Origin of the sequence: Delftia sp. UME58 (assembly GCF_014170385.1) — a bacterium.
Taxonomy (GTDB): domain Bacteria; phylum Pseudomonadota; class Gammaproteobacteria; order Burkholderiales; family Burkholderiaceae_C; genus Comamonas; species Comamonas acidovorans.
The window spans coordinates 1-50,308 of sequence record NZ_LZZV01000080.1; the positions used below are offsets into that span (position 1 = coordinate 1).

Consider the following 50,308-nt stretch of genomic DNA (forward strand, 5'->3'; position numbering starts at 1 on the left):
TGCTATCAGAACGCGCTGGCCGAGCGCGTCAACGGGATCTTGAAGATGGAGTTCCTGCTGCATCGGCCTGCCGATCTGGCCCAGGCCAGCCGGATGGTCCAGCAGGCCGTGCAGATCTACAACCAGGAAAGACCGCACCTGTCCCTAAAATTGAAAACGCCCGATGAGGTTCATCGGGCGTCTCTGGCCGGCTGGATTACGCCGGATCGGTGTCCTTCATAGGTGTCAACCTATGGCAGGACGGGTCAGGTGCCCAGCAAGAACTCAGTCTGCAGCGTGCATGCCTGCGAGCAGCTGATGCGCCGCCGCTTCCGGATCCTCTGCATTGACCAGCGCCCGCACCACGGCCACCGAGCCCACGCCCGTGGCGCGCACGGCCGGGAACTGGTCGGCCGAGATGCCGCCTATGGCCACCAGCGGATAGCGCTGCATCAGGCGCACATAGGCGCCCAGGCGCGCCAGGCCCTGAGGGGCCGTGGCCATTTTCTTGAGCGTGGTGGGGAAGACTGCGCCCAGTGCGATATAGCTGGGCTGCACGGCATGGGCACGCACCATTTCGGCATAGCCATGCGTGCTCACGCCCAGGCGCAGGCCCGAGGCGTGGATGGCCTGCAGGTCGGCGCCGGCCAGCCCGTCCAGGTCTTCCTGGCCTACATGCACGCCATAGGCGCCGGCATCGATGGCCTCGCGCCAGTGGTCGTTGATGAAGAGCAGGGCGTCCGTGCCTTCCACGGCGGCCACGGCGGCGCGCACTTCGCGCGCGATGGCGTCGCGGTCCTCGGACTTGAAGCGCAATTGCACGGTGGGGACACCGGCGCGGGCCATGCGGCCCACCCATTGCGCATCGGGCAGCACGCCGTACAGGCCCAGGGACCTTGGGCAGTCCGGGAAGGCCAGTGCCGCATCGGCGCCCTCCAGGCCGAAGTCGCGCGGATCGTCGGGCCATAGCGAGGCCTCGAAGCGGCCCCTGCGCAGCGTCTGCGCCTGCCAGGCGCAGGCCAGCGTCTCGGCGTCGATGGCAATGAAGCCCAGCGCGCTGCAGGCCTGCAGCGCCGCAAGATAGGCCGGCTCCTGGCTCCGTGCCTGCGGCACGGGCTGGGAGGGCAGGGCGGAGCCTTCAGGGGCGAAGGTGGCGCCGTGCAGGCGCACGATGGCATCTGCCCAGGACTGGATGGAGTCGTTGCTCATGGCCGGTCTCCTCAGCCGTGGTGCCAGAACGGCGTGCCCAGCACGGGCGTGCTGGGCTGGGCGGCAGATTGCTCGGCCATGGCGCCGGCGCGGTGGGCGGCGTGGCCGGCGTTCACGGCATCGGCAAAGGCGCCGGCCATGGCCACCGGGTCTTCGGACAGGGCCACGGCCGTGTTCAGCAGCACGGCGTCATAGCCCCATTCCATGACCTGGCAGGCATGCGAGGGCCGGCCCAGGCCCGCATCCACGATCAGCGGCACCTTCAGTCGCTCGCGCAGCGTCTGCATGGCGTAGGGGTTGACGGGGCCGCGGCCCGTGCCGATGGGCGCTGCCCAGGGCATGACGGCCTGGCAGCCCGCATCCACCAGGCGCTGGCACAGCACCAGGTCCTCGGTGGTGTAGGGCAGGACCTGGAAGCCGTCCTTGATGAGGATGGAGGCGGCCTCGACCAGGTTCAGCGTGTCGGGCTGCAGCGTGTAGTCGTCGCCGATCAGCTCCAGCTTGATCCAGGGCGTCTCGAAGACCTCGCGCGCCATCTGGGCCGTGGTCACGGCTTCCTGCACGGTCATGCAGCCGGCGGTGTTGGGCAGTACGGGCACGTTGAGCTTTCTGAGCAGCTCCCAGAAGCTGGCGCCGGTCTCGGCGGCATTGCTGCCCTGGCGGCGCAGCGAGGCCGTGACCATGGCCGGGCGGGCACGCTGCACGGCAGCTTCCAGCACGGCGGGCGAGGGGTAGCGGGAGGTGCCCAGCAGCAGGCGGCTGTCAAAGCGCTGGCCGTACAGGACCAGGCTGTCGTCGGAGGGTGAGGCGGAAGTCGTCATGGCGTGAGGCAATGGGAGAGTCGGATGGGGCATCAGCCGCCGGTCACGGGCGAGATCACTTCGAGGCGGTCGCCGTCGTTCAGCGCCTGCTCGGCATAGCGGGCCTTGGGCACGAAGACGGTGTTGATGGCCACGGCAAAGGGCGGGCGCGGCGCAAGCTGGGCCAGCGCGTCGGCCACGGTGGCGCCGTCGCGCAGTTCGGTCGCTTGCTGGTTGATGGTGATGTTCATGGCGGCTGAGGGGAAACGAAAGGCGGGTACGGAGGCTTGTTCGATCTTAGGCAGGGCCGGGTCTGGCGACCCTGCGTGCATGTCCGGTCTGTTGTGCGTGAAAGTGCCGTGCGTGCCGTTCAGGCGGCTGCCTTGTGCTGCGATGGCGCATGCTCGACGGCAACATCGAAGCGGCGGGCCAGTTCGGAATCACCGCCGTCGAGCAGCTCCAGCACCACGTCCAGCATGGCCGGCGCGATCATGAAGCCATGGCGGTACAGGCCGTTGACCTCCATCACGCGCGGCGCGCTCCAGCGCACGGCTGGCAGATTGTCGGGCAGGGTGGGGCGGCACTGGGTGGCGATCTCGACGATGCGGCCCTCGGCAAAACCCGGATGCACGGTGTAGGCGGCACTGAGCAGCTCCAGCGTGGAGCGCACGCTGGCCGGCGACATGTCGTCGGACTCGATCTCGGTGGCGCCGATGACGAAGAGGTGGTCCTCCTTGGGCGCAATGTAGATCGGGTAGCGCGGATGGATCAGGCGCGTGGGCCGCTGCAGCGTGACCTCGGGCGCATGGATGCGCACCACCTCTCCGCGCACGCCGCGCAGCGCAGGCCACTGGCCGCGTGCGCCCAGGCCCCGGCAGTCCAGCACCCAGTCGGGTTGGCCCGGCGTGCCGGGTTGGAAGTCGGCCAGCTCGCGCGGCTGGTTCCAGTGCTGCTCCACGCCCAGGCGGGTCAGCGTGGCGTGGAGCGCGGCCAGCAGCTGGCGATTGTCCAGCTGGCCCTCGCCCTGCAGGTACATGGCCTGGGCAAAGCGCCGCTCCAGCGCGGGCTCGCAGTCGTGCAGGGCCTGGTCGGCCAGCGGCTGCAGCGCGGGAAGGCTGGGGTTGATGCGGCGGTTTTTCTCCAGCAGGCCGAAGAAGCGCTGGGCATCGCCCGCGTCCTGGCGGTGCCAGAGGATGAGGGTGCCGTTTTGCTGGAAGAACACGGGCGCATCGAGCTGGGCCAGCAGTTCGGGCCAGCGCGTCAGGCCGTGCTGGCCCATGCGTACCACGCCCGGCTCGGTGATGGCCGATTCGGCCAGGGGCGCCAGCATGGCGGCTGCCACGCGGGCCGCTGCGCCATCGCCTTCTGGGCCGTGGGCGTCGTATACGGCAATGCCGTGGCCGCGACGGGCCAGCGCCAACGCCAGCAGCCGGCCCATGAGGCCGCCGCCCAGAATGGCGATGCGGGAAGAAGCTTGTAGAACGGACATGTGCATCTGGTGGTCAAGTGCGCCCATGCCCGTGGGACTGCCGGCCGGCTGTCCGCGCACAGGGCATGTGCTGGACAAAACGCGGCGTACCACCCCGATTGATTGAAACTCCCCACGCCAGCATGACCTGGATCGGGTGCAGGGGCACTGCGCGGCAAGATGCCTGTGGTGCAGGCTTGTGCGGCAGGGGGCTGGTCGCCCCGGGGCCCCAGGGTGTTTCTCAGTCACGCATCGGTGAGGCGGGCCAGGCCCTGTTTCACCGACGGGACACCCCTGTTTCGTCCGTCAGCAGGCATTACAGCACATCCCGCAGCTGCCGGTATTGACCATGCGCATGGGTGATAATTTTCGCCCATGACTGCCGACCACTCCCCTTCGACCGCCGCATCCCCCGAACCGGCTCCCGCCACGCGCAAGCGCTATGCCCGCGTACTCATCATCGCGGGCTCGGACAGCGGTGGCGGCGCCGGCATACAGGCCGACCTCAAGACCTGCAGCGCCCTGGGCTGCTACGGCATGACGGCCATCACGGCCATCACCGTGCAGAACACGCTGGGCGTCAGCGGCATCCACGGCATTCCCGTGGACATACTGCGCGGCCAGATCGATGCGGTGGTCGAGGACATCGGCGCCGACGCCGTCAAGATCGGCATGCTGGCCACGCCCGAGGTGGTGCAGGTGGTGGCCGATGCCATCCGCCGCCACCAACTGCGCAACGTGGTGCTGGACCCCGTGATGGTGGCCACCAGCGGCGACCGTCTGATCGCGCCGGAAACCGCCTCCGTGCTGGTGCGCGAACTGTTCCCGCTGGCCACCGTGGTCACGCCCAATCTGGACGAGGCGGCGCTGCTGCTGGGCCACTCCATTGATGGCATAGATGCACTGGACGGCGCCGTGCAGGAACTCCTGGCGTTGGGCGCGCCTGCCGCCTTGCTCAAGGGAGGGCACCTGTCGGGCGATCTGGTGGTGGACCTGCTGGGCCATGGCAACGGCCGGCGGCTGCGCCTGCAGTCGCAGCGTATTGCCACGCACAACGGCCATGGCACGGGCTGCACGCTGTCTTCGGCGATTGCCTCGCACCTGGCGCTGGGCCTGCCGCTGGAGGCCGCCGTGGCCCAGGCGCGCGAATACATCCTGGGCGCGATTGCGGCCGGTGCCGATGTGTTCACGGGCGCCGGCCATGGCCCGCTGAACCACGGCTATGCGCCGCGCGCGCAGGTCGTGGTCAACGGCTGAACGTCCAGCCAGACGTCCAGGTAATCAGCCCAGGTCACCAGCCCCAGGTCAGGCTGCGCGCCACCCAGCCCTTTTGGCCGTTGTCGCGCTGGACCTGGGCCCAGGAGCCCTGTTTCCTGAGCGTGCGCACCACTTCCATTTCAGCCAGCTTGCCCACCACGCGATGGTTCTGGCCCGGGCCGGCGCGCAGGTTGGCGGTGCGCCCGGTCACCACCATGTGCGGGGTCTTGCCAGTCAGCGGCGCATGCACCCAGCCCAGCGTGCTCTCGTTGTCCTTGACGCGCAGCCACTGGCCCTTGCGCTGCACCACCTGCAGCGGATAGCCCTTGCCCAGTTCCCACAGCGTGGCCGAGCGGGTGGTGGGCTGCTGCCGCACATTGACGCTGGCGCCCTTGACGCTGACGAACTCGCGCGCATGGGCGACGGCCGGGGCCAGGGTGGTGGTGAGGACGGCGAGGGCGGTGGCGGCTGCGGCCAGCCAGCGGGCGGCACGGCGTTGATTGCAAGGCACGGGAACGGGTCTCCTTTCGTTCGAGGTCGGCTGGCGCGCGGAGACTTTCCAGCGCGGGCCGAGCCCAGGGAAAGCGCGTGGGATCAGGCGATGCCGCTATAGTTCCTGAATGAAACTGACGGGCGGCACCCCGGGTTCGCCTGCAATCGCCCGGGCTTGCCGTACGCTTGCCGCACCACAGTGTTTTCCAGGAGGGCTTGTATGCACCATGCTGTTTCCCGATCCGGCGCGCAGGGCCGGCACGCGGCGATTCTGACGGCCTGCCTTGCGGCGGGACTGGCGGATGTCCAGGCGCAGGAGGCCCAGGCCGTTGCCGCAGCCGCCGAGGGCCGCGACGCGGCCAAGGCGCAGGAGGGTGTGGTGAACCGCCCCGAATTCGGCCCCGCGCTGCTGGCGGCCGCCCAGGCCGGCGAAGCGCTGCAGGTGCGCGACTGGCTCAAGCGCGGCGCGCCGGTGGATGTGCGTGATCCGCAGGGCAACACGCCGCTGCTGCTGGCCGTGCGCGGCAACCATGTCGAGGTTGCGCGCTCCTTGCTGGTCCACGGGGCCAATCCCAATCTCAAGAACGACCTGCAGGACAGCGCCTATCTGCTGGCCGGTGCCCTGGGCCGGCTGGAAATCCTGCGCATGACACTGTCGTATGGTGCCGACCTGCAAAGCGTCAACCGCTACGGCGGCACGGCGCTGATCCCCGCCTGCGAGCGCGGCCACGTCGATACCGTGCAGGCCTTGCTGGCGGCCGGTGTGCGGGCCGACCATGTGAACCGGCTGGGCTGGACCTGCCTGCTCGAAGCCGTTTTGCTGGGCGATGGTGGCCCGCGCTACCAGGACATCGTGCGCCAGCTGATCACGGCGAAGGCGGACCTCAGCCTGCCCGACAAGGACGGCGTCACGGCCCTGGCCCACGCCCGCCAGCGCAGCCAGCATGAGGTGGAGCGGCTGCTGCAGGAGGCGGGAGCGCGCTGAGCGGCGCCTGCGAAACGCCGCAAACCGGGTCTGGAGCTGCAGAACCGGACGGGTCTGATTGTCCTGGATGTCTATTGATGCAAATGATTGTCATTTACATCAAGGGCCATTGCCATGCGCACTTCAAGTACCAGACCGTTTGTCTCCACCCCTCACTCCTGCCTGTATTCCGCCCTTGCTGCGGCGCTGGTCACACCCGCGCACGCGCAGGAGGTGATCCCTGAGGATCGCCAGGTCCAGCTGGCGCCGGTCACCGTTTCGGGACCGCGCACCACGGGCTCGCGTACCGAGGCATCCGGCTCGGCCAAGTACGCCAAGCCGCTGCTGGATGTGCCCCAGACCATCACCGTGGTGCCAGGGCAGGTGCTCCAGGAACAGAACGCCCTGAGCCTGCAGCAGGCGCTGTCCAATGTGTCCGGCATCACCTTCAACGCGGGCGAGGGCGGTGCTGGCTCGGGCGACAGCATCAACATCCGCGGCTTCAGCGCCAATGCCAACCTGCAGATCGACGGGCTGCGCGACAGCGGTCAGAACAACCGCAGCGACCTCTTCAACATGGAGTCGGTCGAAGTCATCAAGGGCCCCAATTCGGTCTTCGGCGGGGCCGGCACCTCGGGCGGCAGCATCAACATGATCAGCAAGCAGCCCAAGGCCCATGACTTCACCGAGGCCGATGCAGGCCTGGGCATGGCCAGCTACCGGCGCCTCACGCTCGACGCCAACCGGGTGCTGGCTGGCGGCAAGGCCGCCATGCGCCTGAACCTCATGGGCCATGACAGCGACGTGGCCGGGCGCGACACCATCTTCAAACGGCGCTGGGGGGTGGCACCCTCGCTGGCTCTGGGATTGAATTCGCCCACGCGCGTGACTCTCGGCTTCTTCCACCAGAACGATGACAACCTTCCCGACTTTGGCGTGCCGGCCTTTCGCGGCAAGATGCTCGATGGCGTCTCGCGCAATGCCTATTTCGGCTGGCGCAACCTTGACCGGGAAAAGATCAGCCAGGATGCCCTGACCGCGAAGATCGAGCATGACTTCGGCTCGGGCGCCAGGCTGCAGAACCTCACGCGCTACTCGCGGCTGAGCCGCGACACCGTGATCTCTGCCTCGCATGTCGATCTCCGGGGCATGCAGCCCGGCTACTACCGGCCCGCAGGGCCGCAGGCCTACGGCCGCGATGCGGCCACCACCCTGTGGATCAACCAGACCAACCTGACGCGGCACTTCGATACCGGCGCCCTGGGCCATACGCTGGTCGCGGGCTTCGAGATCGCGCGCGAGACCTATGACCGCACCACCTCTTCCTACAACATCACCCGGCAGTTCCCTGGCGGCGGCTACCCGCTGGTCCGTCCGCCCGGATACTGGGCCGGCACCACGGATCTGCAAAACAGCGGAAGGAACGAAACCAGCCTGGACACCCGCGCTCTGTATGCCACCGATTCCATTGCTCTGGGTCCGCGCTGGGATCTGGGCCTGGGCCTGCGCTACGACTGGATAGACGGGCGCTCCCACGCCACCAATGCCGCTGGCGTGCGCACTTCGGTGGACAGCTCCGACGGCCGGCTCAGCGGGCGCACCGCACTGAGCTTCAAGCCCGCCGACAACGGCCGCATCTACCTGGCCTACGGCACGGCCTTCAACCCTTCCGCGGAATTCCTGGTCTCCACGGGCTCGGGCCTGGATGCGGCCACGGCCTCGCTGGCACCCGAGAAGAACACCAGCCTGGAACTGGGGACCAAGTGGGATGTGCTGGACCGCCAGCTGGCACTGACCGGCTCCCTGTTCCAGGTGGACAAGACCAATGCCCGCGAGCAGATGGCCGATGGCAGCTATCTGCTGGCCGGAGAGCAGCGCGTGCGCGGACTCGAGCTTGGTGCCGCAGGCAAGGTGACGCCGCAATGGGATGTCTTCGCCAACTACACCTTCATGGCCAGCAAGACCCTCAAGTCACTGAACGAGCCTGCGCGTGTGGGCCAGGCGCTGGGCAATACGCCGCGCCATTCACTGAACCTGTGGACCACTTACGCGCTGCCCGAGGGCTGGACGGTGGGCTATGGGGCGCGCTTCGTGGGCACCCGCAACGTGACCTCGTCTGGCGATGGAAAGCTGTCCGCCTACTGGGTGCACAGTGCCATGGTCGGCTATGAACTCAACCGCCAATGGAAGCTCAGGCTCAATCTCGACAACATCGGCAACAAGGCCTATGTGGCCGGCGTGCGCCAGCGCCTGGGCGAGCAGTCCCGCTCCTCGGCCATCGAATACGGCGAAGGCCGCACGGTCCGGTTGACGGCGCTCTACCAGTTCTGAACTGCCGGATTGCCGGGGCCCGACGCTCAGCGTATCGGCCGCAGGTAGCAATGCTTGCAAGCTGCCCCTCCGAGGGCAGCTTTTGTTTTCTTCAGGGTCGTCGGACAAAAAAAGAGCCCGCACAAGGCGGGCTGGTGATGGTCAGGCCGGCGGCAAAAACCGCCGACTCGTACGCATCTTACTGGATCTTGGCCTTTTCGCGCAGCGATTCCTGGAATTGCGCCAGCTTTTGCTGTTGCAGCTGCTGCACGATCTGGGGCTTGACTTCCTCGAACTTGGGCAGCTCTGCCTGACGTGCGTCGTCCAGGCGGATGATGTGATAGCCGAACTGGGTCTTGACCGGCTCCTGGGTCATGCCACCCTTTTCGAGCTTGACCAGGGCTTCGGAGAACTCAGGCACGTAGTTGCCGGGGTTGGCCCAGTCGAGGTCACCGCCACGGGCGCCGGATCCGGGGTCCTTGGACTCCTTCTTGGCGATGTCTTCAAACTTCTTGCCGGCCTTGATCTCGGCAATGATGGCCTTGGCGCGGTCTTCCGACTCGACCAGGATGTGGCTGGCCTTGTATTCCTTGCCGCTGTTGGCAGCGACGGCCTTGTCGTACTCGGCCTTGGCTTCGGCGTCGGTCACGGGGTTCTTCTTCTGGAAGTCCTCGAACAGCGCGCGGATCAGGATGGTCTGGCGGGCCAGTTCCATCTGCTGCTTGTAGGCTTCGCTGTTGGCCAGGCTGCGCTTGTTGGCTTCCTGCATGAAGATCTCGCGGGCGATGACTTCTTCCTTGATCTGCCCTTCCAGCTCGGGCGTCACGGGGCGGCCGCTTTGCTCGATCTGTTGCTTGAGCGCTTCGGCGCGTGCCTTGGGCACAGCCTTGCCGTTGACGACGGCGATGTTCTGGGCCGAGGCGGACAGGGCTGCGGTGCTCAGCACGGCGGCAGTCACCAGGCTGGTCAGAAGCTGTTTTTTCATGCGAATTCCAGATATGAAGGAAAAATTGATTCTATAGCGCGGATACGCAACAGGCTCCGAATCGTCGGAGCCTGTAAAAGTTCAAAGAACCTCGATGGCGATGGCGTGTGCGCCCTGGTCGATGAAGTCTTGCAGCGCATCATACACAAGGCGATGGCGTGCCACGCGCGGCTTGCCTTGAAACAAAGGTGACGCAATGCGCACGCGGAAATGCGTGCCGAAGCCGGTGCCATTGGCGCCCGCATGGCCGGCGTGCTGGTGGCTCTCGTCGATCACTTCCAGGTGATCGGGGGCCAGGCGCTCGTGCAGCACGGCCTGCATGGCTTCGGCGGTGATGGGCAGCGGATGGGCGGGGGTGCTCATGGCTGCTTGTCCTGCTGCACGCCGGACGGGGGCAGGACGTCGGGCGTAGCGGCTGCTGCCTCGCCCTTGTCTTCCTGCATGAAGCGGCTCATGTAGATGGCCTGGCCGATCACGAAGACCAGCATCAGCCCCATGCCGCCGAACAGCTTGAAGTTGACCCAGGTGTCGGTGTCGAAGCGGTAGGCGATGACCAGGTTGAGCGCGCCCATGACCGCGAAGAACGCCGCCCAGCTCCAGTTCAGGGTGCGCCATGCGTTGTCGGGCAGTTGCAGCTGTGCGCCCATGACCGAGCGCAGCAGGTTCTTGCGGAACACCAGCTGGCCTATCAACAGTGCGCTGCCCATGAGCCAGTACAGCACGGTGGGCTTCCACTTGATGAAGGTGTCGTTGTGGGCCAGCAAGGTGGCTCCGCCGAACAGCACGATCACGCCCAGGCTCACCCATTGCATGGGCTCGACCTTGCCGTGGCGCACGCGCAGATAGGCGATCTGGGCGATGGTGGCGACGATGGCCACGGCCGTTGCCGTATAGATGCCCCAGACCTTGAAGGCGACGAAGAACAGGATGATGGGGAAAAAGTCGATCAGTAACTTCATTGGAAGGTTTCGATGGGCTTGGAGTCAGGCATGGGGCCTGAGCTTGGCAGGCGCATTGTGGCGCAGCGGGCTGGCCAAGCATGGGTGCCGGGCCGCGCCTGCCTGGGGTTTTTGCGTGCCTAGGCCTTTGGAGGCTCGAATTCCAGGGATGCGGAGTTCATGCAATAGCGCAGTCCCGTATCGGACGGGCCATCGGGGAACACATGGCCCAGATGGGCGCCGCACTGGCTGCAGACGGTTTCGGTGCGCACCATGCCATGGCTGCGGTCCACGATTTCGGTGATGGCGCCGGGGATGGCGCGGTCGAAACTGGGCCAGCCGCAGCCGGCGTCGAACTTGGTGTCGGAGTCGAACAGCTTGCTGCCGCAGCAGATGCAGTGGTAGCTGCCATCGGCCCAGAACTGCTCATAGCGGCCGGTGAACGGGCGCTCGGTGGCTGCATGGCGTGTCACCTGGAAGGCGGCCGGTTCGGCGCCCTTGGCCTGCAGCTCGGCCTGCCATTCCTGTTCGGTCTTGTGGATGGGAAAGCTCATGATGAACAGCTGATCTCGATGGAGGAAGCCCAGTCGGGCGGGAAGCCTGCCCATTCGGCATGCTCGGCGTGGGGGGCGAACGGAGTCTGCAGCACGGCCAGCAATTGGCGCACGGGATCGAAGTCGCCCGCCTTTGCGGCGCGGATGGCCATCTCGCCCAGGTGGTTGCGCAGCACGAATCGCGGGTTCGATTCTTGCATCAAAGCAGCGGCCGCCGCGGCATCCGTGCCTGCCAGGTGCCGTGCGTAAAGGTTTGCCCAGCGGTCGAAGGCCTCGCGGTCCAGCACCAGGTCGCGCACGGGCTCGAGGTCGAGGTCCGTGCCGGCACCGGCACCGGCAGCCACCGCATCGGTCAGGCGGCTGAAGAAGATGGTGTAGTCCACCGCGTTGTCGGCCATGAGCTGCAGCAGCGGGTTCACTAGGGCGGCAAAGCGCCCCTCGGCGGGCGGCGTGCCTGGCGCATCTTCGGGCAGGCCCAGCTTGCGCAGCATGAGGGCGCCATAGGCCTGCGGGAAGACCTGCTTGTACGACTCCAGCGCCGCAATGGTCAGTTCCTCTTCGCCGATCAGCGGCAGCAGGGCCTGGCCCAGGCAGTAGAGGTTCCAGTAGGCCACCTGGGGCTGGCGGTTGAAGGCGTAGCGGCCCTGGGTGTCGCTGTGGTTGCAGATGTGGCCGGGGTTGAAGGCATCGAGGAACTGGAATGGCCCGTAGTCGATGGTCAGTCCCAGGATGCTCATGTTGTCGGTGTTCATCACGCCATGGCAAAAGCCCACGGCCTGCCAGTGTGCCAGCAGCCGCGCCGTGCGCTCGCTCACGGCCTGCAGAAAGTTGGCGTAGGCGTTGCCGGCCAGTGCCTCGGCCGTGCGGCATTCGGGGTAATGGCGGTCGATCACGTAGTCGGCGAGTTGGCGCAGAGGCGCTATCTGGTCGCGTGCCGCAAAGTGCTCGAAGTGGCCAAAGCGTATGAAGCTGGGCGCCACGCGCGCCACCACGGCGGCGGTCTCGATCTCTTCGCGGCGAATGGGGGCGGGCGATCCGGTGAGGCTCAGCGCGCGCGTGGTGGGAATGCCCAGGGCGTGCATGGCCTCGCTGCACAGAAACTCGCGGATGGACGAACGCAGCACGGCACGTCCGTCGCCCATGCGCGAATAGGGCGTGCGGCCCGCGCCCTTGAGCTGGATCTCCTGGCCCGAGGTCGTTTCGCCCAGGAGGATGGCACGGCCGTCGCCAAGCTGGCCGGCCCAGACGCCGAACTGGTGGCCGCTGTAGACGCTGGCCAGCGGTTGGCTGCCGGGCAGTACGGCATTGCCGGTGAGCGCCTGCAGGGCCTCGTCGGAGGCCAGCCATTGCGGGTCCAGGCCCAGCAGCTCGGCGGTGCCGGTGCTGGCGGCAATCCAGTGCGGCTCAGGCAGCGGCGTGGGGCGCAGATGGGTGAAGAAGTCCGGGCCCAGGGCGGCGAAGCCGTCTTGCCAGGAGATGTGAGGGCGTGGGGAGGTCGCCGGAGCCTGGCCTTCGGCGGCAGCATGCAGGTTCATGCGGGAATTGTCCCCCAGCGCCTATGCCCCGTGGGGCGCAAGGTTCATGCGCGCATTCACCCCATGCATTCACGCACGCAGTTGCTGCCGGTACTGGCCCGGCGGCATGCCGAACCAGCGGCGGCAGGCGCGAAAGAGGTTGCTCTGGTCCACAAAGCCCAGCAGGTCGGCCACCTCGGCCAGGCTGCGGCGTGGCTCGCCCAGGTACTGCAGGGCCAGCTCGCGCCGGGTTTCGTCCAGCAGTTGCTGGTAACTGGTGTCTTCGGCCTGCAGGCGGCGCTGCAAGGTGCGGTCGGTCAGGCCCAGCAGGCCGGCCACGTCTTCGCGGCGCGGCTCGCCCTGGGGCAGCAGGCGTGCAATCTCATGGCGCACGCGCGCGCCCACGCCGGCCTGGCCCAGGTGGTCGAGTTCGGTTTCGACCAGCTTTTCGTGCAGTGCCAGCAGTTCGGGGTTGTGCGTGGGAATGGGGGCGAGCAGGTCGGCCTCGGACAGCAGGAAGCGGTTCGCGTCCTCGCCGAAGCGCGGCAGCAGGCCGAAGGCCGCGCGGTAGGCGGCCTCGTGCGAGGGGGCGGGCGCCTCGGCCATGAATTCCACGGCCAGCGGCCGGACATCGCGCCGCGTCAGCCAGTTGCACAGCACCAGCAGCGTGAGCACGGCGAACTCCACGCGCTGGCGCGGCACGGGCCTTGTGGCGCCGATGTGGTGTATGGACAGCCAGTAGCCGCGCGCATCGCGCTCCAGCGTGAAGGACGTTGCGTCCGAGATCACGGCCATGTGGCGTTCCAGGTCGCGGAAGCCGGCCAGCAGGTGCGGGCCCGAAGCCAGCGAGTAGCCGACCAGATCGATGTTGCCGTGGCGCGCGGCCAGTTGCCGGTCCAGCCCCAGCGTGGGATTGGCGGACTGGGCCACGGCCAGCTCCCAGAGCCGGCTCACTCGGTCCACATCGGTACGGGCCTGCGAATGCTGCAGTGCGGCAAGGTCGATGTCGGCTGCGGCGCACAGGCTTTGCGGGGCCAGCCCTTCGGTGGCCATCATGTCCAGGATGCCGCGCACCCAGGCGGCGGAGCTGCTGCGCTGCGTTGTCATGGCCGGGTTTTCCTGGGCCATTCGGGGCGCTGTTTGCGTTCTGAAGTCACTGTTTTGGCGTGGTTGCGATAGCGGCGTTTTGCCGCGCTGTTCCTAGAATTTTTGCAGCGCGGCGAACGACTGCGCAGTGTGACCCATGGGCCCGGCGCGGCCCATACGGGAAACCCCAAAAACCATTCAGGAGACAAGCATGCGCACAGGACAGCGGTGGATGGCCGGCGGCATACGCCTGGCCGTGGCTTCAATGGCATTGTGGCTCGCGGCCTGCGGCGGCTCGGGCGGCGGCGGACCCGAACTGCGCGAGACGGTCTACGGCCCCTTGCGCGGCGTGGACGACGGCGCCGCCACCGGCACCTATTACTGGAAGGGCGTGCCCTTTGCCCAGGCGCCCGTGGGCGCGCTGCGCTGGCAGCCGCCGGCCGAGCCCAAGGCCTGGGAGGGCGTGCGCGAGGCGCGCCAGTTCGGCAATGCCTGCCTGCAGATCGGGCGCATGTACGGCCCGGGAGCCAACAACCGCTTCGACGACACCATCGCCTCCACCCTGGGCCAGCCCGTGGGCAGCGAGGACTGCCTGACGCTCAACATCTGGCGCCCGGCCAGCGGCGCCGAGAAGCTGCCGGTGCTGGTGTTCATCCACGGCGGCAGCGCCATCTCGGGCTATACGGCCGATCCGCTGTATGACGGCGCGGCCCTGGCGCGCGCCGCCAATGCCGTGGTGGTGACGGCCAATTACCGGCTGGACATCCTGGGCTACATGCACATGCCGCAGATGCAGGCCGGCGCGCCGGCCACGGGCAACTTCGCGCTGCTGGACAACCTGCAGGCGCTGCGCTTTGTGCAGCGCAACATCGCGGGCTTTGGCGGCGATCCGGGCAATGTCACCCTCATGGGCCAGTCGGCGGGTGCCACCAATGTGCTGGCGCTGCTGGCGGCAGAGTCGGCGCGCGGCCTGTTCCACAGGCTGGTGCCGGTCAGCGGCGGGCTGTCGCTGCCCTCCAACCTGCCGGCCGGCGTGCTGGCCACGCTCAAGCCGGCTTCGGCCTACGCCACCCAGTCCGCGCTGCTGCTGGCCCATCTGATGGTGGCCGATGGCCTGGCTGCCGATGTGGCGGCTGCGGCCGCGGTGTCCGCCGGCTGGACGCCGGCACAGGTTGCTTCCTATCTGCGCGGCAAGGATGCGCGCGTGCTGCTGCAGACCCTGGTGGCCAAGGGCCTGACGGGCGCGGGACCGATTCCCGACGGCCTGCTGCTGCCCACCGACCCCATGGCCGCGCTGGCTGCGGGCCGATACAACCGCATGCCGGTGATGGCCGGCTACACGGCCGAGGAGGGCAAGCTGTTCGCGCCGCTGCTGGCGGCGCTGGGCGGCAGGCCGGGCTTCAGGATCGACGATGCGGCGCGCTTTCGCATGATGCAGTCCTTCGATGCGCAGTCGCCGAACGCGCCGGGCCTGGCCGACATCATCGATGCCGCCTACCTGCCCGTCGATACGCCGGTCACCGGCTACAACGCCCGCATGGCGCAGCTTACCCATCTGTTCGCCGATCCCAGCCGCGACCAGTTGCTCAATACGCTGCGCACCCAGCAGGCCGAGGTCTGGAGCTACCGCTTCGACTGGGCGCGCCAGCCCGCGCCCTGGAACACCGTCTACGGCGCGGCCCATGCGTTCGATCTGCCCTTTCTCTTCGGCAACTTCGGGCCGTCCGTGTTCTCCCGCGTGACCAACAGCACGGCGAATGCGCCGGGCCGGCTGGCGCTGTCGAACGCCATGATGGCCAGCCTCAAGGCCTTCATGCAGACGGGCAATCCGCAGAACGCGGCCCTTGGCCAGACCTGGAAGCCCTGGCCATCCAGCCTGATCTTCGACGCCGAGCCGGGCGCGACCAGCATCCGATTGCAGTGAGAGGGCAGGCGAGCAAGCCCCAAGAGATAGCCAACAACAACGAAGGAGACAAGTACCCATGACAGTCAAGACCGTTTTCACACATGCCTGGCGCTGGCCGCTGGCGGGGGCCATTGCGGCCGCCGCCGTGGGCCTGGCCGCCTGCGGAGGAGGCTCGTCCGGCATGCCCGCGCCCATGGGGCCGGGTCAGCAATCGGGCTACATCACCCTGCCGGACGGCAGCAGGATGCGTTACTCGCTGCTGCTGCCCGAGGGGCAGGGTCCGTTCCCGCTGCTGGTCGAGTACGACGGCTATATCTCGGGCTCGTACCCCAACATCAGCAGTCCCTGGACCAGGGAAGGCTATGCGGTCATGGGGCTGAACGTGCCGGGCACGGGCTGCTCCACGGGGGAAGACCGGGTGTTCGACGCCACCGTGGGCGCGGCCGGGGCCTTTGCCATCGAGTGGGCCGGGCGGCAGGCCTGGTCCAACGGCCGCATCGGCATGATCGGCTACTCTTACTCGGGCTACAACCAGCTGTGGGTGGCGGCACACCGGCCCAAGGGGCTGCTGGCGATCACGCCCAGCAAGAACGTGGGCGATCCCTACCGCGACGTGGGCTATCCGGGCGGCATTGCCAACATCGGCTTTCCGGCGCAGTGGTGGAACGGCTTCCCGCGCATCTGGCGCACGGCCGCCGACCTGGCCGTGAAGAACGGCGGCGACACGGAATGCGCCAAGACCGTGGCCGACAACATCGAGAAGATCAAGCGGCCCGAGCTGGACCTGATCAAGTGGCTGGACAACCCCTATGCCGATGGCCTGTACCTGGAGCGCAGCGCCATGTTCCAGAGCGGCAAGATCAATATCCCCACGCTGGGAACGCAGTCCTGGCAGGACGAGCAGATCGGCCCGCGCTCGGGCTATTACGAGGACACCATTGCACCCGACAAGATGTGGCTGGTCAGCTCCAACGGCGACCACCATACGAACATCACCTCGGACCATATCGACCAGACCCTGAAGCGCTTCCTGGCGCGATTCGTCAAGGGCGAGGACAACGGCTTCGACAAGGAGCCGCGCGTGCGCCTGCTGCAGGAGATGCAGACCACGGACGCCAAGGCCCCCAATGGCGGCGCCAAGCTCATGCCCACGGGCGAGGCACGCTTTGACCGGCTGCCCGTCCCCGTCAAGCCGCTGCGCCTGTGGATGCAGCCGGGCCAGGTGCTGGGCGACAGCGTGCCCGCCTCAGGCACGGCTTCGTCCAGCTACCGCTATCCGGCCCTGAGTCCGCAGGTGAACAACCCGGCGGCCGAAGGCTGGCCCGCCGTGCCCGCGTCGGAAAAGGATGGCCAACTGGTCTTCACCACGGCGGCCCTGCCGCAGGACCTGAGTTTCTATGGCGAAGGCTCGGCCGACCTGTGGCTCAGCGCCACGGCCGCCAATACCGACATCCAGGTCACCGTGTCCGAGGTAAGGCCGGACGGGCAGGAAATGTTCGTGCAGCGCGGCTGGCTGCGTGCCTCCAAGCGTGCGCTCGACGAGAGCCGATCCACGGCGCTGCGTCCCTGGGGTGCCTACACACGGGACAAGGATGTGCCACTGGTTGCCGGCCAGCCCCAGTTGATGCGGGTGGAGATCCAGAAGTTCGCGCATGTGTTCCGTGCCGGTTCAAGCATTCGCGTGACAGTCGATTCGCCATCTCAGACCGGATACTGGATCTTCGGCAACGACAAGACGCCGTCCACGAACACGCTGTGGCATGACGCGGCGCACGCCTCCAGCATCGTCCTAGGGTATATCCCATACGAGCATGCGAGGACGCTGCCGAGTTGCGACAAGACAATGCGTCAACCATGCCGGAAAAACGATGCGCCTGTCCCTGCCGGGATCGGCCCCAGGGCGCCGGCCTGAGCCACCCTCCATGCGGACAGCGGCATCGCGCACCGGGGCCCCGGCCTCGTGCGGATCCGCGGTCCGCAGTTCACGACGTTCACGAAGTTCAATCACCTTAGGAGCCTTTAGATGCTGGGTCTGATGCAAAGCCAACCACTGTTGATCTCGTCGCTGATCGACTTCGCCGACCGCCACCATGGCGATGCGGAGATCGTCTCGCGCAGGGTGGAGGGCGATATCCATCGCTACACGTACCGCGACCTGGCACGGCGCTCGCGCCAGCTGGCGAACACGCTGGACGGCCTGGGCCTGCAGCCCGGCGACCGCGTGGCCTCGCTGGCCTGGAACGGCTACCGCCACATGGAGATGTACTTCGGCGTCAGCGGCTCGGGCCGCGTGCTGCATACGGTCAATCCGCGCCTGCACCCCGACCAGGTGGCGTGGATCATCAACCACGCGGAAGACCGCGTCATGTGCTTTGACCTGACCTTCCTGCCCATCATCCAGGCCGTGCATGCCAAATGCCCCACGGTGCGCCAGTGGGTGGCGCTGTGCGATGCGGACCGCCTGCCCGCCGACAGCGGCATTCCGGGCCTGGTCAGCTACGAGGCCTGGATCGCCGGCCAGTCCGACCAGTACCAGTGGCCCGAATTCGACGAGAACACGGCCTCCAGCATGTGCTACACCAGCGGCACCACGGGCAACCCCAAGGCGGTGCTGTACAGCCACCGCTCCACCACGCTGCACGCCTACGCGGCCGCGCTGCCCGATGTGATGTGCATATCGGCGCGCGACTCGGTGCTGCCCGTCGTGCCCATGTTCCACGTCAACGCCTGGGGCATTCCCTACTCGGCCGCGCTCACGGGCTGCAAGCTGGTGTTTCCCGGCCCGGCGCTGGACGGCAAGTCGCTGTTCGAACTGATCGAGGCCGAGGGCGTCACCTACGCGGCCGGCGTGCCCACGGTCTGGCAGATGCTGCTGGGCCACATCAAGCCCAACGGGCTGCGGTTTTCCACGCTCAAGCGCACGGTGATCGGCGGCTCCGCCTGCCCGCCGGCCATGATCACGGCCTTCCAGGACGACTTCGGCGTGGAGGTGCTGCATGCCTGGGGCATGACCGAGATGAGCCCGCTGGGTACGCTGTGCACGCTCAAGAACAAGCAGCTGCAGCTGCCCAAGGACGAGCAGATGAAGATCCTGCAAAAGCAGGGCCGCGCCATCTATGGCGTGGACATGCGCATCGTGGACAGCGACGGCACGGACCAGCCCTGGGACGGCAAGAGCTATGGCGACCTGCTGGTGCGTGGCCCCTGGATCGTGGACAGCTACTTCAAGGGCGAAAGCCCGCTGGTCAAGGACGCGCAGGGCCGCGGCTGGTTCCCCACGGGTGACGTGGCCACCATCGACCCGGACGGCTTCATGCAGATCACCGACCGCAGCAAGGACGTGATCAAGTCCGGCGGCGAGTGGATCAGCTCCATCGACATAGAGAACATCGCCATGGCCCACCCGGCCGTGGCCATGGCCGCCTGCATCGGCATGCCGCATCCCAAGTGGGACGAGCGCCCCATCGTCGCCGTGGCGAAGAAGCCCGGTGCCGAGGTGACGCGCGAGGAACTGCTCAAGTTCTACGAAGGCAAGACCGCCAAGTGGCAGATCCCCGACGACGTGGTCTTCGTCGATGCCATTCCGCTGGGCGCCACCGGAAAAATGCTCAAGACCCGGCTGCGCGAGCAGCTGGCCGGCTACCGGCTGCCGGGGCTTTGAGCCGTTGCGGGCGGCCACCGGGCCAGGGCATGCGGGGGCATGTCCTGGCCGGGGCGGCCGGTCCGAGTCTCGTCGGCGATAGCCGCTAGGGGCAATCACCGATCAGGGCAGGGCACATGGGCCATTACCCTGGGCCTCGCCCAGAAACCACCACAAGAGGAGACGCTTCATGAAGTTTGCGATCAAGGCATTGACGGCATCCCTGGCCCTGGCTTGCGCCACGGGCGCCATGGCCCAGAAGGGCGAGACGGTGAAGGTTGCGTGGATCGACCCGCTGTCCGGCCTCATGGCCGCGCTGGGGTCCAACCAGCTCAAGAGCCTGCAGTACATCGCCGAGGAGCTCAACAAGGGCACGGCCTCGGGCGTGAAGTTCGAGATCATCGGCATCGACAACAAGCTCAGCCCGCAGGAAACCACGGCAGCCCTGCGCTCGGCCATGGACCAGGGCGTGCGCTACGTCTTCCAGGGCAATGGCTCGGGCCCGGCCCTGGCCATCATGGATGCGCTGGAAAAGCACAACGCGCGCAACAAGGGCAAGGAGGTCGTCTACCTCAACTACGCGGCCGTGGACCCGGACCTGACCAACAGCAAGTGCAGCTACTGGCACTTCCGCCTGGATGCCGATACCTCCATGAAGATGGAGGCCTTGACCACCTACATGAAGGACGTGCCCGAGATCAAGAAGGTCTACCTGATCAACCAGAACTACTCGCACGGCCAGCAGGTCTCCAAATACGCCAAGGAGATGCTCAAGCGCAAGCGCCCCGACGTGGAAATCGTGGGCGACGACTTCTCGCCGCTGGCCCAGGTGCGCGACTTCGCGCCCTACATCGCCAAGATCAAGCAGTCGGGTGCCGACTCGGTGATCACGGGTAACTGGGGCTCGGACCTGGCGCTGCTGATCAAGGCCGCCAGCGACGCGGGCCTGAACAACGTCAAGTTCTACACCTACTACGCCATCGCCACCGGCGCGCCCACGGCCATGGGCGCGGCCGCCGCCGACAAGGTCTACATGGTGGGCTACGGCCACATGAACCTGCCCGGCCCGCTGGACCGCATCACCAAGGGCTACAAGGCCAAGTTCAACGACGACATGTACACGGGCTCGCTGTACTCGGGCCTGACCATGCTGGACCAGGCCTTCCTGCGCGCCAAGACCACGGACCCGGCCAAGGTGGCGGCCACCATGGAAGGCATGAAGTTCAACAGCCTCAACGGCGAAGTGGAGATGCGCAAGAGCGACCACCAGCTGCAGCAGGGCCTGTTCATCGCGCGCTGGGAAAAGGCCGGCGGCAAGTACCCCATGGATTCGGAGAACACCGGCTACACCTTCGTGCCCGTGAAGTACTACGAGCCCTATGTGGCCAGCACGCCGACATCCTGTGAGATGAAGCGACCCTCCTGAAATGAAAAGCCTCCCCCTGAGCGGCTGCGCCGCTTCCCCCTCTCTCGCTTCGCGGGAGGGGGACGGCACCCTCGGTGCGGGGCGGCCCTTCCTCGGTGCCTCATCGTTGCGACAGGCCTGTTTCTGGCTGATCGCCATGGCTCATTGATATACGGGAGAACGCATTACTTCGCAAAGGGGCGCGAGGCGCCCCTTTTTTTGCCCGAAATCAGGCAAAACACGGTTTTCTGGCCTGATCGATGGCGATCTGTCGCCAATGTGTCCAGGGCCGCAGCCAAGTCGCATGCGCGATAGTTTCTAAGGCATTCCCCAGAGGGAAATTGTCATTCAGGCGTTAGTCTGGCGCCAATACAGATATACGAATCAACCGGAAAAAGGAGACAGAAAAATGAAGTGGATCGTGCATTCGGTGGCCGCCTCGGCCATGCTGGCCTGTGCATCGGGCGCCTGGGCGCAAAAGGGCGAGACGGTGAAGATCGGCTGGATCGATCCGCTGTCGGGTCTGATGGCCGCCGTGGGCACGAACCAGCTCAAGACCTTCCAGCTGATGGCCGAGGAGTTCAACAGGAAAAATGCCTCGGGCGTGAAGTTCGAGATCATCCCGCTGGACAACAAGCTCAGCCCGCAGGAGACCACGGCCGTGCTGCGTTCGGCCATGGACCAGGGCGCACGCTACGTGGTGCAGGGCAACGGCTCGGGCCCGGCCCTGGCCATCATGGATGCGCTGGAAAAGCACAACGCGCGCAACAAGGGCAAGGAGGTCGTCTACCTCAACTACGCGGCCGTGGACCCGGACCTCACCAACAGCAAGTGCAGCTACTGGCACTTCCGCCTGGATGCCGATACCTCCATGAAGATGGAGGCCTTGACCACCTACATGAAGGACGTGCCCGAGATCAAGAAGGTCTACCTGATCAACCAGAACTACTCGCACGGCCAGCAGGTCTCCAAATACGCCAAGGAAATGCTCAAGGCCAAGCGGCCCGACGTGCAGGTGGTGGGCGACGACTTCGCGCCGCTGGCCCAGGTGCGCGACTTCGCACCCTACATCGCCAAGATCAAGCAATCGGGCGCCGATACGGTGATCACGGGCAACTGGGGCTCGGACCTGTCGCTGCTGCTCAAGGCCGCCAACGACGCGGGCCTGAACAACGTCAAGTTCTACACCTACTACGCCTTCGGCTCGGGCTCGCCCACGGCCATGGGCGCGGCCTCCGACGGCAAGGTCTATACCGTGGGCTATGGCCACTACAACATGGGCGGCGCCATCCAGCCGCTGATGGCCGAGTTCAAGAAGAAGATGAACGACGACCTCACGCAAAGCTCGATCTACCACGTGTTCGCGCTGCTGGACGCGGCCTTCGTCAAGACCGGCGGCACCGACCCCGTCAAGGTGGCGGCCGCGCTGGAGGGCATGAAGCTCAAGAGCTTCAACGGCGAAGTGGAGATGCGCAAGAGCGACCACCAGCTGCAGCAGGGCCTGTACATCACGCGCTGGGAAAAGGCCGGCGGCAAGAACCCGTATGACGCAGAGAACACGGGCTACACCTTCGCCCCGGTGAAGTACTACGAGCCCTACGTGGCCAGCACGCCCACCTCCTGCCAGATGAAGCGCCCGTCCTGAGAGCGGCCCGCACCGCTCCCTGTCCCCAACGCACCGAGACCAAGGCCTTTCGATGACGCTTGAGTTCTTCACCATATCGCTGCTCAATGGCGTGAGCTATGGACTGCTGCTGTTCATGCTCAGCTCGGGGCTGACGCTGATCTTCAGCATGATGGGCGTGCTCAACTTCGCCCACACCAGCTTCTACATGCTGGGCGCGTACTTCGGCTACACGCTCAGCGGCATCATCGGCTTCTGGGGCGCGCTGTTCGTCGCGCCCCTGCTGGTGGGCGCGCTGGGCGCCATGTTCGAGCGCTACAGCCTGCGCCGCGTGCACAAGTACGGCCATGTGCCCGAACTGCTCGTGACCTTCGGCCTGTCCTATCTCATCCTGGAGATGGTGCAGCTGGTCTGGGGCCGGGGCACCGTGCCCTACGGCCTGCCGCCCGCGCTGCAGGGCCCGCTGTTCACGCTGTACGGCACGCAGTTCCCGCGCTCGCGCTCCTTCGTGATGCTGCTGGCGCTGCTGATGCTGGTGGCCGTCTGGCTGCTGCTGACGCGCACGCGCATCGGCCTGGTCATCCAGGCTGCGCTCAAGAACCCCGAGATGGTGGAGGCGCTGGGCCACAACGTGCCGCGCGTGTTCATGATGGTGTTCGGCGGCGGCTGCGCGCTGGCGGGGCTGGCCGGCGTCATCGGCGGCAACACCTATGTGACCGAGCCGGCCATGGCCATGTCGGTCGGCTCCATCATCTTCGTGGTGGTGGTGGTCGGCGGCATGGGCTCGCTGGCGGGGGCTTTCGTGGCCTCGCTGCTGATCGGCGTCGTGCAGACCTTTGCCGTGGCCATCGACTGGTCGCTGGCCAGCGTGCTGACCTCGCTGGGCAGCCCGGTCGGCGAACAGACCTTTGGCTGGCCACTGCTCAAGCTCACCATTTCCCAGGTGGCGCCCATCCTGCCCTACCTGTTCCTGGTGCTGATCCTCATCTTCCGGCCCAAGGGCCTCCTGGGCACGCGGGGAGATTGACGCCATGTCCTCGATCACCAAAACGACCATGACATCCACTGCCGCAAAAGGCGTTCCGGGCGCTTCGGGGGCTGCGGGCGCAGGGCGCCACTACAGCTTCCAGCCGCTCAACATCGGCCGCATCCTGATCTGGGGCGCCTTCGCCCTGGCGCTGATCGTCGCGCCGCTGGTGTTCACCAGCAGCCTGGCGCTGACCATGCTCAGCCAGATCGGCTATCTCATCATCATCTGCCTGTCCTACAACATCCTGCTGGGGCAGGGCGGCATGCTGAGCTTCGGCCATGCGGTCTACACGGGGCTGGGCTCGTTCATCGCCATCCATGCGATGAACCGGGCCAGCTCCGGCGACTGGGGCATTCCGCTGGTGCTGATTCCCATCATCGGCGGCCTGGGCGGCATGTTCTTCGCGGCCCTGCTGGGCTATGTGACCACCAAGAAGTCGGGCACCACGTTCGCCATGATCACCATGGGCATCGGCGAGCTGGTGGCGTCCATGGCGCTGATGTTCCCCGAGTTCTTCGGGGGCGAGGGCGGCATCACCACCGACCGCGTCTATGGCAAGCCCTTCTTCGGGCTGACCTTCGGCTCGGGCATGGAGGTGTACTACCTGATCGCCGCCTACTGCTTCATCTGCACGGCCGCCATGTTCGCCTTCACGGGCACGCCGCTGGGGCGCATGCTCAACGCCGTGCGCGACAACCCCGAGCGCGTGGAGTTCGTGGGCTACAACACGCAGCGCGTGCGCTACTTCTCCTTCATCATCGCGGGCTTCTTCGCGGGCGTGGGCGGGGGGCTTGCGGCCATCAACTTCGAGATCATCACGGCCATGGACAGCGTGAGCGTCATGCGCTCGGGCTCGTACCTGCTGTTCACCTTCCTGGGCGGAGCCACCTTCTTCTTCGGACCCATCATCGGTGCCGTGCTGCTGGTGCTGGCCTCGGTGCTGCTGTCGGAGCTGACCAAGGCCTGGCTGCTTTACCTGGGCCTGGTGTTCCTGCTGATGGTGATGTATGCGCCCGGCGGCGTGGCCAGCCTGATCATGATGAACCTGCGCGTTGCGCGCTTCGGCAAGTGGCGCCGGCTGGCCCAGCCCTACCTGGCCATTGCGGCCAGCGCCCTGGTCATGATCGTGGGCGGCGCAGCCATCGTCGAGATGATCTACCACCTGCAGCTCAATGCGGCCCTGGGTCCCCAGGTCTCGTTCATGGGCGTGCAGCTCGATACCAGCTCGGCATCGACCTGGACCGTGGCCGTTGCCATCTTCGTCGTGGGCCTGGGCCTGCTGGAAGTGACCAGGCGCTGGTGCCTGCGGCGCTGGGAGCGCATCCAGGAAGAGATCGAAGAAGCCATCAAGCGAGGGGAGGGCTGAGCCATGTCCAGCATTGCAATCGAACGACCAGGCACCGCCGCCGCGGCGGCCGGCGAGGCCACCTATGCGCTGGAGCTGCGCGACCTGCACAAGCGTTTCGGCAAGGCCGAGATCATCCGCGGCGCCCAACTGGCCGTGAAGCCCGGCGAGCGCGTGGCCATCATCGGCCCCAACGGCGCGGGCAAGAGCACGCTGTTCAACCTGATCAGCGGCCGCTTCGAGCCCACCAGCGGGCAGGTGCTGCTCAACGGCCAGCGCATCGACGGCAAGAAGCCCTATGAAATCAACCGCATGGGGCTGTCTCGCAGCTTTCAGATCACCAACATCTTTCCCAAGCTCAGCGTGTTCGAGAACCTGCGCTGCAGCGTGCTGTGGAGCCTGGGCTACCGCTACAGCTGCTGGCGCTTCCTGTCGAAGCTGCGCGATGCCAACGCCCGCGCCGATGAGCTGATGGAGATGATCGGCCTGCACAGAAAGCGCGACACGCTGGCGGTGAACCTGACCTATGCCGAGCAGCGCGCGCTGGAGATCGGCATCACCATCGGCGGCGGCGCCGGCGTCATCCTGCTTGACGAGCCCACGGCCGGCATGAGCAACAGCGAAACGGCCCATTTCATCCAGCTGATCAAGAAGGTCACCGAAGGCAAGACCCTGCTGACCGTGGAGCACGACATGGGCGTGGTCTTCGGCCTGGCCGACAAGATCGCCGTCGTGGTCTACGGCGAAGTCATCGCCTACGACACGCCGGAGGCCGTGCGTGCCAATCCGCGCGTGCAGGAGGCCTATCTGGGCTCGTCCGTGGCGGATCAACAAGCTGGTGCACATTGAGGGAGCACGGATGCTGAACATCAACAACCTGCATGCCTATTACGGCAAAAGCCATGTGCTGCATGGCGTGGAATTTTCCGTACAGCCCGGCGAGATCGTCGCGCTGCTGGGGCGCAACGGCTCGGGCCGCTCCACCACGGCCAAGGCCATCATGGGCCTGGTGCACTGGGAGGGCTCGCTGGACTGGAAGGGCCAGAGCCTGACCGGCCGCAAGGCCTACGAGATCGCCCACCTGGGCCTGGGCTACGTGCCCGAGAGCCGCGACGTGTTCCCCAACCTCACCGTGCACCAGAACCTGCTGCTGGGCCAAAAATCCAAGCACCGGGGCAAGGGCGGCGGCAGCCGCTGGGGCTTTGACGACATGTACGCCATGTTCCCCCGCCTGAAGGAGCGCCAGCACACCGAGGCCGGCGTGATGTCGGGTGGCGAGCAGCAGATGCTGACCCTGTGCCGCACGCTGATGGGCGACCCCGACCTGATCATCATCGACGAGCCCACCGAGGGCCTGGCACCCAAGATCGTGGAACTGGTGGGCGAGTACCTGCAAAAGATCAAGCAGCGTGGCGTGTCCGTGCTGCTGATCGAGCAAAAGCTCACCATTGCCATGAGCATCTCGGACCGGGCCCTGGTCATGGGCCACGGGCGCATCGTCTTCGACGGCACGCCCGACGGGCTGCGCGCCGATCAGAAAGTACGCAAGGAGTGGCTGGAGGTCTGATGCCACACAAGGCCGGGCATGCTGCCAGGCAGGCGGCCCGGACCACGGCGCTTGTCCCGCCTGGGACAAACCGCAGTGGCGCCGGCCCGCATTTTTTTTACAATCAAAATCGCACGATCGTTCTTTTTCTATCGCATAGGGGACAACAGCATGACTGCTGAATACAAAGTGGACGGTGCCATCGCCGTCATCACCTTGAACAATCCGCCGGTCAACGGCCTGGGCCTTTCCACGCGGCGCGGCATCGTCGAGGGGCTGGACAAGGCCTATTCCGACCCGGCCGTCAAGGCCATCGTCATCACGGGTGCCGGCAAGGCCTTCTCGGGCGGCGCCGATATCAACGAGTTCGGCAAGGAAGAGGCGTATCGCGAGCCGCACCTGGTCTCGCTGATCAACTCCCTGGACCAGGGCAGCAAGCCCGTGGTGGCGGCCATCCACACCGTCTGCATGGGCGGTGGGCTGGAGCTGGCGCTGGGCTGCAACTACCGCGTGGCAGCCCCCGGCACCCTGGTGGCCCTGCCGGAAGTCAAGCTGGGCCTGCTGCCCGGTGCTGGCGGCACGCAGCGCCTGCCGCGCGTGCTGGGCGTGGAGACCGCGCTGAACATGATCGTCAGCGGCGAGCCCGTCAAGAGCGAGCTGCTGGCCTCCATCCCCGGCCAGAAGCTGTTCGACAAGATGGCCGCCTCGCCCGAGTCCCTGCTGGACGAGGCCAAGGCCTTCGCGCTGGAAGTGGCAGACAAGCGCCCGCTGCCGCGCGTGCGCGACCTGCCCTGCAAGCATCCCCAGGGCGACGCCTACTTCCAGTTCGCGCGCAACATGGTCAAGGGCATGGCCAAGAACTACCCGGCCCCGGCCCGCTGCGTGGATACGGTGGAGAACGCCGCGCGCAAGAAGTTCGACGAAGGCATGGCCCTGGAGCGCGAAGCCTTCATGCAGCTGATGTGGTCGCCCGAGTCGCGCGCGCTGCGCCACCTGTTCATGGCCGAGCGCGCGGCCTCCAAGATCGCCGACGTGCCCTCGGACACGGCCGTGCGCGACATCAAGACCGTGGGCGTCATCGGTGCCGGCACCATGGGCGGCGGCATCTCCATGAACTTCCTGAACGCGGGCGTTCCCGTGACCATTCTGGAGACCAAGCAGGAAGCGCTGGATCGTGGCGTGGCCACCATCCGCAAGAACTACGAGGCCCAGGTCAAGAAGGGCAAGCTCACCCAGGAAAAGTACGACCAGCGCATGGCCCTGCTGAGCACCACGCTGTCGTATGACGCGCTCAAGAATGCCGACCTCATCATCGAGGCGGTGTTCGAGGAGCTGGGCGTCAAGGAAACCGTGTTCAAGCAGCTGGACGAGGTTGCCAAGCCTGGCGCCATCCTGGCCTCCAACACCTCCACGCTGGACGTGGACAAGATCGCCGCCTTCACCAAGCGCCCGCAGGACGTGGTGGGCATGCACTTCTTCAGCCCCGCCAACGTGATGAAGCTGCTGGAAGTGGTGCGCGGCAAGCACACCGCCAAGGACGTGCTGGCCACCGTGATGAAGCTGGCCAAGAAGATCAAGAAGACCGCCGTGGTCTCGGGCGTGTGCGACGGCTTCATCGGCAACCGCATGATCGAGCAGTACTCGCGCCAGGCCGGTTTCCTGCTGGACGAAGGCGCCACGCCCGCCCAGGTGGACAAGGCCATCGAGAAGTTCGGCTTCGCCATGGGCCCGTTCCGCATGGGTGACCTGGCCGGTAACGACATCGGCTGGGCCATCCGCAAGCGCCGTGCCGTCGAGCGCGCCGACATGAAGTACAGCCGCACGGCCGACAAGCTGTGCGAGCTGGGCCGCTTCGGCCAGAAGACCGGTGCGGGCTGGTACGACTACCAGGCGGGCAAGCGCGATGCCATCCCGTCCGAGCTGGTCAACCAGATGATCGAGTCCCACCGCAAGGAGCTGGGCATCACCCCGCGCAAGATCTCCGACGAGGAAATCGTCCAGCGCCTGGTCTTCGCCCTGGTCAACGAAGGCGCCCACATCCTGGAAGACGGCATCGCCGGCAAGTCGGGCGACATCGACATGGTGTATCTCACCGGCTACGGCTTCCCCATCTGGCGCGGCGGCCCCATGCACTACGCGGGCGAGGTCGGGCTGTTCAACGTGGTCCAGGCCATGAACCGCTTCGCCAAGAACCCCAACGACGACGCCGATTTCTGGCAGCCGGCCCCGTTGCTGGCGAAGCTGGCGGCCGAAGGCAAGCAATTCAGCTGAGACGTGCGGCGCACGAACTCCTTGCGAACCACCGCAAACCCGCCATACAAGGAATATCCATGACATCCGCCGTGATCGTTTCCACCGCCCGCACGCCCCTGGCCAAAAGCTGGAAGGGCTCCTTCAACATGACCCATGGCGCCACGCTGGGCGGCCATGCCGTGCAGCACGCCGTGCAGCGCGCGGGCATCGACCCCGCCGCCGTCGATGACGTCATCATGGGCTGCGCCAACCCCGAAGGCGCCACCGGCATGAACATCGCGCGCCAGATCGCGCTCAAGGCCGGCCTGCCCATCACCGCATCGGGCATGACCATCAACCGCTTCTGCTCCTCGGGCCTGCAGACCATTGCCACCGCATCGCAGCGCATCATCGCGGGCGAGGGCGATGTCTACGTGGCCGGCGGCGTGGAGTCCATCTCCTGCGTGCAGCAGGAAATGAACCTGCACATGATCCAGGACCTGGCCCTGGCCAAGCAAAAGCCCGAGATCTACTGGAGCATGCTGCAGACCGCCGAACAGGTCGCCAAGCGCTACGGCATAGCCCGCGACGCCATGGACGAATACGGCGCCGCCAGCCAGCAAAAGGCCTGCGCGGCCCAGGCCGCCGGCCTGCTGGACGCCGAGATCGCGCCCATCACCGTGACCATGGGCGTGGCCGACAAGGTGCGCGGCCTGATCACCAAGGAAGTGACCTGCAGCAAGGACGAGGGCGTGCGCGAGGGCACGACCAAGGAAGGCATCTCGGGCATCCGCCCCGCGCTGCCCGGCGGCGTGATCTCGGCCGGCAATGCCAGCCAGTTCTCCGACGGCGCAGGCGCCTGCGTGGTGGTCAGCGAGGACTATGCCGCGCGCAACAACCTCAAGCCTCTTGGCCGCTTCCTGGGCTTTGCCGTGGCCGGCTGCGAGCCCGACGAAATGGGCATCGGCCCCGTCTTCGCCGTGCCTAAGGTGCTCAAGAAGCTGGGCCTGACGGTGCAGGACATCGACCTGTGGGAGCTCAATGAAGCCTTTGCCGTGCAGGTGCTGTACTGCCGCGACAAGCTGGGCATTCCCAACGACCGCCTCAATGTCAACGGTGGCGCCATCGCCCTGGGCCATCCCTATGGCGTGTCGGGCCAGCGCCTGACGGGCCACGCCCTGATCGAAGGCAAGCGCCGCGGTGCCAAGCGTGTCTGCGTGACCATGTGCATCGGCGGCGGCATGGGTGCCGCCGGCGTGTTCGAAGTGCTGTAAGTGCAGGTGGCGGCTGCGGCCGCCACCGCCTGTTCCCGTTACTCCTGTTGGCCGCACGCGCTCCCTCTGGCGGCGCCTGCGGCTTCTTTTTTGATTCCGGACATCACCATGCGCCTGCGTTCCACCATCGATTTCCTGCTCTATGAATGGCTGCGCGCCGATGCGCTGGGCGAGCGCGAGCGCTTTGCCGACCATTCGCGCGACACCTTCGATGCCGTGCTCGACACCTGCGAGCGCATCGCCCGCGAGAAATACGCCCCCTTCAACCGCACCGTGGACACGCAGGAGCCGCAGTTCGACGGCGAGAAAGTCATCCTGCCCCGGTGCACCCACGATGCGCGCCAGGCCTATGCCGACTCGGGCATGCTCAGCGCCGCCCAGGACTACGACATCGGCGGCATGCAGCTGCCCTACACCGTGGAGGCAGCAGCCAACAGCTTCTTCGCGGCGGCCTCCATCAGCATCGGCTCCAACATGCTGACCTCGGGCAATGCCAATGCCATCATGGCCCACGGCACGGACATGCAAAAACAGGTCTTCGCCACCAATGAATTCAATGGCCGCTGGGCCGGAACCATGTGCCTGTCCGAACCCCAGGCCGGCTCCTCGCTGAGCGACATTGCCACCCGTGCCGAGCCTGATGGTGCCGACTTCGAGAGCGACGCCCTGGGTCCGCGCTACCGCCTCAAGGGCAACAAGATGTGGATCAGCGCGGGCGACCATGAGCTGACCGAGAACATCGTCCATCTGGTGCTGGCCAAGATCCCCGGCCCCGATGGCAAGCCCGTGCCCGGCGTGCGGGGCATCTCGCTGTTCATCGTGCCCAAGAAGCTCGTGGATACCGAAGGACAACTCACCGGCGAGCGCAACGACGTGGCCCTGGCCGGCCTCAACCACAAGCTGGGCTGGCGCGGCACCACCAACACGCTGCTGAACTTCGGGGAAGGCCGCTTTCCCGTGCGTGGCGGTGCCGGGGCCGTGGGCTACCTGGTCGGCAAGCCCGGCGAGGGCCTCAAATGCATGTTCCACATGATGAACGAGGCCCGCATCTCCATCGGCATGGCTGCCACCATGCTGGGCCTGGCCGGCTACCACGCCAGCCTGGAGTACGCGCAGAGCCGCCCGCAGGGCCGGCCGATCAAGGGGGCGCCGGGTGCAGCCGGCAAGGATGCCACGCGCCCCCAGTCGCGCATCATCGAGCACGCCGACGTCAAGCGCATGCTGCTGGCGCAGAAGTCCTATTGCGAAGGCGCGCTGGCGCTGAACCTGTTCTGCGCGCGCCTGGTCGATGAGCAGCACACCGGCACGCCCGAATCCGTGGCCGAGGCCCGGCTGCTGCTGGAAGTGCTGACCCCCATCTCCAAAAGCTGGCCCAGCGAGTTCTGCCTGGAGGCCAACTCCCTGGCCATCCAGATCCACGGCGGCTACGGCTACACGCGCGACTTCCCCGTGGAGCAATACTGGCGCGACAACCGCCTGAACATGATCCATGAGGGCACGCACGGCATACAGGCCATGGACCTGCTGGGCCGCAAGGTGCTCATGGAGGGCGGCAAGGGCCTGCAACTGCTGGCCACGCGCATCAACGACACCATCGGGCGCGCCATGGCCCGGCCCGAGCTGGCCGGCCATGCCAATGAACTGGCCAAGGCCCTGCAGGAAGTCGGCGCCGCCACCAAGGCCGCATGGGCCACCGACGACCCGCAACAGGCCCTGGCCAATGCCGTGCCCTACATGCAGGCCTTCGGCCACACGGTACTGGCCTGGACCTGGCTGGACGTGTCCCTGGCCGTGCTGGACAAAGACCCGGGCCTGACCGCTCCCGCCAACGCTGGCCGCATGGCCGCCATGCGCTACTTCTTTGGCTACGAACTGCCGAAGATCGGCGCCTGGCTCAAGGTCGTGCGTGAGCGCGACATGACTTGCGCGCAGATGAGTGAAGAGGCGTTCTGAGGAACGCCGGCAGAACAGCTGCCGGAGGATGCAAAAGGCGCAGGCTTGGCGGCCTGCGCCTTTTGCTTGTCAAAGATCCAGCGCCAGGTACCGTGTCCCCGGCACAGGGTTGAAGCTCACCGGTTCCGCATCCACAAAACCCAGGTTTTCATACAGCCGCTGCGCAGCCTGGAACTCGGGCAGCACGTCCAGGCAGATGCGGCTGTAGCCTGCGTGGCGCGCAGCGTCCAGGATGCCTTCCACCAGGCGGCGACCCAGGTTCTCGCCGCGTACCGTGGGGCGCACGTAGACGCGCTTCATTTCGCCTGTCTGCGCATCCACTTGGCGCAGGGCGGCGCAGCCCACGGGCTGGCCGTCTTTCCAGGCCAGCAGCACGCAGCCCTGGGGTGCGGCGTACTTGCCGGGCAGGGCGGCGAACTCGGTCTCGAAGTCCTGGAAGTCCAGGCTCACGGTGGGACTGGCCACGTATTCCCGGAAGATGCGGACCACGGCGTCGAGGTCTTCGGGAAAGCGGGCGGGGCGTATATCGGTCATGGGTGGCAAGGGGTCAAGCCCTGTTCAAGGGCGCTGCTCAGTTGGAATGAAAGCGCACAAGGATAGGGCAAGACGCCCGGGCCACCGCCGATCCGCTACAGCATGAGCACCACGCCCAAGCACAGGGCATCGTCGTGGGCCAGGCGGGCAACGGGACAGCCCGCAAGTCACTCCTTCGGGGGCGCCTGTTCAGGGCGTTCGCACCTGCCGGTTTGCCTGGAGATCTGTGCTCCAGCTGTCAGGCATTTGTCCTTCTCGGCATGATTCAGGATCAGCGGCGCCAGCCACGCTGCCAGCAAGGCAAGCGCCAAGGGCAGCACGCCAAGCACCCACAGCATCCACTTCGCCTCACGCCGGAAATGCCCGGAGATTCCTGCGGTGGGCGATGCGGGATCTTTCATGGCGATGGCTCCGCTCAACTGCACAAACGCAGATTGGTGCGCGCTGCCTTGAGCATGGGCAGCACCACATCGGCATCGGTGGGCGGATAGGCCTCGCGCAGTTCCTGATCCGTCCTGCCGGCTTCCTCGGCAAGCGGCGCCAGGGTCTGGCGGCAGGCGGCTGCATCGCCCGAGCGAAGCTGCGCCAGCGCCAGGTCGTTGCGCAGCCAGCCTTTGGCGACGCCGGTCAGCACCTCATCGCAGTCCTGCAGCACCGGCGCCAGCGTGGTCAGCGCCAGGCGGTAGTCCTTGGCGTCGTACGCGCGCTTGAAGTTTCTGCGCGATGCGGCAATGGCCTTGTCCGTGCAGCCGGGTGTGGGCCGAAGGTAATCGCCACCGAACCAGGCCCGCATGCCGCAGAAGTCCCGGCATGCATCGGCGGTGGCCGTGTCGATGCCGACACGCTGACCGGCAGGCGTGAAGTCCACGGCGCAGGCCGAATTCGCCATCCTGGCCCGGCCGTTGGTGATGGTGCCTTCCAATTCGCAGGTATGACCATTGGCGCCCACGGTCTGGATGTGGAACTTGCCGCCAGCCTGCACCACCAGATCGCCGCCCCCGCCTTTGCGGACATAGGTGCCTGGCGCTGGTGTGGTTTGCTGTGCACTGGCTATGCCGATGTGGCAGGCAAGAACCAAGGACGGCAGGCGAAGCAGGTGGACGGCGAGTTTCATGGGTAGGGGCTTGGGAATTGCGGTGTAGATGGTCGGCGCCGGAATTGCAGCGAGTGTATCGATGAAGGCCAATGGTCTTGGCAACGCCGTTTGTCTGGTGACCGTTTGGTGCGGCGCACAGTTACATTGCTCCTCCATAAAGCCTTGGCCATTCATGGAAACCACAAAGCACATCAATCCAGACCACTATCTGGAAACCGAACAAGGTCGCCTGTTCACCCCGGAACGCAGTGCTGCCGCATGGGAGTTGGCGTACCGGGACTTGGACAAAGCACTGTCTGCCAGCTCGCCCGCGACCAAGCTCTATGTGGTGGTCGGGGTGCAAGCTGCAGGCAAGAGCAGCTGGATTCAACGGAACGCCGTAGCGTTGGGCGGTGATGCGGTGTTCTTTGATGCAGCCCTTCCGAAGGCGGTGCATCGTGAGCGTTCCATTCAGATCGCCAGATCACATGGGGTGCCGGTAGTCTGTATTTGGCTCAAAGCCGATTTGCAGACCGCCTTGCGGAGGAATACGCAGCGGCGAGCCGATCACCAAGTGCCGGAGCAGGCCATTCGCAGCGTGTTTGCCATGTTCGAGCCGCCGAGTGAGCAGGAAGGGTTCGCGGTAGTCCATATCGATGACACCGAGCCGGCCCCCGGGAGCTCCATCCAGCCCATGGGGCCGCGCCAGTTCCCGTCCCTTCAGGATCTCGACCAGCAGGTGATTGTGGGCTGGCGAGCTTGCGAGATGGCGTTGGCCGAAGGCGGCCGCTGGGATATGGATGAATCAGGTCGGCAGCACTGGGTACCTGGCGAAGCAGTCTGGAGCCATCCGCAGGTGCCCTATCTCCAGTTCATCGAGATTTGGATCCAACTGGTGGACGGACGTGTCTGGTCAATGCTTTCCCGTATCGACGATGGCAGCGGTTTTCACGGCCTGTACCTTGTGACTCCAGAGGCGTCTGAGTCGGGTCCCGGCGTGCCTGCATCCATTGGTTACCGTGACCGACTGCTGGCTGAGTTGCCCTTGGGTCTTGTGCGGATAAAAGACATGCGCCGGGATGCAGATGGCTTTGTCGTGGAGATGTGCATGCACATCGGCCAGAAAGTGGTTCGGTTCCTGTCAGGGGAGGTCTATGAGCGGGGGCAGGGCCTGTTTGAAGTCATAGAGCTTGATGAATCGATACTCGTTCAGATAGAAAGCTAGATGCAGCCAAGCATTGGGCAGCAATCGCTGATGTGTCTTTGCCGTCGGTATGCCCTGATGTGGAAAGCGCGCAGTGACAGGCTCCTCACAACGCCAGATGCAAAGCCTCCCCCGTCCCCTGCGCAGGCACCGCACAGCAGATCAGGGCCTCGCCCGCCGGCACGGCGAAGGAGGGTGGGGATGCATAGGTCACGCCGCCTTCCAGCACGCGAGCGCGGCAGTCGCCGCAGCTGCCGCCCCGGCAGCCGAAGGCGGGCTCCAGCCCCCGGGCCTCGGCCACTTCGAGCAGGCTGCCGTCGCCGGGCTTCCAGCGCGCTTCCTTGGCCGAGTCGGCAAAGAGGATGCGGACAGGCTGTGTGGCGGGTGCAGGCAGTTCGGCGGCGGGGGCCGCACCGGCCATGGAGCGCTTCAGGGCCGAGGGACCGAAGGCTTCTGCGTGGATGCGCTCGTCGGGCACATTGCGTTCGCGCAGGCCGTCATAGGTGGCCTGCATGAAGGCGTCCGGGCCGCAGAGGTAGAAGTCGTAGTCGTCCCAGGGCAGGGTGGCTTTCAGCAGGGCCATGTCGATGTGGCCCTCATGGTCGTAGTCGCGGCCGGCCATCGCCGCGCGAGGCTGGCTGAGCGTGCGGATCCAGTGCAGATCGCCATTGCCTGCCTTCAGCAGTTCTGCGATTTCCGCGTCAAAGGCCCGTTCGCTGCGCGTGCGAGCCGCCTGGAACAGCCAGGTGGGCCGCAGGCTGCGGGTGCGCAGGCCTTCGTGGACGATGTGGCGCAGCATGGCCAGCAAGGGCGTGATGCCTATGCCTGCGGCCAGCAGCACGGCGGGGCGGCGCAGGGCGGCATCGACGGTGAAGCTGCCGGCGGGCGGGCGGGCCTCGACCAGATCGCCGGGCTTCAGGCCATGCAGGTGGCTGGATGCGCGGCCTTGCCTCTTGACGCTGATGCGCAAGCGCCCGTCCGAAGGCGCCAGCGACAGCGTATAAATGCGCTGCAGATGGCTGCCGTCCGCCAGCGTGAGGCGCAGCGGCAGGTGCTGGCCGGCCAGGGGTGGCACCGTGGCCATGCCATCGGCAGGCTCCAGGTAGAGCGAGCGGATGGTGGAACTCTCGTCCACGGCCTGCGCCACCCGGAACGGCCGCCACTGCTGCCCCAGCCGGGCGGCGGCCAGGCGCTGGCCGGCATCGGCCCAGCTTCCGGTCATCTGCAGGTGGGGCGACCAGCCGTCGGCCGCCATGCTCCAGCGCAGCGGCAGGGCGTCGGGCCGGCGCACGATGCGGCGGGGCTTGAAGGTCCACAGCCGCTCGGCGCCCTCGAAGGCCGCGATCTCCGGGGAGTCGAGGATGACGCTGGCCTCGCCTGTCATTTGCAGCATCTCCCCGGTTCCGGAGTCGATGAACAGCAGGCCCGCCTTGGGATTGACCAGGAAGTTGCCCAGGGTCATGAAGAACAGGTTGCCCGAGAAGTCGGGGATGGTCAGCGTTCCATCGGCGTCGATCCGCACAAAGCCCGGCTTGCCGCCACGGTGGGAGACATCGACCTGGCGCAGGCCATCCTCCCCATCAACGTAGGACGCCACGTAGAACGTATCCGCCTGCGTAATCAGGGCCTGTGCGCGCGGGTCCAGCGATGCCAGTTCGACCGCCGGCACCTGCGTAGGCTCCCCGGCAGGCCGGACAAACCGGACGCTGCGGTTCTGGATATAGCGCGGGCAGTTGCCGAAGCTCTGGACCACGCCGATGTCGAAGGCGCCCGCCCCATCGGCGCCTGCCCTGCGCCGCACCGAGCCGTTGAGCCGGTTGCGCCGGCGCGTCAGGGGGTCCATGCCCAGCAGGCCCACGGCATGGCCGTCGGCCAGGCCCGGCTCGGCCGGGTCGGCCGCATCGCGGCCTGCCGCCACACGCAGGGTCGATGGATCGGGAGAGCGCAGGAAGCCCGGCTCGCCGGCCCGTACCGTGGCCCAGGCGTCGCCTTGCGCATCCACGCTGCCCAGCACCACGAAATGCAGCAGTGGATAGAACTCGCGGTGCTGGTCCAGCAGAAAGGGGCGCAGGAACTTGCGGCCCGGCATGTCCATGCGGCCCACGACGCCAACGCTTTGCTGGATGGCCAGTTCGCCCGCATGCCAGGGCGATGCGGGGTTTTGCAGGGGTTGCGGGTGCATGGTGCGCTCCTTTGCCGGGGTTTCAGGGGAGGTGTGGCTCAGGCACTCAGGCCCGCAGGCCGGCCGGTGTCCGGGCAAAGGCCACAAAGCCGGGCAGCGCCTCGATGCGGCCCAGCCAGGCGCGCACTTCGCGGTAGGGTTGCAGGTCCACATTGCCCTCGGGCGCGCTGGCGATGTAGCTGTACAGGGCCACGTCGGCAATCGTTGGCGTGGCGCCGGTGAGGAAGGGGCGGGTGGCCAGTTGCGCCTCGATCTTGCCGAGGATGGCGTGGGCGCGGGCTATCACTTCCTCGGCCTGGAAGGGCGCCTTGAACACCGTGACCAGCCGGGCCGCCGCCGGGCCGAAGGCAATGGGGCCTGCGGCGATGCTCAGCCATTTCTGGATCTCGGCCTCGGCCTGTGCGCCCAGGGGCATCCAGTCCTGGCGGTCCAGCTTGCGCGCCAGGTAGACCAGGATGGCGTTGGAGTCGGCAATCACCGTGCCATCGTCGTCCAGCACCGGCACCTGGCCCAGCGGGTTCAGCGCCAGGAATTCGGGCTTCTTCTGCGCGCCGTTGGCCAGGTCCACATGGACCAGCTCATGCTCCACGCCCAGCAGGCCGAGGAAGAGGCGGGCGCGGTGGGCGTGGCCGGACAGGGGAAAGTGGTAGAGCTTCATTGCGGTTCCTTGGGGTTGGTGAAGGCGCCGGTTTTCGGCGCCACGGAACGTATCCTCCTTCCCTGCCCGCATCTTTAGAATCCCCGGCGATGGCAAGTCACTCTTGCGGGAATGCGAACAAAGCGCCGGCGCAAACCTGGGCAAACCTGGGCAGTCCTGCGCGGGCCGCCCGCAGCCGGGCAGACATACGACACAGACAAGGCAGGCACAGATGGATCGCTTCCAGTCCATGACGGCATTTCTCGCAGTGGTGGACACGGGCGGCTTCGCCTCGGCCGCACGTCGGCTCAAGGTCTCGCCCTCGGTGGTGACGCGGGCCGTCTCCGACCTGGAGGAGCGCCTGGGCGTGCGCCTGCTCACGCGCACCACGCGCTTCGTGCGCGTGACCGAGGCCGGCACGGCCTATGCCGACAGCTGCCGCCGCATCCTGGCCGAGCTGGAAGAGGCCGACGAGCATGCCGCCAGCGCCCATGCCGCACCACGCGGCCGGCTCACGCTCACGGCGCCGGTCAACTTCGGGCGCATGCACGTGCTGCCTGTGGTGCACGACTACCTGGGCCGGTTTGCCGAGGTGGACGTCAACTGCTGGTTTGTGGACCGCGTGGTCAGCCTGGTGGACGAGGGCGTGGACGTGGCCGTGCGCATAGGCGAGCTGCCCGACTCCTCGCTGCAGGCGATCCGCGTGGGCAGCGTGCGGCAGGTGCTGTGCGCCTCGCCCGCATACCTGGCCAGCCACGGCGTGCCCCAGCGGCCCGAGGAGCTAGCGCAGCACACCACCATCACCGCATCCGGCCTCACCTCCACGCCCGAATGGCGGTTTCTCGAAGGCGACAAGGCCCTGGCCGTGCGCCTGCAGCCGCGCCTCATGTCCATGACCAACGAGGCTGCGGCGGACTGCGCCCTGGCCGGGCAAGGCATCACGCGCCTGCCGCTCTACCAGATCGCCAAACCCGTGCAGGACGGCGCACTGCGCCTGGTGCTGGAGCCCTTCGAGCGGCCACCGCTACCGATTCATGTGGTGCACAGGGAAGGGCGCCATGCCGCGCATCGCGTGCGGGCCTTCATCGACATGGCGGTGGATGCGCTGCGGGAGGCCGCGTCGAGGTGGTAGCGGGCCCGGGCCGGGTTTTCCTCGGCATACTGCCGGCAAGTCCGCCTATTGAAGTCACTGCATAATCCGGACGGCTAGTCATCTTTCTACAGGCAGGCACTTTCATTCAATGACCATTGATGAATGGGCGTTAAGAGTCGGTGCAATTTCTCGATGGATCCATGAAATCCCTTGTTGCTTTTGTTTTAGTGGCGGGCAGCGCATGCCTTGTTCGTGCTGAACCGGTTTTGGACTGGAATGTTCTTGGATTCGATGCCCAGGGTAATCCCACCAAGAGTTCTCGTCACTCATCTCACAGCAGTGCTCAGAGAAAACTGAACCTGCTATGCGGCGCTGAAGCGGCAAACGGGTCTCCTTTGCCTGAGACCGTAAGCGTGCGCATTGAAGTGAGGCCCTTCTCCAGCGGTGGTCCGCAGGGAAAGCGCATCTTCCGCAGCGCTGAAATCACCTGCAATGAAGTCCGGCGCGAAAAAGATGCCTTGTCCAAATATATTCCGGTTCCCAGGGCGAGAAAGGCCGAGACCCTGCACGTTCCCAGTGTCTGGGACTGATTAATGCTCGTGCCCGTAGCTTTCTCCACCTGATGCGATGAAATCGCTCGGTCTTCTATGCCGCTACCCTCAAAACTGCGCCGTCACCCCCAAATACAAGCGCCGTCCATCCAGCGTCTTGCCGTAGTCGGCGAGGTTCACGGTCTTGTCCAGCAGGTTGTACAGGCCTGTGAACAGCTGGATGTTGGGCGTTGCCTGGTAGCTGGCGCCTATGTCCACCAGGGTGTAGGCGGGTAGCTGGGCCGTGCCGCCGTCTATGCTCCTGCTCTTGTAACGGGCCTTGCCCCAGAGCTTGATCTGGCCCGTGATGTTCCAGTCCGCGCCCAGATTGAGCATGTGGCGGGGCAGGTTGTTGAGGGGCCTGCCGGCGTCCGGTCCGCTGGCCACGTCGCTGGAGGTGAAGGTGTACGAGGTGTTGAACCGACCCCGGCCCAGCGGCAGGGCGATGGGCATGCCGTAGGCCAGCTCCAGTCCCTTGATAGTGGCCGAGCTGACGTTGACGTACTGGTTGATGCGCGAGCGCACTTCGCCGTTGTATTCGCAGGCGGGGGCGGAGGTGGGGCTGGTGCAGATGGTCTGCGTGCTGATCTTGTCCTTGAAGTCGGTTTGGTAGGCGGTGATGCTGGCGTTCACGTCCTGCGCGGGCGTCCAGTTCAGGCCGATTTCGTAGTTGGTGCTTTTCTCGGGCTTGAGGTTTTTGTTGCCCATGTCCCAGGCCGCGCCACGCGCAGCGATTTCCACGATGTTGTCGTCGGCCTGCTTGAGGGTGGGTGCCTTGTAGCCGCCGCTGATGCCGCCCTTGAGGGTCAGTGCACTGCTCAGGCGGTAGATGCCGTACAGGCGCGGAATCCATTCGCTGCCGTAGTGCTGGTTGCGGTCGTAGCGTATGCCGCCCACGACGGAGAAGCGGTCGGTCAGGAAGTATTCGTCCTCGGCAAACAGGGCCATCTGCCAGCGTTCGAGGTTGATGTTGCGCGATCCCGGAAAGCGGCTGCCGTCATGCGCAGTCTCTTCGTTCTTGTACTCGGCACCGAACGAGACCATGTGCCGGTCCAGCGGCACGACGGTCTTGGACTGCAGGTAGGTGGCCCGGTATTCGGACTGGTAGGCGCCATTGGTTATCTGCACGTTCTCCCGCGTGATGAAGGAGCTGGTGCGGATGCGCGAGCCCCATTCGATGTCATGCGTCAGCGCGTAGTAGTTGCGTTCGTTCTGCACCGAGCCTGCGGCGCCCGTGCGGGCCGTGCGCTCGTTGTCCCCGGTGCCGCGCGTGGCCTGCAGGCCCAGGGTCTGGTTGCCGGTGAGTTTCCAGGCCAGCTTGGCGGTGATGTCGCGGTTCTCGCGGGCGGCGTAGCCGCCGGTGAACCGGTCCTCATGGCGCTTGAAGCGCGAGCCGTACAGCGTCAGGCCCAGCCGGTCCTGTACCAGCGGGCCGCTGAGGTAGAAGCGCTGCTGGCCCTCGCTGCCGGCCTGTGGGTTTTCCTGCATCGTTCCGTCCATGGTGACGCTGCCGGTCCATTGCGTGGACACCTTCTTGGTGATGATGTTGATCACCCCGCCCAGCGCGCTGGATCCGTACAGCGACGACATGGGGCCGCGAATGACCTCGATGCGTTCGATGGCCGACATGGGTGGCAGCCAACTTGTCTGCTGCGCGCCGCCGAAGCCGTTGTAGTAGGCCTGGGAGGAGCTGCCCAGGGGCTTGCCGTCCACCAGGAACAGGGTGTAGTCCTCGCCCAGGCCGCGGATATAGATCTGCGTGGATTCGATCTTGCCGCCCGCACCGCCCTCGATGGTGACGCCTGGAATGTCGAGCAGGGCATCGGTCACGTCGCGGTAGCGCTTGCCTTCCAGCTCCTTGGCTGTCACCACGGTGATGGAGGCAGGCGCGTCGGCCAGCGATTGCTCGAAGCCTGTGGCGGTCACCACCACTTCGGACAGCTTGCCTTCGCCGGCCGCCTGCTGTGCATGGGCCAGCAGCACGGTGCTGCCGGTCAGCAGACAGGCTAGGCCTTTGCCGATGAGGGTGAGCGGGTGGGCAGGGGGGCAGGCCCTGGCCGGCTGCAGGAAAGAGTCGATCACTGGTTGGCTCCGGTCGCTATTGAAAATGGGGTTGTCCGTACACGACGGCACGCGCCGCCGGGCAGGCGGTGCGGGTGATGGGGTGGGGTGGGGCGCCCTCGCCCGGGCAACGGCCAGGCGGGGGCTGCGCTGCAGGCGGCTGGCTAAGCCGGCTCAGGGCTTGCGGGGGGCGCAGGTTCTGGATCTTGCGGCGTCATGGCGCTGGCCTTGCAGCTTTCAAATTTAAAATACGTCTGATTCGTATTTGTATCCGACATTCCTGATCAACGTCTGACCGATGAAGCTGCTCGTTGTTGAAGACCACCAAGATTTGCGAGCGCTGTTGCAGGCCCATCTGGAGCGCATGGGGTTCGCGGTGGATGTGGCCGCCACCGGACGGCAGGCGCTGGACGCGCTTGCCGTCGCCGACTATGAGGCCCTGATCCTGGACCTGGGGCTGCCCGACATGGATGGCATGCAGGTGCTGGCCCGCTGCGATGACCGCCGCCGCAGAACCCCCTGCATCATCCTCACGGCACGCGACGCGCTGGAAAGCCGCCTGGCCGGGCTCAATTGCGGCGCCGATGACTATGTGCTCAAGCCCTTTGACATCTCCGAGCTGCAAGCGCGCGTACGCGCCGTGCTGCGCCGTGCCCAGGGCGGCCGCGAGCCTCGGCTGAGCCTGGGCAATCTGGCCTTTGAAACCGATTCCCGCCATGCGACCGTGGATGGCAGGCACATCGATCTGCTCCGGCGCGAGGCCATGCTGCTGGAGGAGATGCTGCGCGTGTGGCCCCGCATCGTGGTCAAGGAACGCATGGAAGAGCACCTGTACGCCTCGCGCGAGAGCGTGACCCTGAATGCCGTGGAGGCGCTGATCTCGCGCCTGCGCCGCAAGCTGCGCGACGGCGGCGCCAATGTGCTGATAGATACCGTGCGTGGCGTGGGCTACCGCATGGTCTTGCCCGCTGCCGCGCATGAAGAGCACCAGTCTTGAGCGGCGCGTGCTGTTGGGGCTGGCGCTGGCCTTTGCGGCTGGCGCCGGAGCACTGTCGCTGTCGCTGTACGACACGCGCGACCAGCTGCGCCGCGTGGCGATGGTGATCCAGGCGCGGGAGATCGCCGAAGGCTTCACCATGCAAAGCGATCCGGCCCGCCTGCCCAAAAGCCATGCGGGCGGCGAGCTGTCGTACACGCTGTATTCGCCCGAGGGGAGGGTGCTCTGGTTCTCCGACAACCTCCAATCCCCGCGCCGCCTGCGCCTGCCGCCGGACGATGCGCGGGCGCCGCTGTTGCGGCTGCCCATCTACAGCGGCCAGGTTGTCAACGTGGCCGCACCGCTGGCCGATGGAGCCACCCTGATGGTGGCCAAGCGCGATGTGCTGGAGCGCCAGGCCATTGGCGATCTGCTGCACGCCAAGCTGCTGCAAAGCCTGGTCATGCTGGTGCCTGTAGGCCTGCTGGCGCTGCTGCTCATCTACTGGATGATGCGCTGGACGCTCAGGCCCGTGCAGCAGGCCGCACGTTTTGTGCAGGGTATGAAGCCAGGCCAGGTCCAGCCCATTCCGACCGCCCGGCTGCCGCGCGAACTGCTGCCGCTGGCCGAAGCCGTCAACCGCGCACTGGAGGATCTGGCGCAGTCGCTGGCCAACGAGAAGCGCCTGGTCGCCGACGCGGCGCATGAACTGCGCACGCCCCTGACCGTGCTGGACCTGCGCCTGCAAAAGGCGCGCACGGACCCCAGCCCCGATTGGCAGGCCGTGGACGGCGATGTGCGCTACCTGCGCCGCGTGGCCGAGCAGCTGTTGCTGCTGGCGCGCCAGGAGCAGGACCTGGGCGCTGGCGAGGCTGCTCGCGCCGCAGCGTCCACGCATCTCACGCGGCTGGTGAGGGAGGCCATCGCCGCAATGCTGCCGTTGTTCGAGGCCGGCTCGCGCCGCATGGAGGTGGACCTCATCGATGGCGTGCACTGCCAGGGCGACGCAAGCCTGCTGCACACCGCCATCTCCAATGTGCTCGAGAACGCCTTTCACCATGGCCAGGGAGATGTCTTGGTGGCCATGACGGCGGTTGAAGGTGACGTGATCCGCCTGACGGTGGCCGACCAGGGGCATGGCGTTCCGCCCGACCGCCAGGAAGCCATGTTCACCCGCTTCAGCAAGGCGCGGCCTGGCAGCAGGGGCGCCGGCCTGGGACTGGCCATCACCCGCAAGATATTGCGCAATGCAGGCGGGGACATCCGCTTTCTGGGCAGTCCCCATTGCGAACTGGAACTGTGCTTCAAGAGTGCATCGCATGGGGCTGTTGCGCCAGGGGCCATTGGCAAACAAAACTAGAATGATAGTCATTCTCGTTGTCGATTCCCCACCTCCCCCCGGCCATGCCCACCCCTTCCGCTTCCTGGACCGCTGCGCGCTGGCACCAGCTTTTCTGTGCCTGCCAGCAGCAGCTGGTGTCCTATCTGGCCGGCAAGACCGGCAGCCGCGACGAGGCGCAGGAACTGGCCCAGGAAACCTGGCTGCGCCTGGCCGATGCGCCGCCGCAGCTGCCCGATGGCAGCTCGCCCACGCTCGAAGCCGCGCGGGCCTACCTGTTTGCCACGGCCAAGCACCTGGCGATAGACCGGCTGCGCCAGCGTGGCGCGCAGCAGCGCTGCATGGACGACTGGGCGCAATTGCAGCCCGAGGCCGAAGGCGATGTGGCCGACCGCGCCATGTACCGCCAGGCACTGGCCGTGGTGGAGCGCACGATTGCCGGCCTGCCCCAGCGCATGCAGGCCGCCTTGCTGGCCCACCGCCTGCATGGCGAGCGGCAGGCCGACATCGCCCGGCGCCTGCAGGTCTCCCTGAACACCGTGGAGCGTGACCTGATGCAGGCCGATGCCTGCCTGGAAGCCGCCTTGCTGCGTTGGCGCGGCGGGGTGGAGGCGGGCTTGCAGGCCTCTTCCAGAAAGCGGCGGCGGCGTGCCCTTGGCGCACTGCTGGGCGTGGCCGGCATGGCCAGCGCGGCCTGGCCCGCCTGGCAGATGTGGAGCCGCCGCGTGCTGTGGCAAGGTGAACTGGCCAGCACCACGGGCGTGCAGCGCAGCCTGGAACTGCCCGATGGCAGCGTGCTGCGTGTGGACGCCGCCAGCCGCGTGGCACTGACCTACCGTGCCGACCTGCGACAGGCACGGCTGCTGGAAGGCGCCGCCTTCTTTGCTGTGGCGCGCGATGCGGCGCGGCCCTTTGTGGTGGAGGCCGGCCCCTTGCGCGTGACCGTGCTGGGCACGCGCTTTGGCGTGGAACTGGAGCCCGATGCGGTGCGCGTGCAGGTGGAGTCGGGCCAGGTGCGGGTGGAGCATGCGGCCACCGGACGCAGCCAGTTGCTGCAGCACAGCCAGTCGCTGCGCATTCCCCTGGATGGCGGGGCAGGAGATACCGACGGCGCTGCCTGGCAGCCGCAGCCCCAGCAACGGCCCGCGGCCTGGCGCGAGGGCGAACTGGTCTTCGAGCAGGAACCGCTGGGCCGCGTCGTGCACCGGCTGGGCCGCTACACGCGGCGCCGCCTGGTGGTGGAGGAGGGCGCGGCGCAACTGGCCATCAGCGGCCATGTGCGCATTGCCCAGGCCGAGCGCTGGCTGCGCGGGCTGCCGCAGTTCGCGCCGGTGCAGGTCAGCGTGCTGGACGACGGCGGCCTGCGGATTGCGCGGCGCGGCGGGCGCGCGGAGCCGTGAGGTTTTTTTCAGGGTTTTTGGGAGTGACTCGTATTTGCATATGAAAGGCCGGGCGCCCTGCCTGTGCCGGCGATTCGCAATGAGCCTGTCTTCCAGAAAGTCCTTATGTCCGCTCCCAAGTCCTCCCGATTCCGCCTCCGTCTCCGTCTCCGCCGCACAGCGGTTTTTCATGCATGTGCAGGCCTGGTGCTGGGCCTGCAACTGCAGTTGGCCGCCGCGCAATCGGTGTCCTTCGACGTGCCGGCCCAGCCGCTGGCCCAGGCGCTGAGCCAGTTCGCGCGCCAGGCGGGGCTGCAGCTCACCTACTCCTCCGAACTGGTGCAGGGCCGGCAGGCCCCGGCGCTCAACGGCAGCCACGATGTGCGCCAGGGCCTGGCGGCATTGCTGCAGGGCAGCGGCCTGCAGGGGCGCATCGAGGGCGGCACGCTGACCCTGCTTCCCGCTGCGGCCCATGCGCCCGACAACCTGCCGGAGAACGCGCACCGCCTGTCCGAGATCACCGTCACGGCCGGCGACCAGTATGTGAGCCTGCTGCCCGCACCCTACGCCGGCGGGCAGGTGGCCAAGGGCGTGCGCCTGGGCGTGCTGGGCAATACCGGCAACATGCAGGCGCCGTTCAGCACCACCAGCTACACGTCCGAGGCCGTGCGCAACCAGCAGGCCGGCACCATTGCCGAGGCGGTGAACCGCGACCCTTCCGTGCGCTATACCGTGCTGCCGGGCGGCAACGTGGACAACCTCTACATCCGGGGCTTTCCGATCTGGGAAGGCAACTCGGGCGAGATCGCCTTTGACGGCATCTACGGCATTGCCCCCAACTACCGCGTGCGCACCGAGTACGTGGACCGCATCGAGGTGGTCAAGGGCCCGGGCGCGCTGCTGTTCGGCATGTCGCCCAACGGCTCGGTGGGCGGGGTGATCAACATCGCTCCCAAGCGCGCCAATGAAGACGTGGCGCGGCTGACCACGGGCTGGACTTCGGACAGCCTCTGGCGTGCCCATGCCGACGTGGGCCGGCGCTTTGGCGACGAGGCCCAGTACGGCATCCGCGTGAACGCCAGCAAGTACGGCGGCGATACGTCCATGGACCATCAAAGCACCGACGGCCATGTGCTGGCCGTGGCGCTGGACTACGAGGTGGAGCGCTTCCGTGCCACGCTGGACCTGCTCTCGCAGGACGAGCGCATCGACGGCGTGGGCCGGCCCATCATGCCCACGGGGCTCACCTCCATGCCTGCTGCGCCGGATGGCCGGCGCAACGTGACCCAGCCCTGGGAATGGTCCAAGAACCGCGAGCGCGCCGTGCTGCTGCGCACCGAACTGGACCTCACGCAGCAGCTCACGCTGTTCGCCAACATCGGCCAGTCGCGCGCCGATGTGGACCGCATCTATGACTCGGCCCCGCGCCTGACCAGTGCTGCGGGCGCCACCAGCATCACGCCCACCTACGCGGTGTTCGACGTGGATCGCAGCACCATCGACGCGGGCCTGCGCTCGCGCTTTGCGCTGGCCGGTGTCAAGCATTCGGTCACGCTGCAGCTGGCCAGCTACCGCGAGGATTTTCATCGCGCGCTGCAGGCGGGCTCTACCGTGGCGTCCAACATCTATGCGCCCATTGCCCATGCGCCGCAGAGCATTGCGCGGCCTTCGGCCATTCCGCGCATCCATGACAACCGCAACACCAGCCTGGCCCTGGTGGACACGCTCTCGCTGCTGCAGGACAGGCTGCAACTGTCGCTGGGCCTGCGCCACCAGGCCATCAAGTCCACCAACTACAACGTGCTCACGGGCGGCACCGCCAATGTCTACGACGAGAGCGTGACCACGCCGGCCGTGGGCGTGGTCTGGCGCCAGGCGCCCAACTGGAGCCTCTACGCCAACTACATCGAAGGCCTGAGCAAGGGCGATATCGCGCCGCCCGCGGCCAGCAACTACGGCGAGGTGCTGCGCCCCTACAAGAGCCGCCAGTACGAAGTGGGCAGCAAGTACGACTTCGGCAGCTTCATGGCCACGGCCGCCCTGTTCAGCATTGAAAAACCCAGCGGCGGCCTGGACCAGGGCGTCTACAAGACCAACGGCGAGCAGCGCAACCTGGGCATGGAGCTGTATGCCTACGGCGAGGCCGCGCGCGGCCTGCGCCTGCTCGGTGGCGTGACCTGGCTCAAGCCCGAGATCACGCGCTCGGCCACGCCTGCGCTGGTGGGCAACCGGCCCATAGGCACCTCGCGCCTGCTGGCCAACCTGGGCGTGGAGTGGGATGTGCCCGCCCTTGAGGGCCTGACCCTGGTCGGCGACCTGGCCTACACCGGTGCCCAGTTCGTGGACCAGGCCAACCGCCTGCGCATCCCGGGCTGGACACGCACCGACCTGGGCCTGCGCTATGCCACCCGCATCGCAGGCCGCAAGACCACGCTGCGCGCCACGGTGCAGAACGTGGCCGACCGCAAGGCCTGGGCCGGTGTCACGTCCTGGGGCGCCGTCTCGCCGATGATTCCGCGCACCTTCGTGGTGTCGGCTTCGGTGGACTTCTGAGGCACCGGGCGGCCTAGGCGCCTTCCGCACCTCGGCGAATGGCGGCGCTTTGCGCCGCAGGGGTTCCCTGGCCGTCACGCGCTGCGGCCTTGCGCACCGGCAGCCATCGGCAGGCAGCCAACGCCGCCAGAACCGCCAGCGCCGCGCAGCCGAAGATGGCCTGCAGCCCGTGGCCCAGCGCGGCGGTGACGGCATCGGCCTGTGCTGCCAGGGGGCTGGCCGCAGCCAGCTCCTGTTTCATCAAATGGGTGAGCAGGGCTGCTAGCAAGGCCACGCCGGCGGCGCCGCCCAGGCTGCGCAGCATGACGGGTGCCGCCGTGGCAATGCCCAGGTGCCGGGCCGGCGACACACGCTGCGCCACCACGGTGATGATGGGAAACATCAGCCCCAATCCCAGGCCCAGCGGCAGCAGTCCTGCGGAAAGGGCCAGCGGCGCCTGCGGCAGCCAGTGCAAGGCCGCGGTGATCAGCCCGAACGACAGCAGCATCAGCACGCAGGCCACCCGGGCGAGCGACGCGGCTGGCGTCTGGGCGCGCAGGCGCCGGCCGCTGCCAATGGCCCCTGTGGTGATGCCGGCCATCAGTGGCGCCAGGTGCCAGGCGGAACCGGTAGGCGACAGGTGCAGGCCGATCTGCAGATACTGCGGAAGGAAGACAACGGCCGCATACAGCGCAACGCCCGTGGACAGGGCCAGGAAACTGACCGCCGCGTAGGCCGGGTGGGCAAACAGCGACAGGGGCAGCAGCGGATGGGCGGCGCGGCGCTGGCGCACGAAGAATGCCAGGGCGAACTTGGCGCCCAGGGCCAGCAGCACCCACAGCGACAGCTGCTCTGGCAGATTCAGGTGGCTGTGCTGGGTGGCCAGCAGCAGGCTGACCAGGGCTGCGGCCAGCAACACGGCACCCAGCCAGTCGATGCGCTGGCGGGGCCGGGGCTCGGCGGCAGCCTCCGGCGCAGCCGCCCTGGCAGGCAGTGCCCATGCCAGCACCCCCCAGGCCAGCCCTGCGAGCGGCACATTCAGCCAGAACGCCCAGTGCCAGGACAGATGCTCCACCAGCGCCCCGCCCAGCAGCGGGCCGATCATGGTCGATACGCCATAGGCGGCGCCAAGCAGGCCCTGGTAGCGGGCCCGTTGTTCAGGTGCAAACAGGTCGGCAAGGGTCAGCATCGTCAGCGTCATGAGTCCGCCGCCGCCTGCGCCCTGCAGGGCACGCGCCAGCACCAGCTGCTGCAGGTCATGGCTGGCGCCACAGGCCAGGGAGCCGGCCAGGAACAGGCCGATGGCCAGCAGCAGCATGGGCTTTCTGCCCAGCACATCGGCCAGCCGGCCGTACAGCGCAATCACCACGGTGGCCGCCAGCAGATAGGCCGAGAACACCCAGGCCAGCGGCCAATGGCCCGGCAGTTCGCGGGCCATCACGGGCAGGGCCGTCGAAAGAATGGTCTGGTCCAGGGCCGCGAGGACGAGCGTCAGCACGAGCATGGCGAAGCAAAGCCGGGGCAGGTTCCGCCGACCGGGCGGGGAAGTCAGCGAGGTTGTGGGCATGGGCGTCATGGGTGTCATGGGCGTGCAGCGGCGAGGGCTTGGGTTGAGGCAACGGCCGCCAGTGTCGGGAGCGGTATGGGTTTTGTACAGTGCAATGTATTGAACGTATGATTTCGCATGGCGAACACATACGACCTCAACCTGCTGATTGCACTGGATGCCTTGCTCAGCACCGGCAGCGTGACGCAGGCGGCCGGGCGCATGCACCTGAGCACTCCCGCCATGAGCCATACGCTGGCACGCATCAGGGAGGCGTTTGGCGATCCCATCCTGGTGCGTGCGGGCCGCAGCCTGGTGCCCACGCCGCGCGCCCTGGCCCTGGCGGAGCCGGTGCGCGCGCTGCTGGCCCAGGCGCGGGCGCTGCAGGACCCTGTCGATGCGGGAGGACTGGCGGGCCTGCGCCGCCGCTTCGTGGTGCGGGCGCCCGAAGGCATTGCCGTTGTCTTCGGTGCCAGCCTCTCGCGTGCCCTGGAGGCGGAAATGCCGCTGGCCAGCCTGCAGTTCCTGCCCGAAACCCATGCCGACCCGGGGGCCCTGCGCGAAGGCCGCATCGACCTGGATGTGGGCAGCTTTCGCAGCATGGACCCGGAAACCGAGAGCCTGGTGATATCGGAGCAGACCTTGGTGGGCGTCGTGCGCGCCGGCCATCCCCTGTTGAAGTCCGCCAGAAAGTCGCAACGGCCGAGCGCCGCGCAGTTCGCCGCCGCGCGCCACGTCGGCATCACCCAGCGCCCGGGTGAAAGCTCGCCCGTGGATGTTGCCCTGCAGGCGCTGGGCCTGCAGCGGCAACTGGCGCTGCTGGTGCCCAGTTCGTTCTCGGCACTGATTGCGGCCTCCCGCACCGACCTGGTGGCCTGCGTGCCGACACGCACGGCGCATGGCATGGCCGCATCGCTGGGACTGGTGGTGTTTGCCTTGCCCATCGACGTGCAGGTGCAGCCCATGCGCATGGCCTGGCATCCGCGCCATCAGGCGGATCCCGCGCATCAATGGTTGCGCGACTGCATTCAACGGCAGCTCGATGATCCGCAATGGATCAGGCCTTCCGTGGCGTCACTGACGGATGGGGCCGGCAGGGGGGTTACCTGAGCCGTACCGTTGCGGGAGCGGCCCGGTTCTCCCACCATCGGTCTATGCTCGCGGCATGAACGCAAGCAAGACCCTGCTGATCGTCTACCACTCCATGACCGGCGGCACCCGCCAGATGGCCGAGGCCGCGCGCGACGGCGCAGCGGCCGAAGGCCAGGGCGTGCAGGTGCGCCTGCTGCACGCCTCCGAGGCCGGCCCCGACGATGTGCTGTCCGCCGACGGCTACCTCTTCGCCACCCCGGAAAACCTGGCCGCCATCAGCGGACAGCTCAAGGACTTCTTCGACCGCAGCTACTACGCGGCGCTGGATCACCTCAACGGCCGGCCCTATGCCAGCCTCATCTGCGCGGGCAGCGACGGCCAGAACGCCGCCCGCCAGATCGCCCGCATCGCCACCGGCTGGCGCCTCAAGCCCGTGGCCGAGCCCCTGATCATCTGCACCCACGCCCAGACCACTGAAGCCATACTGGCACCCAAGCGGATTGCCGCAACTGAGCTGGAACAGTGCAGGGCGCTGGGGGAGGCGATGGGGGCGGGGC

The 50,308-nt window shown here is 66.8% G+C and carries 43 protein-coding genes; 25 read left to right on the forward strand and 18 right to left on the reverse strand.

The window, feature by feature from the left end; genetic code table 11:
- Positions 1-222: integrase core domain-containing protein (locus A9976_RS19690; protein WP_183020399.1), on the forward strand; the 222-nt coding region annotated here is incomplete at its 5' end.
- Positions 223-264: 42 nt separating this feature from the next.
- On the opposite strand, the gene thiE is transcribed toward A9976_RS19690, so the two are convergent.
- The 4 genes from thiE to A9976_RS19710 all read right to left on the reverse strand — a co-directional run bounded on the left by thiE (position 265) and on the right by A9976_RS19710 (position 3,477).
- The gene (gene thiE, locus A9976_RS19695; protein ID WP_183020400.1) at positions 265-1,188 is read right to left on the reverse strand and encodes a thiamine phosphate synthase; all 924 of its coding nucleotides are present in this window, start codon (positions 1,186-1,188) and stop codon (positions 265-267) included.
- An 11-nt stretch (positions 1,189-1,199) separates the two neighbouring features.
- Positions 1,200-2,009, reverse strand: a complete 810-nt coding sequence (locus tag A9976_RS19700) for a thiazole synthase (RefSeq protein WP_183020401.1) — start codon at positions 2,007-2,009, stop codon at positions 1,200-1,202.
- 32 nt (positions 2,010-2,041) lie between these two features.
- Positions 2,042-2,239: a sulfur carrier protein ThiS gene (gene thiS, locus A9976_RS19705; protein WP_183020402.1), complete on the reverse strand. Its 198-nt coding sequence runs from the start codon at positions 2,237-2,239 to the stop codon at positions 2,042-2,044.
- Positions 2,240-2,358: 119 nt separating this feature from the next.
- The gene (locus tag A9976_RS19710) at positions 2,359-3,477 is read right to left on the reverse strand and encodes an FAD-dependent oxidoreductase (RefSeq protein ID WP_183020403.1); all 1,119 of its coding nucleotides are present in this window, start codon (positions 3,475-3,477) and stop codon (positions 2,359-2,361) included.
- Between the two features lie 354 nt (positions 3,478-3,831).
- Between A9976_RS19710 and thiD the strand changes: the two genes are divergently transcribed.
- Positions 3,832-4,713 (forward strand): bifunctional hydroxymethylpyrimidine kinase/phosphomethylpyrimidine kinase, encoded by an 882-nt coding sequence (gene thiD / locus A9976_RS19715; RefSeq protein ID WP_183020404.1) that lies wholly within the window; start codon positions 3,832-3,834, stop codon positions 4,711-4,713.
- A gap of 34 nt (positions 4,714-4,747) precedes the next feature.
- On the opposite strand, the gene A9976_RS19720 is transcribed toward thiD, so the two are convergent.
- Positions 4,748-5,224, reverse strand: coding sequence for an SH3 domain-containing protein (locus A9976_RS19720; protein WP_183020405.1), 477 nt, complete (start codon positions 5,222-5,224; stop codon positions 4,748-4,750).
- Positions 5,225-5,425: 201 nt separating this feature from the next.
- On the opposite strand from A9976_RS19720, the gene A9976_RS19725 reads away from it, so the two are divergent.
- Together A9976_RS19725 and A9976_RS19730 are read left to right on the forward strand one after the other, a co-directional pair.
- A complete protein-coding gene (locus tag A9976_RS19725) occupies positions 5,426-6,190 on the forward strand; it encodes an ankyrin repeat domain-containing protein (RefSeq protein ID WP_012205134.1) in 765 nt (254 codons plus the stop codon).
- Between the two features lie 114 nt (positions 6,191-6,304).
- The gene (locus tag A9976_RS19730) at positions 6,305-8,500 is read left to right on the forward strand and encodes a TonB-dependent siderophore receptor (RefSeq protein WP_183020406.1); all 2,196 of its coding nucleotides are present in this window, start codon (positions 6,305-6,307) and stop codon (positions 8,498-8,500) included.
- A gap of 178 nt (positions 8,501-8,678) precedes the next feature.
- Here A9976_RS19730 and A9976_RS19735 read toward each other — a convergent pair whose 3' ends face one another.
- From A9976_RS19735 to A9976_RS19760, 6 genes are all read right to left on the reverse strand, one after another.
- Complete coding sequence (locus A9976_RS19735; protein WP_183020407.1) at positions 8,679-9,464, reverse strand: peptidylprolyl isomerase; 786 nt, start codon at positions 9,462-9,464, stop codon at positions 8,679-8,681.
- Positions 9,465-9,545: 81 nt separating this feature from the next.
- Positions 9,546-9,827: a BolA family transcriptional regulator gene (locus A9976_RS19740; protein ID WP_183020408.1), complete on the reverse strand. Its 282-nt coding sequence runs from the start codon at positions 9,825-9,827 to the stop codon at positions 9,546-9,548.
- Positions 9,824-10,423 (reverse strand): septation protein A, encoded by a 600-nt coding sequence (locus tag A9976_RS19745; RefSeq protein WP_183020409.1) that lies wholly within the window; start codon positions 10,421-10,423, stop codon positions 9,824-9,826. The genes A9976_RS19740 and A9976_RS19745 overlap by 4 nt, the downstream gene beginning before the upstream one ends.
- Positions 10,424-10,542: 119 nt before the next feature.
- Positions 10,543-10,956 carry a peptide-methionine (R)-S-oxide reductase MsrB gene (gene msrB, locus A9976_RS19750; RefSeq protein WP_012205139.1) on the reverse strand — a complete coding sequence of 138 codons (414 nt, stop codon included), beginning with the start codon at positions 10,954-10,956 and terminating at the stop codon, positions 10,543-10,545.
- Positions 10,953-12,491, reverse strand: coding sequence for a YdiU family protein (locus tag A9976_RS19755; protein WP_183020410.1), 1,539 nt, complete (start codon positions 12,489-12,491; stop codon positions 10,953-10,955). Before A9976_RS19755 ends, msrB begins: the two co-directional genes overlap by 4 nt.
- Before the next feature lie 69 nt (positions 12,492-12,560).
- Positions 12,561-13,577 carry an AraC family transcriptional regulator gene (locus A9976_RS19760; protein WP_183020411.1) on the reverse strand — a complete coding sequence of 339 codons (1,017 nt, stop codon included), beginning with the start codon at positions 13,575-13,577 and terminating at the stop codon, positions 12,561-12,563.
- A 190-nt stretch (positions 13,578-13,767) separates the two neighbouring features.
- Here A9976_RS19760 and A9976_RS19765 point away from each other — a divergent pair, with 190 nt between their 5' ends.
- The 12 genes from A9976_RS19765 to A9976_RS19820 all read left to right on the forward strand — a co-directional run bounded on the left by A9976_RS19765 (position 13,768) and on the right by A9976_RS19820 (position 31,511).
- Complete coding sequence (locus tag A9976_RS19765) at positions 13,768-15,480, forward strand: carboxylesterase/lipase family protein (RefSeq protein ID WP_183020412.1); 1,713 nt, start codon at positions 13,768-13,770, stop codon at positions 15,478-15,480.
- 58 nt (positions 15,481-15,538) lie between these two features.
- A complete protein-coding gene (locus A9976_RS19770) occupies positions 15,539-17,374 on the forward strand; it encodes a CocE/NonD family hydrolase (protein WP_183020413.1) in 1,836 nt (611 codons plus the stop codon).
- Positions 17,375-17,485: 111 nt separating this feature from the next.
- Complete coding sequence (locus A9976_RS19775; protein WP_183020414.1) at positions 17,486-19,123, forward strand: 3-(methylthio)propionyl-CoA ligase; 1,638 nt, start codon at positions 17,486-17,488, stop codon at positions 19,121-19,123.
- A gap of 169 nt (positions 19,124-19,292) precedes the next feature.
- Positions 19,293-20,528 carry a branched-chain amino acid ABC transporter substrate-binding protein gene (locus A9976_RS19780; protein WP_183020415.1) on the forward strand — a complete coding sequence of 412 codons (1,236 nt, stop codon included), beginning with the start codon at positions 19,293-19,295 and terminating at the stop codon, positions 20,526-20,528.
- 388 nt (positions 20,529-20,916) lie between these two features.
- Positions 20,917-22,152, forward strand: a complete 1,236-nt coding sequence (locus A9976_RS19785; protein ID WP_183020416.1) for a branched-chain amino acid ABC transporter substrate-binding protein — start codon at positions 20,917-20,919, stop codon at positions 22,150-22,152.
- 52 nt (positions 22,153-22,204) lie between these two features.
- Positions 22,205-23,158 (forward strand): branched-chain amino acid ABC transporter permease, encoded by a 954-nt coding sequence (locus A9976_RS19790; protein ID WP_183020417.1) that lies wholly within the window; start codon positions 22,205-22,207, stop codon positions 23,156-23,158.
- 4 nt (positions 23,159-23,162) lie between these two features.
- Positions 23,163-24,527: a branched-chain amino acid ABC transporter permease gene (locus A9976_RS19795; RefSeq protein ID WP_183020418.1), complete on the forward strand. Its 1,365-nt coding sequence runs from the start codon at positions 23,163-23,165 to the stop codon at positions 24,525-24,527.
- A gap of 3 nt (positions 24,528-24,530) precedes the next feature.
- Positions 24,531-25,355 carry an ABC transporter ATP-binding protein gene (locus A9976_RS19800; RefSeq protein WP_183020419.1) on the forward strand — a complete coding sequence of 275 codons (825 nt, stop codon included), beginning with the start codon at positions 24,531-24,533 and terminating at the stop codon, positions 25,353-25,355.
- Positions 25,356-25,365: 10 nt separating this feature from the next.
- Complete coding sequence (locus A9976_RS19805; RefSeq protein WP_183020420.1) at positions 25,366-26,073, forward strand: ABC transporter ATP-binding protein; 708 nt, start codon at positions 25,366-25,368, stop codon at positions 26,071-26,073.
- 150 nt (positions 26,074-26,223) lie between these two features.
- Positions 26,224-28,323 carry a 3-hydroxyacyl-CoA dehydrogenase NAD-binding domain-containing protein gene (locus A9976_RS19810; protein WP_183020421.1) on the forward strand — a complete coding sequence of 700 codons (2,100 nt, stop codon included), beginning with the start codon at positions 26,224-26,226 and terminating at the stop codon, positions 28,321-28,323.
- A gap of 59 nt (positions 28,324-28,382) precedes the next feature.
- Complete coding sequence (locus A9976_RS19815; protein WP_183020422.1) at positions 28,383-29,558, forward strand: acetyl-CoA C-acyltransferase; 1,176 nt, start codon at positions 28,383-28,385, stop codon at positions 29,556-29,558.
- Positions 29,559-29,666: 108 nt separating this feature from the next.
- Positions 29,667-31,511, forward strand: coding sequence for an acyl-CoA dehydrogenase (locus A9976_RS19820; protein WP_183020423.1), 1,845 nt, complete (start codon positions 29,667-29,669; stop codon positions 31,509-31,511).
- 69 nt (positions 31,512-31,580) lie between these two features.
- Here A9976_RS19820 and A9976_RS19825 read toward each other — a convergent pair whose 3' ends face one another.
- The 3 genes from A9976_RS19825 to A9976_RS19835 all read right to left on the reverse strand — a co-directional run bounded on the left by A9976_RS19825 (position 31,581) and on the right by A9976_RS19835 (position 33,315).
- Positions 31,581-32,045, reverse strand: coding sequence for a GNAT family N-acetyltransferase (locus A9976_RS19825; RefSeq protein WP_183020424.1), 465 nt, complete (start codon positions 32,043-32,045; stop codon positions 31,581-31,583).
- Positions 32,046-32,212: 167 nt separating this feature from the next.
- Positions 32,213-32,446: a hypothetical protein gene (locus A9976_RS19830; protein ID WP_183020425.1), complete on the reverse strand. Its 234-nt coding sequence runs from the start codon at positions 32,444-32,446 to the stop codon at positions 32,213-32,215.
- A 14-nt stretch (positions 32,447-32,460) separates the two neighbouring features.
- Positions 32,461-33,315, reverse strand: coding sequence for a hypothetical protein (locus A9976_RS19835; RefSeq protein ID WP_259649254.1), 855 nt, complete (start codon positions 33,313-33,315; stop codon positions 32,461-32,463).
- On the opposite strand from A9976_RS19835, the gene A9976_RS19840 reads away from it, so the two are divergent.
- A complete protein-coding gene (locus A9976_RS19840; RefSeq protein WP_183020426.1) occupies positions 33,314-34,345 on the forward strand; it encodes an AAA family ATPase in 1,032 nt (343 codons plus the stop codon). The genes A9976_RS19835 and A9976_RS19840 overlap by 2 nt on opposite strands.
- A gap of 85 nt (positions 34,346-34,430) precedes the next feature.
- Here the strand turns inward: A9976_RS19840 and A9976_RS19845 are convergent, their stop codons facing one another.
- On the reverse strand, positions 34,431-36,506 hold the full coding sequence (locus tag A9976_RS19845; RefSeq protein WP_183020427.1) for a pyridoxamine 5'-phosphate oxidase family protein: 2,076 nt from the start codon (positions 36,504-36,506) through the stop codon (positions 34,431-34,433).
- A 46-nt stretch (positions 36,507-36,552) separates the two neighbouring features.
- Entirely contained in the window at positions 36,553-37,164 is a 612-nt protein-coding gene (locus A9976_RS19850; protein ID WP_183020428.1) for a glutathione S-transferase family protein, read from the reverse strand.
- Positions 37,165-37,375: 211 nt separating this feature from the next.
- On the opposite strand from A9976_RS19850, the gene A9976_RS19855 reads away from it, so the two are divergent.
- Together A9976_RS19855 and A9976_RS19860 are read left to right on the forward strand one after the other, a co-directional pair.
- Positions 37,376-38,275, forward strand: coding sequence for a LysR family transcriptional regulator (locus tag A9976_RS19855; protein WP_183020429.1), 900 nt, complete (start codon positions 37,376-37,378; stop codon positions 38,273-38,275).
- Between the two features lie 161 nt (positions 38,276-38,436).
- On the forward strand, positions 38,437-38,826 hold the full coding sequence (locus A9976_RS19860; RefSeq protein ID WP_183020430.1) for a hypothetical protein: 390 nt from the start codon (positions 38,437-38,439) through the stop codon (positions 38,824-38,826).
- A 69-nt stretch (positions 38,827-38,895) separates the two neighbouring features.
- On the opposite strand, the gene A9976_RS19865 is transcribed toward A9976_RS19860, so the two are convergent.
- Positions 38,896-40,908: a TonB-dependent receptor domain-containing protein gene (locus A9976_RS19865; protein ID WP_183020431.1), complete on the reverse strand. Its 2,013-nt coding sequence runs from the start codon at positions 40,906-40,908 to the stop codon at positions 38,896-38,898.
- Positions 40,909-41,185: 277 nt separating this feature from the next.
- Between A9976_RS19865 and A9976_RS19870 the strand changes: the two genes are divergently transcribed.
- The 4 genes from A9976_RS19870 (at position 41,186) to A9976_RS19885 (ending at position 47,134) form a co-directional block, all read left to right on the forward strand.
- Positions 41,186-41,884 carry a response regulator transcription factor gene (locus A9976_RS19870; RefSeq protein ID WP_183020432.1) on the forward strand — a complete coding sequence of 233 codons (699 nt, stop codon included), beginning with the start codon at positions 41,186-41,188 and terminating at the stop codon, positions 41,882-41,884.
- Complete coding sequence (locus tag A9976_RS19875) at positions 41,865-43,223, forward strand: HAMP domain-containing sensor histidine kinase (RefSeq protein WP_183020433.1); 1,359 nt, start codon at positions 41,865-41,867, stop codon at positions 43,221-43,223. Before A9976_RS19870 ends, A9976_RS19875 begins: the two co-directional genes overlap by 20 nt.
- A gap of 44 nt (positions 43,224-43,267) precedes the next feature.
- On the forward strand, positions 43,268-44,602 hold the full coding sequence (locus A9976_RS19880) for a sigma-70 family RNA polymerase sigma factor (RefSeq protein ID WP_183020434.1): 1,335 nt from the start codon (positions 43,268-43,270) through the stop codon (positions 44,600-44,602).
- A gap of 186 nt (positions 44,603-44,788) precedes the next feature.
- Entirely contained in the window at positions 44,789-47,134 is a 2,346-nt protein-coding gene (locus A9976_RS19885) for a TonB-dependent receptor (protein WP_310889400.1), read from the forward strand.
- 13 nt (positions 47,135-47,147) lie between these two features.
- On the opposite strand, the gene A9976_RS19890 is transcribed toward A9976_RS19885, so the two are convergent.
- Positions 47,148-48,698: an MFS transporter gene (locus tag A9976_RS19890; RefSeq protein WP_310889401.1), complete on the reverse strand. Its 1,551-nt coding sequence runs from the start codon at positions 48,696-48,698 to the stop codon at positions 47,148-47,150.
- Positions 48,699-48,797: 99 nt separating this feature from the next.
- Here A9976_RS19890 and A9976_RS19895 point away from each other — a divergent pair, with 99 nt between their 5' ends.
- Complete coding sequence (locus A9976_RS19895; RefSeq protein ID WP_183020437.1) at positions 48,798-49,769, forward strand: LysR family transcriptional regulator; 972 nt, start codon at positions 48,798-48,800, stop codon at positions 49,767-49,769.
- A 55-nt stretch (positions 49,770-49,824) separates the two neighbouring features.
- Positions 49,825-50,308, forward strand: a 484-nt coding sequence (locus tag A9976_RS19900) for a flavodoxin family protein (protein ID WP_183020438.1), incomplete at its 3' end; no start/stop codon positions are given.

Coding starts and splice junctions, on each gene's coding strand:
- A9976_RS19790 (WP_183020417.1), top strand. CDS start 22,205: ATGACGCTTGAGTTCTTCACCATATCGCTGCTCAATGGCGTGAGCTAT.
- A9976_RS19735 (WP_183020407.1), bottom strand. CDS start 9,464: ATGAAAAAACAGCTTCTGACCAGCCTGGTGACTGCCGCCGTGCTGAGC.
- A9976_RS19775 (WP_183020414.1), top strand. CDS start 17,486: ATGCTGGGTCTGATGCAAAGCCAACCACTGTTGATCTCGTCGCTGATC.
- A9976_RS19810 (WP_183020421.1), top strand. CDS start 26,224: ATGACTGCTGAATACAAAGTGGACGGTGCCATCGCCGTCATCACCTTG.
- thiS (WP_183020402.1), bottom strand. CDS start 2,239: ATGAACATCACCATCAACCAGCAAGCGACCGAACTGCGCGACGGCGCC.
- A9976_RS19855 (WP_183020429.1), top strand. CDS start 37,376: ATGGATCGCTTCCAGTCCATGACGGCATTTCTCGCAGTGGTGGACACG.
- A9976_RS19890 (WP_310889401.1), bottom strand. CDS start 48,698: ATGACACCCATGACGCCCATGCCCACAACCTCGCTGACTTCCCCGCCC.
- A9976_RS19880 (WP_183020434.1), top strand. CDS start 43,268: ATGCCCACCCCTTCCGCTTCCTGGACCGCTGCGCGCTGGCACCAGCTT.
- A9976_RS19830 (WP_183020425.1), bottom strand. CDS start 32,446: ATGAAAGATCCCGCATCGCCCACCGCAGGAATCTCCGGGCATTTCCGG.
- A9976_RS19740 (WP_183020408.1), bottom strand. CDS start 9,827: ATGAGCACCCCCGCCCATCCGCTGCCCATCACCGCCGAAGCCATGCAG.
- A9976_RS19765 (WP_183020412.1), top strand. CDS start 13,768: ATGCGCACAGGACAGCGGTGGATGGCCGGCGGCATACGCCTGGCCGTG.
- A9976_RS19840 (WP_183020426.1), top strand. CDS start 33,314: ATGGAAACCACAAAGCACATCAATCCAGACCACTATCTGGAAACCGAA.
- A9976_RS19860 (WP_183020430.1), top strand. CDS start 38,437: ATGAAATCCCTTGTTGCTTTTGTTTTAGTGGCGGGCAGCGCATGCCTT.
- A9976_RS19785 (WP_183020416.1), top strand. CDS start 20,917: ATGAAGTGGATCGTGCATTCGGTGGCCGCCTCGGCCATGCTGGCCTGT.
- A9976_RS19760 (WP_183020411.1), bottom strand. CDS start 13,577: ATGACAACGCAGCGCAGCAGCTCCGCCGCCTGGGTGCGCGGCATCCTG.
- A9976_RS19835 (WP_259649254.1), bottom strand. CDS start 33,315: ATGAATGGCCAAGGCTTTATGGAGGAGCAATGTAACTGTGCGCCGCAC.
- A9976_RS19755 (WP_183020410.1), bottom strand. CDS start 12,491: ATGAACCTGCATGCTGCCGCCGAAGGCCAGGCTCCGGCGACCTCCCCA.
- A9976_RS19845 (WP_183020427.1), bottom strand. CDS start 36,506: ATGCACCCGCAACCCCTGCAAAACCCCGCATCGCCCTGGCATGCGGGC.
- A9976_RS19730 (WP_183020406.1), top strand. CDS start 6,305: ATGCGCACTTCAAGTACCAGACCGTTTGTCTCCACCCCTCACTCCTGC.
- A9976_RS19875 (WP_183020433.1), top strand. CDS start 41,865: ATGAAGAGCACCAGTCTTGAGCGGCGCGTGCTGTTGGGGCTGGCGCTG.
- thiE (WP_183020400.1), bottom strand. CDS start 1,188: ATGAGCAACGACTCCATCCAGTCCTGGGCAGATGCCATCGTGCGCCTG.
- A9976_RS19870 (WP_183020432.1), top strand. CDS start 41,186: ATGAAGCTGCTCGTTGTTGAAGACCACCAAGATTTGCGAGCGCTGTTG.
- A9976_RS19825 (WP_183020424.1), bottom strand. CDS start 32,045: ATGACCGATATACGCCCCGCCCGCTTTCCCGAAGACCTCGACGCCGTG.
- A9976_RS19745 (WP_183020409.1), bottom strand. CDS start 10,423: ATGAAGTTACTGATCGACTTTTTCCCCATCATCCTGTTCTTCGTCGCC.
- A9976_RS19800 (WP_183020419.1), top strand. CDS start 24,531: ATGTCCAGCATTGCAATCGAACGACCAGGCACCGCCGCCGCGGCGGCC.
- A9976_RS19895 (WP_183020437.1), top strand. CDS start 48,798: ATGGCGAACACATACGACCTCAACCTGCTGATTGCACTGGATGCCTTG.
- A9976_RS19710 (WP_183020403.1), bottom strand. CDS start 3,477: ATGTCCGTTCTACAAGCTTCTTCCCGCATCGCCATTCTGGGCGGCGGC.
- A9976_RS19850 (WP_183020428.1), bottom strand. CDS start 37,164: ATGAAGCTCTACCACTTTCCCCTGTCCGGCCACGCCCACCGCGCCCGC.
- A9976_RS19725 (WP_012205134.1), top strand. CDS start 5,426: ATGCACCATGCTGTTTCCCGATCCGGCGCGCAGGGCCGGCACGCGGCG.
- A9976_RS19700 (WP_183020401.1), bottom strand. CDS start 2,009: ATGACGACTTCCGCCTCACCCTCCGACGACAGCCTGGTCCTGTACGGC.
- msrB (WP_012205139.1), bottom strand. CDS start 10,956: ATGAGCTTTCCCATCCACAAGACCGAACAGGAATGGCAGGCCGAGCTG.
- thiD (WP_183020404.1), top strand. CDS start 3,832: ATGACTGCCGACCACTCCCCTTCGACCGCCGCATCCCCCGAACCGGCT.
- A9976_RS19780 (WP_183020415.1), top strand. CDS start 19,293: ATGAAGTTTGCGATCAAGGCATTGACGGCATCCCTGGCCCTGGCTTGC.
- A9976_RS19815 (WP_183020422.1), top strand. CDS start 28,383: ATGACATCCGCCGTGATCGTTTCCACCGCCCGCACGCCCCTGGCCAAA.
- A9976_RS19805 (WP_183020420.1), top strand. CDS start 25,366: ATGCTGAACATCAACAACCTGCATGCCTATTACGGCAAAAGCCATGTG.
- A9976_RS19795 (WP_183020418.1), top strand. CDS start 23,163: ATGTCCTCGATCACCAAAACGACCATGACATCCACTGCCGCAAAAGGC.
- A9976_RS19770 (WP_183020413.1), top strand. CDS start 15,539: ATGACAGTCAAGACCGTTTTCACACATGCCTGGCGCTGGCCGCTGGCG.
- A9976_RS19820 (WP_183020423.1), top strand. CDS start 29,667: ATGCGCCTGCGTTCCACCATCGATTTCCTGCTCTATGAATGGCTGCGC.